The 56878-nt window shown below is 68.6% G+C and carries 50 protein-coding genes, 4 pseudogenes and 1 other annotated feature (1 of these 55 cut by a window edge); of the genes and pseudogenes, 21 read left to right on the top strand and 33 right to left on the bottom strand.

Annotation, left to right across the window (positions count from 1 at the left end; genetic code table 11):
• From FG154_RS11310 to bfr, 19 genes are all read right to left on the bottom strand, one after another.
• Positions 1-884: the 5' portion of an alpha/beta hydrolase gene (locus FG154_RS11310; protein ID WP_145107718.1), read on the bottom strand. Its footprint begins 223 nt before the window's first position; the window shows 884 of its 1107 coding nt (coding positions 1-884); its start codon is at positions 882-884; its stop codon lies off the left edge, out of view.
• Between the two features lie 142 nt (positions 885-1026).
• Complete coding sequence (locus FG154_RS11305) at positions 1027-1578, bottom strand: hypothetical protein (protein ID WP_145107716.1); 552 nt, start codon at positions 1576-1578, stop codon at positions 1027-1029.
• A 115-nt stretch (positions 1579-1693) separates the two neighbouring features.
• Complete coding sequence (locus FG154_RS11300) at positions 1694-1996, bottom strand: hypothetical protein (protein ID WP_246100230.1); 303 nt, start codon at positions 1994-1996, stop codon at positions 1694-1696.
• Positions 1980-3002, bottom strand: coding sequence for a lysine-2,3-aminomutase-like protein (locus FG154_RS11295; RefSeq protein ID WP_145107803.1), 1023 nt, complete (start codon positions 3000-3002; stop codon positions 1980-1982). Before FG154_RS11295 ends, FG154_RS11300 begins: the two co-directional genes overlap by 17 nt.
• A gap of 109 nt (positions 3003-3111) precedes the next feature.
• Entirely contained in the window at positions 3112-3804 is a 693-nt protein-coding gene (locus FG154_RS11290; RefSeq protein ID WP_145107714.1) for an NAD-dependent deacylase, read from the bottom strand.
• 60 nt (positions 3805-3864) lie between these two features.
• Entirely contained in the window at positions 3865-5463 is a 1599-nt protein-coding gene (locus tag FG154_RS11285; RefSeq protein ID WP_145107711.1) for a sensor histidine kinase, read from the bottom strand.
• Positions 5464-5571: 108 nt separating this feature from the next.
• Positions 5572-6696 (bottom strand): ABC transporter permease, encoded by a 1125-nt coding sequence (locus FG154_RS11280; protein ID WP_145107709.1) that lies wholly within the window; start codon positions 6694-6696, stop codon positions 5572-5574.
• A gap of 1 nt (position 6697) precedes the next feature.
• Positions 6698-9403, bottom strand: coding sequence for a ribosome-associated ATPase/putative transporter RbbA (gene rbbA, locus FG154_RS11275; protein WP_145107707.1), 2706 nt, complete (start codon positions 9401-9403; stop codon positions 6698-6700).
• A 3-nt stretch (positions 9404-9406) separates the two neighbouring features.
• Entirely contained in the window at positions 9407-10402 is a 996-nt protein-coding gene (locus FG154_RS11270; RefSeq protein WP_145107704.1) for an HlyD family secretion protein, read from the bottom strand.
• Positions 10403-10701: 299 nt separating this feature from the next.
• Positions 10702-11406, bottom strand: a complete 705-nt coding sequence (locus FG154_RS11265) for a NapC/NirT family cytochrome c (protein WP_145107702.1) — start codon at positions 11404-11406, stop codon at positions 10702-10704.
• A 12-nt stretch (positions 11407-11418) separates the two neighbouring features.
• Entirely contained in the window at positions 11419-11865 is a 447-nt protein-coding gene (locus tag FG154_RS11260) for a nitrate reductase cytochrome c-type subunit (protein ID WP_145107701.1), read from the bottom strand.
• Between the two features lie 17 nt (positions 11866-11882).
• Positions 11883-12791: a quinol dehydrogenase ferredoxin subunit NapH gene (gene napH / locus FG154_RS11255; protein WP_145107699.1), complete on the bottom strand. Its 909-nt coding sequence runs from the start codon at positions 12789-12791 to the stop codon at positions 11883-11885.
• Positions 12788-13579 carry a ferredoxin-type protein NapG gene (napG, locus tag FG154_RS11250; protein WP_145107697.1) on the bottom strand — a complete coding sequence of 264 codons (792 nt, stop codon included), beginning with the start codon at positions 13577-13579 and terminating at the stop codon, positions 12788-12790. Before napG ends, napH begins: the two co-directional genes overlap by 4 nt.
• Position 13580: 1 nt before the next feature.
• Complete coding sequence (gene napA, locus FG154_RS11245; protein WP_145107694.1) at positions 13581-16067, bottom strand: nitrate reductase catalytic subunit NapA; 2487 nt, start codon at positions 16065-16067, stop codon at positions 13581-13583.
• A gap of 13 nt (positions 16068-16080) precedes the next feature.
• Complete coding sequence (locus FG154_RS11240) at positions 16081-16335, bottom strand: chaperone NapD (RefSeq protein ID WP_011910166.1); 255 nt, start codon at positions 16333-16335, stop codon at positions 16081-16083.
• Positions 16329-16763, bottom strand: coding sequence for a ferredoxin-type protein NapF (locus FG154_RS11235; RefSeq protein WP_246100228.1), 435 nt, complete (start codon positions 16761-16763; stop codon positions 16329-16331). The genes FG154_RS11240 and FG154_RS11235 overlap by 7 nt, the downstream gene beginning before the upstream one ends.
• A 267-nt stretch (positions 16764-17030) precedes the next feature.
• Positions 17031-18137 (bottom strand): NAD(P)/FAD-dependent oxidoreductase, encoded by a 1107-nt coding sequence (locus FG154_RS11230; protein ID WP_145107689.1) that lies wholly within the window; start codon positions 18135-18137, stop codon positions 17031-17033.
• Between the two features lie 27 nt (positions 18138-18164).
• Entirely contained in the window at positions 18165-20255 is a 2091-nt protein-coding gene (locus tag FG154_RS11225; protein WP_145107686.1) for a sensor histidine kinase, read from the bottom strand.
• Between the two features lie 352 nt (positions 20256-20607).
• Positions 20608-21105, bottom strand: a complete 498-nt coding sequence (gene bfr / locus FG154_RS11220) for a bacterioferritin (protein ID WP_011910170.1) — start codon at positions 21103-21105, stop codon at positions 20608-20610.
• Positions 21106-21525: 420 nt separating this feature from the next.
• Between bfr and rarD the strand changes: the two genes are divergently transcribed.
• The gene (gene rarD, locus FG154_RS11215; RefSeq protein WP_145107684.1) at positions 21526-22425 is read left to right on the top strand and encodes an EamA family transporter RarD; all 900 of its coding nucleotides are present in this window, start codon (positions 21526-21528) and stop codon (positions 22423-22425) included.
• On the opposite strand, the gene FG154_RS11210 is transcribed toward rarD, so the two are convergent.
• The gene (locus tag FG154_RS11210; RefSeq protein WP_145107681.1) at positions 22422-22859 is read right to left on the bottom strand and encodes an RrF2 family transcriptional regulator; all 438 of its coding nucleotides are present in this window, start codon (positions 22857-22859) and stop codon (positions 22422-22424) included. The genes rarD and FG154_RS11210 overlap by 4 nt on opposite strands.
• Before the next feature lie 152 nt (positions 22860-23011).
• Complete coding sequence (locus tag FG154_RS11205; RefSeq protein ID WP_186312336.1) at positions 23012-23710, bottom strand: DUF2306 domain-containing protein; 699 nt, start codon at positions 23708-23710, stop codon at positions 23012-23014.
• Positions 23711-23874: 164 nt separating this feature from the next.
• Here FG154_RS11205 and FG154_RS11200 point away from each other — a divergent pair, with 164 nt between their 5' ends.
• From FG154_RS11200 to FG154_RS11190, 3 genes are all read left to right on the top strand, one after another.
• Entirely contained in the window at positions 23875-24048 is a 174-nt protein-coding gene (locus tag FG154_RS11200) for a YdcH family protein (RefSeq protein ID WP_145107677.1), read from the top strand.
• Between the two features lie 165 nt (positions 24049-24213).
• On the top strand, positions 24214-24891 hold the full coding sequence (locus FG154_RS11195; protein ID WP_145107674.1) for a rhomboid family intramembrane serine protease: 678 nt from the start codon (positions 24214-24216) through the stop codon (positions 24889-24891).
• Between the two features lie 96 nt (positions 24892-24987).
• Complete coding sequence (locus FG154_RS11190; RefSeq protein ID WP_145107672.1) at positions 24988-25461, top strand: low molecular weight protein-tyrosine-phosphatase; 474 nt, start codon at positions 24988-24990, stop codon at positions 25459-25461.
• Between the two features lie 12 nt (positions 25462-25473).
• Here the strand turns inward: FG154_RS11190 and FG154_RS11185 are convergent, their stop codons facing one another.
• From FG154_RS11185 to FG154_RS11170, 4 genes are all read right to left on the bottom strand, one after another.
• Positions 25474-26979: a lipopolysaccharide biosynthesis protein gene (locus tag FG154_RS11185; protein WP_145107670.1), complete on the bottom strand. Its 1506-nt coding sequence runs from the start codon at positions 26977-26979 to the stop codon at positions 25474-25476.
• A gap of 183 nt (positions 26980-27162) precedes the next feature.
• The gene (locus tag FG154_RS11180) at positions 27163-27990 is read right to left on the bottom strand and encodes a helix-turn-helix transcriptional regulator (protein WP_145107667.1); all 828 of its coding nucleotides are present in this window, start codon (positions 27988-27990) and stop codon (positions 27163-27165) included.
• A gap of 372 nt (positions 27991-28362) precedes the next feature.
• Positions 28363-28641, bottom strand: a complete 279-nt coding sequence (gene cowN / locus FG154_RS11175; protein WP_011910179.1) for a N(2)-fixation sustaining protein CowN — start codon at positions 28639-28641, stop codon at positions 28363-28365.
• A gap of 57 nt (positions 28642-28698) precedes the next feature.
• Entirely contained in the window at positions 28699-29334 is a 636-nt protein-coding gene (locus FG154_RS11170) for a Crp/Fnr family transcriptional regulator (RefSeq protein ID WP_145107664.1), read from the bottom strand.
• A gap of 202 nt (positions 29335-29536) precedes the next feature.
• Here FG154_RS11170 and FG154_RS11165 point away from each other — a divergent pair, with 202 nt between their 5' ends.
• The 7 genes from FG154_RS11165 to FG154_RS11135 all read left to right on the top strand — a co-directional run bounded on the left by FG154_RS11165 (position 29537) and on the right by FG154_RS11135 (position 39729).
• A complete protein-coding gene (locus FG154_RS11165) occupies positions 29537-30127 on the top strand; it encodes an FMN-dependent NADH-azoreductase (protein ID WP_145107662.1) in 591 nt (196 codons plus the stop codon).
• Positions 30128-30624: 497 nt separating this feature from the next.
• Positions 30625-32619, top strand: a complete 1995-nt coding sequence (locus FG154_RS11160) for a dynamin family protein (protein ID WP_246100227.1) — start codon at positions 30625-30627, stop codon at positions 32617-32619.
• A complete protein-coding gene (locus tag FG154_RS11155) occupies positions 32616-34226 on the top strand; it encodes a dynamin family protein (protein WP_145107657.1) in 1611 nt (536 codons plus the stop codon). Before FG154_RS11160 ends, FG154_RS11155 begins: the two co-directional genes overlap by 4 nt.
• A gap of 17 nt (positions 34227-34243) precedes the next feature.
• Entirely contained in the window at positions 34244-36349 is a 2106-nt protein-coding gene (locus tag FG154_RS11150; RefSeq protein ID WP_145107655.1) for a dynamin family protein, read from the top strand.
• A gap of 5 nt (positions 36350-36354) precedes the next feature.
• Positions 36355-37491, top strand: a complete 1137-nt coding sequence (locus tag FG154_RS11145; RefSeq protein WP_145107652.1) for a dynamin family protein — start codon at positions 36355-36357, stop codon at positions 37489-37491.
• Between the two features lie 105 nt (positions 37492-37596).
• On the top strand, positions 37597-38667 hold the full coding sequence (locus tag FG154_RS11140) for a sensor histidine kinase (RefSeq protein ID WP_145107650.1): 1071 nt from the start codon (positions 37597-37599) through the stop codon (positions 38665-38667).
• A gap of 111 nt (positions 38668-38778) precedes the next feature.
• Entirely contained in the window at positions 38779-39729 is a 951-nt protein-coding gene (locus FG154_RS11135; protein ID WP_145107648.1) for a phosphoribosyltransferase, read from the top strand.
• 36 nt (positions 39730-39765) lie between these two features.
• On the opposite strand, the gene FG154_RS11130 is transcribed toward FG154_RS11135, so the two are convergent.
• The 3 genes from FG154_RS11130 to FG154_RS11120 form a co-directional block, all read right to left on the bottom strand.
• Positions 39766-40998 (bottom strand): glycosyltransferase family 4 protein, encoded by a 1233-nt coding sequence (locus FG154_RS11130; RefSeq protein ID WP_246100225.1) that lies wholly within the window; start codon positions 40996-40998, stop codon positions 39766-39768.
• A 176-nt stretch (positions 40999-41174) separates the two neighbouring features.
• Positions 41175-41232, bottom strand: a sequence feature (sul1 is cis-regulatory element that is thought to sense ions involved in sulfur or methionine metabolism; They are found in Alphaproteobacteria).
• A 134-nt stretch (positions 41233-41366) separates the two neighbouring features.
• Complete coding sequence (locus tag FG154_RS11125) at positions 41367-42326, bottom strand: phosphoribosyltransferase (RefSeq protein WP_145107646.1); 960 nt, start codon at positions 42324-42326, stop codon at positions 41367-41369.
• Between the two features lie 12 nt (positions 42327-42338).
• Positions 42339-43853 (bottom strand): lipopolysaccharide biosynthesis protein, encoded by a 1515-nt coding sequence (locus tag FG154_RS11120; protein WP_145107644.1) that lies wholly within the window; start codon positions 43851-43853, stop codon positions 42339-42341.
• A 337-nt stretch (positions 43854-44190) separates the two neighbouring features.
• On the opposite strand from FG154_RS11120, the gene FG154_RS11115 reads away from it, so the two are divergent.
• Positions 44191-45633, top strand: coding sequence for a GMC oxidoreductase (locus FG154_RS11115; protein ID WP_186312335.1), 1443 nt, complete (start codon positions 44191-44193; stop codon positions 45631-45633).
• Between the two features lie 12 nt (positions 45634-45645).
• Positions 45646-46083, top strand: a complete 438-nt coding sequence (locus FG154_RS11110; protein WP_145107640.1) for a hypothetical protein — start codon at positions 45646-45648, stop codon at positions 46081-46083.
• A gap of 17 nt (positions 46084-46100) precedes the next feature.
• Here the strand turns inward: FG154_RS11110 and selD are convergent, their stop codons facing one another.
• Positions 46101-47156 (bottom strand): selenide, water dikinase SelD, encoded by a 1056-nt coding sequence (gene selD, locus FG154_RS11105; protein WP_145107638.1) that lies wholly within the window; start codon positions 47154-47156, stop codon positions 46101-46103.
• A gap of 376 nt (positions 47157-47532) precedes the next feature.
• On the opposite strand from selD, the gene FG154_RS11100 reads away from it, so the two are divergent.
• On the top strand, positions 47533-49191 hold the full coding sequence (locus FG154_RS11100) for a methyl-accepting chemotaxis protein (RefSeq protein ID WP_145107636.1): 1659 nt from the start codon (positions 47533-47535) through the stop codon (positions 49189-49191).
• A 341-nt stretch (positions 49192-49532) separates the two neighbouring features.
• A complete protein-coding gene (locus tag FG154_RS11095; protein ID WP_246100223.1) occupies positions 49533-50114 on the top strand; it encodes a hypothetical protein in 582 nt (193 codons plus the stop codon).
• Positions 50115-50190: 76 nt separating this feature from the next.
• Here FG154_RS11095 and FG154_RS11090 read toward each other — a convergent pair whose 3' ends face one another.
• Complete coding sequence (locus tag FG154_RS11090; protein WP_145107631.1) at positions 50191-50988, bottom strand: ABC transporter permease; 798 nt, start codon at positions 50986-50988, stop codon at positions 50191-50193.
• Positions 50989-51084: 96 nt separating this feature from the next.
• On the opposite strand from FG154_RS11090, the pseudogene FG154_RS11085 reads away from it, so the two are divergent.
• From FG154_RS11085 to FG154_RS21045, 4 genes and pseudogenes are all read left to right on the top strand, one after another.
• Positions 51085-51568: pseudogene (locus FG154_RS11085) on the top strand (transposase); the annotation flags it as partial.
• 488 nt (positions 51569-52056) lie between these two features.
• Positions 52057-52311, top strand: coding sequence for a PadR family transcriptional regulator (locus tag FG154_RS11080; RefSeq protein WP_145107629.1), 255 nt, complete (start codon positions 52057-52059; stop codon positions 52309-52311).
• Complete coding sequence (chrA, locus tag FG154_RS11075; RefSeq protein WP_145107626.1) at positions 52308-53525, top strand: chromate efflux transporter; 1218 nt, start codon at positions 52308-52310, stop codon at positions 53523-53525. Before FG154_RS11080 ends, chrA begins: the two co-directional genes overlap by 4 nt.
• Positions 53526-53595: 70 nt before the next feature.
• Positions 53596-53874, top strand: coding sequence for a hypothetical protein (locus FG154_RS21045; RefSeq protein WP_186312334.1), 279 nt, complete (start codon positions 53596-53598; stop codon positions 53872-53874).
• Between the two features lie 192 nt (positions 53875-54066).
• Here the strand turns inward: FG154_RS21045 and FG154_RS21835 are convergent.
• The 3 pseudogenes from FG154_RS21835 to FG154_RS11060 form a co-directional block, all read right to left on the bottom strand.
• Positions 54067-54219, bottom strand: a pseudogene (locus FG154_RS21835) (IS3 family transposase); the annotation flags it as partial.
• A gap of 16 nt (positions 54220-54235) precedes the next feature.
• Positions 54236-55360, bottom strand: a pseudogene (locus FG154_RS11065) (IS110 family RNA-guided transposase).
• 234 nt (positions 55361-55594) lie between these two features.
• Positions 55595-55831, bottom strand: a pseudogene (locus FG154_RS11060) (DDE-type integrase/transposase/recombinase); the annotation flags it as partial.
• 84 nt (positions 55832-55915) lie between these two features.
• On the opposite strand from FG154_RS11060, the gene tnpA reads away from it, so the two are divergent.
• The gene (gene tnpA / locus FG154_RS11055) at positions 55916-56323 is read left to right on the top strand and encodes an IS66-like element accessory protein TnpA (RefSeq protein WP_145107624.1); all 408 of its coding nucleotides are present in this window, start codon (positions 55916-55918) and stop codon (positions 56321-56323) included.
• On the top strand, positions 56320-56670 hold the full coding sequence (gene tnpB, locus FG154_RS11050) for an IS66 family insertion sequence element accessory protein TnpB (RefSeq protein WP_011842166.1): 351 nt from the start codon (positions 56320-56322) through the stop codon (positions 56668-56670). Before tnpA ends, tnpB begins: the two co-directional genes overlap by 4 nt.
• Positions 56671-56878 lie beyond the last annotated feature (208 nt).

The raw sequence follows: 56878 nt of genomic DNA, 5'->3' as shown, positions 1-56878 counted from the left end.
CCGTCCGACCCAAGCCGGTCGGGCATCCCCTTCGTGCGGTCCGAGATGGTCAGCGCCACGTCATTCGCGGCGTGATAGACGAAGATCCGGTTGGCCAGCTCGTCCAGCGGCTGCAGCTTCAGCGGTACATGAAGGGCGTCGTTGTCCTCGTCGGCCGCCATGAGGAACACACAGTCCACGACCCGCGTGACCCGGCCGCCGTTCAGCTCCGAGAACTTGCGCAGCGCGTGCCGCAGGGCCCAGGCTCCCATCGAATGGGCAAGGACATGCAGCCTGCGGGTGCATTGCCGAAGCGCCGCCTTGGCGGGCACCTGCCCGTCGCGGCGGGCGGCGAGAACGACGCGCTGATCCTCCTGGCGGAGCCGGGTGAGGAACTCCACCAGCCGCATCAGCGCCCGCCCCATGGCCAGCCCCGAGGCTTCGGCATCCTCCCGGTCCGAGAAATAGTCCCACGCAGGCTGCACCCGCCCGTTCGATGGCCAGGAGAAGAGGACGACCGTCACCTGCTGGCCCGCCGAGGAATAGAGATGTTCGAGCGAGGCCGCGCGACGGACCGAGTCCTCGAACGTGTTCGCAAAGCCGTGGATATAGATGATGATGTCGCGGTCTTCGTCCTTCAGCGCGACGCGCAGTTCCTCGAAGAGGCGCGTGGAGCCGAGCTTTTCCTTGCCCGCACGGCTGTCGAGGGTCTCCGCATAGAGCTTCGTCGCGCCGACCCGCCAGTTGTCATCGTCCTTCGGGTTGCCGCCGGCAAGCGAGACTTCGGCGGCGCCGACGCGAAAGAGCTGGGGGCCCCCGGCGTTGAACCGCTCGCCCAGCAGCCGGCCCGTGGCCGAGCTTTCGTGCAGGACGTTCCTGTTGCTGGCAAAATGGATGACTGGCATCGGCACTCGCACTCCCTGAACCGCGGGCCAGTTCAGAGGGGCCGTCCGGCCTCTGCCGGGGCCAAGGCCCGTGGCTTCCGGCCCGGGCATGATAACAGCGCCCGGGCCGTGGCTCAAAGTGCACGAAAGGGGGTAGCCGCCCTCAGGGCCCGGTGTGCAGCCACGAGCGGACACGGCGGCCCGAGTGGCTGCCGGACGCTGTGGGCTGCGGCCGTGCCTCGTGCCCGAGGTTCGCGCCGACCGAGGCCCCTTCTTCGGGGGCCTTGGGCAGATTGTCCTGATGCGGGTCTGTCCAGGCCGCATCGCGTGTCGTGCCGCGCAGCTCCAGCGGCACCGGCCCCTCGCCGCCGCGTCTCCATTCCAGGGCGCGTTCGTCGATGTCGACGGCCCCCTCCTCCTCAAGCAGCGCCACGGCGGTTTCGTGCAGGTCGTGCGGCAGGTCGCGGATGCAGACGAGCGTGCCGCCCCGCGCGATGCCTTCGGAATAGGTCTCCCGCTCGGGGGCCGGAAGCACGTAATCGAGGGCCAGGTCGCCGAGGCTGCGGCCGCCTTCCTGCGGACCCTCCTCGTCGAGATGGCCCGACGCCAGCTCTACCCGGCCCGCGGGAACACCGGCCGCGACAAGCCGGTCGGAAGCGCGCCGCGCGTCGTCGCGCCGGTCGAAGAAGGCGGTGATGGTCAGGATCTCGTTCATCGGATGGCTCCTCCTTTGCGCGGAAACCGGGGAGGATGCAGTTTCGTTCCGGCCAAGGGCGCCGGATCGGCCGGTTCCGCCCGCTGTCTCATGCAGGCCCGCAGATCCCCGCCCGTCAGGGGCGCTGTCGCCGCGCGGGGCGGAGGGCGCGCATCATCAGCGACAGAAGCAACAGGAAGGCGCCCATGGCGAACAGCGCCAGCCCCAGCGCCGCGTTGCCCTGCGCCTCGTGCAGCCCCAACTGCCAGAGCAGGACGCAGAGGGGCAGGCCGGACAGAAGTCCGCGGCGGGCGATGCGGCAGGCAGGGCAGGACATGCCGGTTCCTTTCTCGTCGTTCCGGCCCTTGCGTGCAGGAATCGTGCCGAGGATCGACGGCGGCCGGTCGTTGCCCGTCCGCGGCTCAGGCAGGGTCCTCATAGCGGTGCACTTCGCCCTGGGGGTCGCGGACCTGCCAGCGTCCGGGGCCGTCGGCGACGACGTGGTCGGGCGTGATCGGCACCTTGCCAAAGCCTCCGGGGATGTCGAGCACATAGGTCGGCAGGCCGATCCCGGTGATCCTGCGGCGCAGCTCGGCCATGATCGCGCGCCCCTGTGCGATCGAGGTGCGGAAGTGGCCGGCCCCGCGGGCAAGGTCGCAATGATGCAGGTAGTAGGGCTTGATCCGAAGCCGGAGGAGCGCGCGGAACAGCGCCTCGAGCGTGTCCGCGTCGTCATTCACCCCGCGCAGAAGAACCGACTGCGACAGCAGCGGCACCCCGCGATCGGCAAGCCGCCCCAGCGCCGCGCGTGCGTCGAGCCGCAGTTCGGCCGCGTGGTTGACATGAACCACGATCCAGACCGGAACCGGCCCCAGCAGGGCGCGGATCATGTCCTCGTCCACCCGTTGCGGGGCCACGACCGGCACTCGGCTGTGGATGCGCACCTGATCGAGGTGGGCGATCTGCCCGAGCCGCTCGATGATCCCGCGCAGCCGCCTCGGCGAGAGGGTGAGCGGATCGCCCCCTGTCAGGATCACTTCCCGAACGCCCGGCGTGGCCTCGACATAATCGAGCGCGGCGGTCAGGTCCGCGTCCGACAGGAGGCCCTCGCTGCCCACGACCTCGCGGCGGAAGCAGAAGCGGCAATAGACATCGCAGGTTCGCGTGACATGCAGGATCACGCGGTCCGCATACCGATGGGTAAGGCCCGGCACCGGGCTTCGCGCCTGGTCGCCGATCGGATCGGCAAGCTCTTCCGGGCGGATCTCCAGCTCGTCCACCGCGGGCACGAACTGGCGCGCGACGGCAGGATCCGCGGCGGCGGCGGTCATTTCGGACGTGATGCGGATGCGGAAGGCGCGCGCCACCTCGGCCAGCCGCTCCTCGGCCGGATCGACAAGCCCCGCGGTGGCGAGGTCATCCAGACTGTCCAGCGCGCGGTCGATCAACAGAGCCTCCCTTCAGGAAAGGGCGCCTTATCGTCGCACCCGCCGCCGGGCGCAAGACGCAATCCCGAGGGGAGGCGGCAGGATGGATTCCGATCGGAATGAGCGGTCACGCCTGCAGCAGACCCTCCACCCAGCGCGGCACCGTCTCGCTTGCGGGACCATAGAGGCCGCGGTCGAAGAGATCCTTGCGGCTGCCGGGCTCGAGATTGATCTCGATGGTCGCAATGCCGCGCGCGGCCGCTTCCTCGACAAAGCCTGCCGCCGGATAGACCTCGCCCGAACTGCCGATGACGGCAAAGAGCGTGGCGCGCGACAGCCGCTCGAGGATCTCGTCCATGCGGTAGGGGATCTCGCCGAACCAGACGATGTCGGGCCGCGTCGCGGACCGGGCGCAGGCGGGGCAGGGGTCGTCGGGCGCCATCCGCTCGGGCGCGCGCCAGCGGTGGCCGCAGGCCGCGCAGAGCGCGCCCAGCAGTTCGCCGTGCATGTGGATCACCTCGGGCGAGCCTGCGCGCTCGTGCAGGTCATCGACATTCTGCGTGACCAGCGTCACGCCGCCCGGCCGCTGGCGCTGCAGCCGGGCCAGGGCCTCGTGGGCGGCATTCGGCGCGGCCTCGAGGCAGTTGCGCCGACGCATGTTGTAGAAATCATGCACGAGCGCGGGATCGGCGCGGAACCCTTCGGGCGTGGCGACCCGGCGGAGATCGTAGCGCGTCCAGAGCCCGTCCTTGTCGCGGAAGGTGCCGAGCCCGCTTTCCGCCGATATGCCGGCCCCGGTGAGAATGAAGATCGAGTCCATGATGCAAGGCTAGCAGCGCCTCGTCCCCCGTGCCAGCCTGCGCCGGGCCCGTTCCGGCGGTCACGAGGCCGCGGCGATGCGCACCACGTTTCCGGCCGGCAGATCGACCGTGACATGGCCGCGGATCGGAAAGGTGAGGACGAAGCGGGTGCCCTCTCCGTCCCGACGCTCGAGCGTGGCATCGGCCTGCCCCACCAGCGCCTCGACAATCCCGAGGCCCGAGTGGCGCCCGCCCTCGACGCGGGGGATCCCGACGCCGTCGTCCGAGATCGAAAGCTGCGCGCATTCGGGATTGACGCGGTGCAGGCCCACACGGATGTGGCCGGCTCGGCCGTCGGGATGGGCATGTTTCACGGCGTTCGTCAGCAGTTCGGTGGCCGCCAGCGCCAGCGGAACGGCACTGTCCGGCCCGATGCGGATGCCCGTCTCGACGTCGCTCTCGACCGTGAGCGACCGTTCCGGCGGGATCAGCGCCTCGCTCGAGCTCAGCCGATTGATGAGGCGCCCGAAGTCGAGATCATAGCGATCGCCCGCGGCGAAGAGCATGGAATGGACCTCGGCGATGGCCATGATCCTCCCCCTCAGCTCGGCCGGCTCTATCCGGCCGCGCGTTCGGATCTGCCGGTCGATCAGCGCCAGAACCAGCGCGAGGTTGTTCTTCACCCGGTGGCTCAACTCCTGCATCAGGCGGGCGCGCTGCTCGGCCACCTTCTGCGTCGCCTCGAGCTTCTGCCGCGTCTCGAGCGCCTCGACATTCAGTTCCATCGCGCGTCGGATCCGCCCCGCCAGAACATAGATGAAGAGCGCGAGCAGCCCGAGGAACATCCAGATCGGCCCGACGCGCCACAGCCAGCCGGCGCGCACGGCCGAGACGGGCATTCCGTAATTGGCCATCAGCGGCAGGTCGGACAGGCGGGTGAAGGCATAGAGCCTGTCCACCCCGTCGGACACGGCCACGGCCCGGTAGCTGCCCGAAAGCTGGCCCTGCATCTCCTGCATCGCCTGCATGGCCGGAGCGGCGGGATCGAGCATCATCGGCCGCGAGACGTTCCGGCGCAGCAGGAGATACCCGTCCTCCCGCAGGAGCGAGGCGGCCTCATCGGGCTGCGGCGCGACCTGCTGCAGGAAGGACCGGATCGAACCCAGTGCCACCATCGAGACGAAGATGCCGTCCACGCCCGACGCCGAGAAGTCACTGGCGACGAAGAGCCGGTCCGACACGGCATCCGCCATGTCGGTTCGGCCGATATAGACCTTCGTCCCCTGCGCGCGGGCGGCGCGGTAATCCTCGATCGGGAACAGGTAGTCCTGCGGATAGAGCGGGCCGGCCGCCTGGATCCTGCCTTCCGCATCGAGGATGGCGAGGCCGCCGGACGAGGATTGCAGCGTCTCGATGTCCGCAAGGAAACGGCCGAACTCTTCGAAGTCGGGCGCCTCGCCCGGCTGGCCCAGAAGGTCGCGCAGGACGGCCTGTTGCAGGATCAACTGCGTCTGGATCAGCCGCTCGGTGTAAAGCGAGATGAGGCGGGACTTCGCGACACCCTGATCCTCGAGAGTGGCGATTTCCTCACGCCACGACCACACGCCCCACACGGCCATGCCGCAGACGGCAAGGACGCAGGCCCCCAGCCTCAGCGCCGCGAAATGTGCCGATCTCATGAACTTGCCTGTCGGTGGGTCGTGGCGAACATGTCCGAACCCTACGCCGCATGTGCTCCGGGCTCAAGCGGCGGTGTCGTGGCGCGGGGGCATCCAAAAGACCGTCCCTCAGGCCGAGAGCACACGCCGGAAGCGCCGCAGGACCAGCGTCAGCGCCACCGCCGACATGGCCGCCATGGCCGCCATCTCGCCCGTGACAAGCTCGGCCCCCGCGCCTCGGTAGAGCACCGACTGGGCGAACGAGACGAAATGCGGCGAGGGGCTGATGAGGCGCATGGTGACCTGCAGCCAGCCCGGCATGGATTCCAGCGGCGTGATCCCACCCGAAAGCTGGAACATCACGATGATGACGGGCAGCACCAGAAGCCCGAACTGCCCCATGTTGTGCGTGAACGAGGCAAGCAGCAGCCCGAGGCTGGCCACCGCCACCACATAGAGCGCGGCCCCCGCCGCATAGAGCAGCAGGGACCCCTCGATCGGCACGCCCATCGCCCCCTTGATCACGAAGACCAGACTGAGGACCGAGGCCACGAGGATCACGGCGGTCGTCGCCAGCACCTTCGAGAAGACGATCTCGTGAGGATGGACCGGCATCACCAGCACATGCTCGATCGTGCCATGTTCGCGCTCGCGGATCATGGACGAGCCGGCCAGGATCAGCGTGAGAATGGTGACCGAGTTCATCAGCTGCATGACGGCGGTGAACCATGTGCCGTCGAGGTTCTCATTGAAGCGGTTGCGGATCGCGACCGAGACGAGGGCCGAAGCGGGCTCTCCGGGGCGAAGGTAGGCCTCGATCTCGTCCAGCAGCAGCCGGTTGAGGAAGCTTGCGCCGTTGCCGGCCTGCGACACGGCCGTGGCGTCGATCAGGATCATCAGGCTGGCCCCGTCGCCGCGTCGCAGATGCCGCTCGAAGCCGGGCGGGATCGAGACCACGAGCACCGTGCGGCCCGCATTCTGCGCCGCCTCGGCCTCGGCCGCCGACAGAAGCCGGGGCGGGGTGAAGAGCGGCTCGCGGATCGCGCCGACCAGCCGGCCGGACAGCTGGCTGCGGTCTTCGTCCACCACCGCGACCGAGAGATTGCGGATGTCGGTGTTGGCCGCATCCGACACGAGCCAGGTGGCGATGGTGAAGACATAGACCATCAGCAGGATCATCACCCGGTCGCCGCGGATGGCGCGCAGCTCCTTGACCGTCAGCCGCAGGATGTTGCGGAGGCTCTGAAGGGCCATCTCAGGCCTCCTGCTTGCGCAGCGACAGCACCGACAGCAGGAGATAGCCGACGCAGAAGCACGCCAGCACCGCCGCCACCGGCCAGAGCTCGGCCCAGCCGAAGCCCTTGACGAAACTGCCCGCCGAGGCGGGCTGATACCATGCGGCCGGGAACGCCCGCCCGACCGCCTGTGCGGCCGGAGAGAGCGACGAGACCGGCACGATCAGCCCCGAGAAGTTGATGGTCGGGATGATGGTGATGATCGCCGTGGCGAAGACGGCCGTCACCTGCGTCCGCGTGAACGAGGACAGCAGCTGGCCGAAGCCGGTCGCCGCACCGACATAGAGCGCCGAGATCAGGGCCAGCGCCCCGAGGTTGCCGCTGAAGGGCACGCCAAAGAGCGTGCGGGCCACGACAAAGAGCATCCAGAAGCTGCCCCAAGCGATCACCGCATAGGGCAGCTGCTTGCCCAGCAGGAACTCGGCGCGCCCGACCGGGGTCGAGCGGAAGTTGGCGATCGTGCCGCTCTCCTTCTCGCGCACCACCGAGACCGCGGCCATGATTGCGGGCACGAGCATCAGGATCAGCATGATGATCGAGGGCACCATCGCATTGGCCGAAAGGAAGGCCTGATTGAAGAGGAACCGGGACTCGACCGTGACGGCGGCGGCGGTGGCGCGTCCCTCCTCGCGCAGGTGGGTGGTGGCAAAGCCCTGAAGCACGCCCGTCGCATAGCCACGGGCGGTCTCGGCGCGGAAGGGCATCGCCCCGTCGATCCAGAGCGAGACCTCGGGCACCGATCCGCGGCGAAGGTCGCGGCCGAACCCGTCCGGGATCTCGAGCGCCACGGTCAGCTCGCCCCGCATCATCCGGGCGTCGAGATCGGCGCGGCTGGCGACATCCTCCTGTCGGTCGAACTGGCGGATGCTGGAAAACTGCTCGATCAGCGCCCGGCTTTCCGCGCTGCGGTCCTGGTCACTGACCGCAAAGCTCAGCCGGTCCACGTCGAACGAGATCCCGTATCCCATGGTCAGCAGCAGGATCACGGGCGCGGCCAGGGCGAAGAACAGCCGGATCGGGTCGCGGATCAGCTCGAGCGTCTCGCGCCAGCTGTAGGCCTGCGTCCGGGTCAGCGCGCGGCGCACCCGGCCTGCGGGGGCCGCCCGCGTCTCGAGCGTCAGCACCGGGCCCGCAGCCGGGTCGCGGCCCAGCTGGTCCTCGAGGCAGCCGATGAAGGCTTCCTCGAGGGTCGCGGCGCCGCGGCGCGCCACGATCTCGGCCGGGGCACCGACCTCGAGCACCTTGCCCGCATGCATGAGCGAGATCCGGTCGCACCGCTCGGCCTCGTTCATGAAATGGGTGGTGATGAAGATCGTGACCCCACGCTCGCGCGACAGTACGATGAGCTTGCGCCAGAAGTCGTCGCGCGCCAGCGGGTCCACGCCCGAGGTGGGCTCGTCGAGGATCAGGATGCGCGGCTCGTGGATCGTGGCCACGGCAAGCTGCAGACGCTGGCGGATGCCGAGCGGCAGGCTCTCGGGCATCTGCCCGGCCACGTCGGCAAGGTCGAACTCGTCCATCACCTCGTCCACCCGCGGCCCGCGCCGCGCGGCGGGCAGCGCGTAAAGCTGGGCGTGCAGCATCAGGTTCTGCCGCACCGTCAGCTCGCCATAAAGCGAGAAACCCTGCGACATGTAGCCGATCCGCATCCGGCTCTGCATGTCGGAGGCCGCCAGCCGTTCGCCGAACAGCCGCGTTTCGCCCTCGGTCGCGTCCTGCAGGCCGGTCAGCATCTTCATCGTGGTGGACTTGCCGCAGCCGTTCGAGCCGAGGAAGCCGAAGATCTCGCCCTCGGGGATGGTGAAGCTCACGTCATCGACGGCGGTGAAGTCGCCGAACCGCTTGGTCAGGTTGCGCGCCTCGATTGCGGGCGTGGCGGCCGGCTGCGCGGGGCGCGGCGGCAGCACGACCGGCGCGGCATCGGCGCCCTCGGGCAGCAGGCGGATGAAGGCGGTCTCGAGCGTGCCGGCCCCGGTGCGGGCGCGCAGATCGGCGGGACTGCCGGTGGCGATCACCCGCCCCGCATCCATGGCGGCCAGCCAGTCGAAGCGGTCGGCCTCTTCCATGTAGGCGGTGGCGACAAGGACGCTCATGCCCGGCAGGTGGCCCCGAATCGCGCCGATCAGCTCCCAGAACTGGCGGCGCGACAGGGGATCGACGCCGGTCGTCGGCTCGTCGAGGATCAGCAGGTCGGGGTCATGGATCAGCGCCGAGCAGAGCGAGAGCTTCTGCTTCATTCCGCCTGACAGCTTGCCCGCCGGCCGGTCGGGGAAGGGGTCGAGCCCGGTCGCCCGCAGCAGCATGTCGATCCGTTGGTGCCGTTCCGCAGCCTTCTGCCCGAAGATCCGGCCGAAGAACTCGAGGTTCTCGCGCACCGTCAGCGTCGGGTAGAGGTTCCGGCCGAGCCCTTGCGGCATGTAGGCGATGCGCGGCAACAGGGCCTCGCGTTCCGCGCGGCGGCTCAGGTCGTGTCCGAGGACCGAGAGGCGGCCCTCCTGCAGCCGCCGAACCCCCGCGATCAGCGCAAGAAGCGTCGATTTCCCCACCCCGTCCGGCCCGATCAGCCCCGCCATGCAGCCCGCGGGAATGGCAAGGCTCACCTCCTCGAGCGCGACCGCCGCTCCGTAGCGGTGCGAGACACCCGCGATCTCGGCGGCCGGTCGCATCCGTCAGTCCGGCAGCTTCACGGCCAGCTCGCCCGGCCAGGCCCGCCCCGGCTCGGTCCGCACGAAGCCGATGCCGCGCACGCCGGTCTTGATCTGGTCCTCGAAGCGCGCGAGCAGCTCCGTCGGCACGCGCAGCTTCACCCGGAAGACGAGATCCTCGCGCTCGGAGGCGGTCTCGACGGATTTTGGCGTGAATTGCGCCTCGGGCGCGATGAAGGTGACATGGGCCGGGATCACATATTGCGGCGCCGGGTCGAGGATCAGGCGCGCCTCGTCGTTCAGGACGAGCGGCCCCACATCGGCGGCGGGCAGATAGATGTTCATGTAGACGTCCGAGAGGTCGAGGATCGTGGCGATGGGCGCGCCCGCCGCCACCACCTCGCCCGGCTCGCGCAGCCGATAGACGACACGGCCGCGGACGGGGGCCGTGATCGTCAGATCCTCCAGCGCGATCTCGGCGCGGGCAAGATCGGCCTCGGCCGCGGCGATCAGCGCCTCGGCCTCCGAGACCTGCGCCTTCGCCATCTTCAGCGCCGCCGCAGCGGCGACGGCGGCATTGACGGCATCGTCGCGCACTGCGTCGGACACATGCCGGTCCGCGTGCAGCTTCACCACCCGGTCCCGGTTCGTCTCGGCCACGGTCAATGAGCTTTCGGTCTGGGCGACGCTCGCCTCGGCCACGTTCAGCCCGGCGTGGGCGCGCATCAGCGCCGCCCTGGCCGCCAGAAGCTGCGCCTGCGCGTCGCGGTCGTCGAGCCGCGCCACCGGGTCGCCCGGCGAAACGATCTGGCCCTCGGACACCGGCACCTCGACGACGCGGCCGGCGATCCTGGCCGCCACGTCGATCGATTGCGCCTCGATGCGCCCGTTCGAGCGGGCGATGCCGTCGGTCTCGCTGCCGAAGAACCGCGCCTTCAGCCTCTCGAACGGCGTCTGGGCGGGGGCAGGGTCGGGCAGCGCCGCGGTGGCGACCAGAAGGGCAAGCAGCACGCGCATCATCAACCGGGTCTCCCTGATCCGCGGAACAAGGCCGCATCGGTCCCGAGAGCGGCGCGGCGAACCTCCGCCCCGCAGGCCTGCTCCGGGCGGGCAGGGCGCGCCCGGATGCCAAGGACCTTGGGCCGTTTGGCCGAAGATGCAACGCGAACCGGGCTCCGCCGTCACGCGGCATGGCGTCGCGCCGCCCGGCAAGGGTCACGCCCCGCTTCGGCAAAAGCGAGGGCGGCACCCGCCTGGATGCCGCCCCCGCCGCCCGTGGACAATGGGCATGGCCCGTGCCCGAGAGGCCGGATCGTCGATCAGCCGTCCTTGTCCGTGCCGAGGAAGCTGCGGATGTCGGCCACGTCGGGTGCCCTGCGCGCGGGCAGGACGCCGCGGGTCTCGAGATCGTCCACCACTTCCTGATAGCGGTCGAGGTAGTTCGCGGGCAGGTCGTGCGCGATGCCCTGATGGCAGTCGATGCAGGTCTTGCCCTCGTCAAGCGCGCGCTGGTGATCGGCACCGGCGCGGTTTTCCTGCATGGTGAAATCCATGAAGCCGAAGCTGTGGCAGTTGCGGCATTCCTGACTGTCGTTCTTCTTCATCCGGGCCCATTCGTTTGCCGCAAGCTCGATCCGCCGCTCTTCGAACTTTTCGGGGGTCGAGATCGAATGGGTGATGAAGTGCCCGTACAGCTCCTTGGAGGCCTTGATCTTGCGCAGCATCTTCGGACCCCATTCCTTGGGAACGTGGCAGTCCGGGCAGGTGGCGCGCACGCCCGAGCCGTTGTTCTGGTGCACCGAGCCCTGATACTCGGCAAAGACATTGTCCTTCATCTCGTGGCACGAGATGCAGAAGCTCTCCTTGTTGGTCATCTCGAGGGCGGTATGGAAGCCGCCCCAGAACAGGATGCCCGCGCCAAAGCCGGCGATCAGGAGAAGGCCGACCGACAGGATCCCGGAAGGCGAGACGAAGAAGTGCCAGACCCGGCGCAGGAGACCCGGGCGGGAAGGGTTGCTGGGCATTGGAGAGGGTCCTTACTGGCCGGAAGACTGGAAGAGGTTCTCGACCAGCGCGGGGGCGTCGGCCTGCGGAACGTGGCACTGGCTGCAGAACCAGCGGCGGGTCGCGACGGTGTCGGTCTGCAGGCCATCGCGGTCCTGGTAGTGCGTCATCGAAAGCGTGGGCGCGCCACGCTCGCCCGACTTGCGCCATTCGTGGCAGGCGAGGCATTCGTTCGCCTTCATGTCGATCTGATACTTGTCGATCGAGTGCGGGATCAGCGGCGGCTGAAGGCGATAGTTGCGCACGAAGCGTTGCTTGTTCTGGTGGAAGACGGGCGCGGTCGTGACATCCACGTTCGGGTCGGCGCCGCGGAGCGACTCCACCGCCGCGGCTGTCCCCACCTGCGACTGCGCGAAGGCAAGGCCCGCCACGAGGGCAACGGGAAGGGTCAGGGCGCCGAGGAAGGCAAGCGGTTTCATGGCGGATCTCCGTGATCTCAAGCGGCTCGGTCGCGGCCGGCCGGGGAAGGGGTGGCAGCATCGCGGCCCGGGGCGGGGCGCGTGTCGAAACGGTGGGTAAAGCGGAAGACGTCGCGGTCGCAGACGTCGACGCAGCGGCCGCAGTTGGTGCAGTCGCCCGCGAGGATGAGCGGCGTGTCGGCGGACTTGCCGCGCAGGGCGGGTGTGATGACGGCCATCTCGGGGCAGACGGCGAAACAGTCCATGCAATCGTCGCAATCCGCTCGCCTCGCGGCCGACACGCGGACGAGCGATCTGGTGCCCAGCAGCCCGTAGAAGGCGCCCACCGGGCAGAGCCGCCCGCACCAGCCGCGCCGCGCCACGAGCAGATCGAAGAGGAAGACGGCCCCGATCAGTGTCCAGCCCGCGCCCATTCCGAAGACGAGCCCGCGCTGGAGCATCGTGACCGGGTTCGCCAGCTCCCACGCGATCGTGCCGGTCACGGCCGAGACGGCAACGACGGTGCCGAGCAGCCAGAGCCGGGTCGAGGCCTTGGGTTGCCAGCCCTTCGGCAGCCCGAGGCGGACATGAAGCCAGTGGGCGGCATCCGTCACCGGGTTCACCGGGCAGACCCACGAGCAGTAGGTGCGCCCGCCGACAAGCAGATAAGCGGCAATCACGAGACCCGCCCCGACAAGCGCCGTCATCTCCGGCCAGTGTCCGGCGACGAGGCCCTGAAGCAGCACCAGCGGGTCCGTCAGGGGCAAGAAATCGAGTGTCATCGAGCTGGCGAGGCTGCCCTTGACCCACCAGATGCCGGCCCAGGGCCCGAGGAGGAACAGGCCGAGGAAGGAGGTCTGCGACAGCCGCCGCAGGATCAGCCAGCGATGGGCGCCGAGCCAGCCCTTGCGGGCGATGGCCTCGCGGCCGGGGTATTGTCCGCTCATGGCTGGCCCCCGGGCAATGTCATCAACGGCTGGAAGTCGGGAACCGCTTCGGGCAGCCGGTCGGGCAGATCGACGATCCCTTCGACCAGCGGCGCGCCCTTCTTCTCCATCTCCTCCCAGCCGAGACGGTAGTGATCGGCCGATGTCGCCCGCGCGAGACGGGCGGGCAGGACCTTGATCGCCGCCTCGGGCAGCACGCAGGACTGCTCGCACTTGCCGCAGCCGGTGCAATGTTCGGCATGGACGGTGGGCAGGAACATGGCGTGATGGCCCGAGCGGGCGTTGTGCTGGCTTTCCAGCGTGATCGCGCGGTCGATCGCCGGGCAGACGCGGTAGCAGACGTCGCACCGCAGCCCCAGCAGGTTCAGGCAGTTCTCCTGATCGACCAGCACCGCGATGCCCATCCTGGCCCGGTCGATGTCGGTCAGGCCGGGGTCGAGCGCACCCGTCGGGCAGGCCACGACGCAAGGGATGTCGTCGCACATCTCGCAGGGGATCTGGCGCGCGGTGAAGAAGGGCGTGCCGGTGGCGGGCCCCTCGCCCAGTTCGGCCAGCGACAGCGTGTCGTAGGGGCAGGCCCGGACGCAGAGGCCGCAGCGGATGCAGGCGCTGAGAAAGTCCTCCTCGGCCAGCGCCCCCGGCGGGCGCAGCGCCTCGGCCGGAAGCGCCCGCGCGTCGCGGGCGTACAGCGCCAGAAGCGAGCCCGCCACCGCGCAGCCCGCCGCCGCGCGGGCCGCATCCGTCAGGAAGCGCCGTCGGTCGATGGGATGGGCGGGGCGGGTGGCCATGTCAGGCGCGCTCCACCTTGCAGGCGCACTTCTTGTAGTCGGTCTCCTTCGAGATCGGGCAGGTCGCGTCGAGCGTGAGCTGGTTGATCAGCTGCCCCTCGTCGAACCACGGGACGAACACCAGACCCTTCGGCATCTTGTTGCGCCCGCGGGTCTCCACCCGGCTCAGCATCCGGCCGCGGCGGGTCGAGATCTCGATCTCCTGCCCGCGCTTTAGGCCCCGCGCCTCGGCATCCTCGGGGTGCATGAAGACCACGGCCGAGGGGAAGGCACGGTGGAGTTCCGGCACCCGGCGCGTCATCGAGCCCGAGTGCCAGTGCTCCAGCACCCGACCGGTGACCAGCCACAGGTCGAACTCGGCGTCCGGGATCTCGGCCGGCGGCTCGTAGGGGGCGAAGATGATCTTGGCCTTGCCGTCCTTGTTGCCGTAGAACTTCACGCCCTCGCCGGGCTTCACATAGGGGTCGTAGCCCTCACGGAAGCGGTAGAGCGTTTCCTTGCCATCCACGACCGGCCAGCGCAGGCCGCGGGCCTGGTGATAGGTCTGGAAGTCGGCGAGGTCGTGGCCGTGATCGCGCCCAAAGGCCGCATATTCCTCGAACAGGCCCTTCTGCAGGTAGAAGCCGAAATGCTGGCTCTCCTGGTTACCGAAGCCTTGCGCGGTCTCCTCCAGCGGGTAGCGGTTCACGACGCCGTTGGCAAAGAGCACGTCGTAAAGCGTCTTGCCGCGGAATTCCGGTTTCTTGTCCAGCAGCTCGGCCGGCCAGACCTCATCGACCGTGAAGCGTTTCGAGAACTCGACCAGCTGCCACAGGTCCGAGCGCGCCTCGCCGGGGGCCTCGACCTGCTGGCGCCAGAACTGCGTGCGGCGCTCGGCGTTGCCGTAGGCGCCTTCCTTTTCCACCCACATGGCGGTGGGCAGGATCAGGTCGGCGGCCATCGTGGTCACAGTGGGGTAAGGGTCCGAGACCACGACGAAGTTCTCGGGGTTGCGGTAGCCCGGCCAGCCTTCCTCGTTCATGTTGGGCGCGGCCTGCATGTTGTTGTTGCACTGCACCCAGTAGGCGTTGATCTTGCCGTCCTTCAGCATCCGGTTCTGCAACACCGCATGGGCGCCGGGCTTTTCCGGGATCGTGCCCTCGGGCAGGCCCCAGAGTTCTTCCGTGTGATGGCGGTGTTCGGGGTTCGTCACCACCATGTCGGCGGGCAGGCGGTGCGAGAAGGTGCCGACCTCGCGCGCGGTGCCGCAGGCCGAGGGCTGGCCCGTCAGCGAGAAGGGCGAGTTGCCCGGCTCCGAGATCTTTCCGACCAGCAGGTGGACGTTGTAGCAGTTCGAGTTCACCCACGAGCCGCGGGTGTGCTGGTTGAAGCCCATCGTCCAGAGCGACATGACCTTGCGGTTCGGGTCGGCGTACTGTTTCGCCAGCCGCTCGAGCTTTTCAGCCGGCACGCCCGAAAGCGCCGCGACCTTTTCCAGCGTGTAGTCGGCGACGCCCGCCTTGAACTCCTCGAAGGTGATCGGCTCCATGTCGCCGGTGGTCTTGGGATCGATCCCCTCCTCGAGCGCGTGGGTGGGGCGCAGGCCGTAGCCGATCCCGGTCCTGGCCTTCATGAACGTGGTGTGCCGGTTCACGAAATCCCAGTTCACGGCGTCGTTCTGGATGATGTAGTTCGCGATGTAGTTCAGGATCGCGAGGTCGGTCTGGGGCGTGAAGATCATCCCGTTGTCGGCCAGCTCGAACGAGCGGTGCTCGAAGGTCGAGAGGACATGGACCTCGCAGCCGGGCTTCGTCAGGCGCGTGTCGGTGATGCGCGACCACAGGATCGGGTGCATCTCGGCCATGTTCGAGCCCCAGAGCACAAACGTGTCCGCGGCCTCGAGGTCGTCGTAGCAGCCCATCGGCTCGTCGATGCCGAAGGTGCGCATGAAGGCCGCCACCGCCGAAGCCATGCAGTGCCGCGCGTTCGGATCGAGGTTGTTCGAGCGGAAGCCCGCCTTCATCAGCTTGGAGGCGGCGTAGCCTTCCCAGATCGTCCACTGGCCCGAGCCGAACATGCCGATGGCTTCCGGTCCCTTGGCCTTCAGCGTGGCCTTCCACTTCTCGGCCATGATGTCGAAGGCCTCGTCCCACGACACCGGGACGAATTCGCCGTTCTTGTCATAGACGCCGTTGGTCTTGCGCAGAAGCGGCGTGGTCAGCCGGTCCTTGCCATACATGATCTTGGACAGGAAATAGCCCTTGATGCAGTTGAGGCCGCGGTTCACCGGCGCCTCGGGGTCGCCCTGGGTCGCCACCACGCGGCCGTCCTTGACGCCGACCAGAACCGAACAGCCCGTGCCGCAGAAGCGGCAGGCGGCCTTGTCCCAGCGGATGCCGTCGGCCGCTTCGGCCAGGGCGGGGCCGGCCAGCGGGATGCCCGCGGCCGAGGCCGTCGCCGCCGCGGCGGTGGCCTTCAGGAACGAGCGGCGCGAAGAGGAAAGCGTCATTCTGGGTCTCCCGTCAGAGGGTCGCGGGCGCTGCGTCGAGCGCCTCGAAATGGTGGTAGGCAAGGGTCACGCCGAGCACGCCCGGGATCTGGTGCAGGTCCATGATCTGGTCCGAGGCGCGGCGCGTGGCCGTGTCCTCGACGGTCACGACGATGCGGCCGGGCTGATGGGCATGGACGGCGCCGCCTTCGGTGGCCTCGATGGCGGCGATCACGTCCGGCGTGAACTCGGCGATGGTCTGGACGAGGCAGCCGCAGATATTCAGCATGGCCGGGGCTCCGGGGTGAGGGGGGTGAGATGAAGGGTGCCGGCGGGGCAGGGGGCGACGCAGGCGCCGCAGCCGGTGCAGCTGTCGCGGTCGATGACCGGCTGTGCCCGCCCGCCCATAAGCGGACGGAAGCGGATCGAGGCGCTGTCGCAGAAATCCTCGCAGGCGCGGCACTGGATGCCGTTCATGTCGAGGCAACCCGCGCCGGCCTCGGCGCGCCACATCCAGAGGGTTGCGGGCTGCAGTGCCTCGGTCGCGCAGGCGCGGGTGCAGGATCCGCAGAAGGTGCAGGCGCCCTCGCGGACATCGACCACCGGCAGCCCGTCCGCGTCGCGCCGAATGATGCCCTCGGGGCAGGCCCGCGCGCAGTCGCCGCAGCCCGTGCAGGCGTCGGCAAAGCTTGTGCTCGCTCCGGGGGGACGTGGCACCTCTCTCTCGGTGAAGCGGCCCCGGAGGACGGCGCGGCGGCTTGTGCTGCTGGGCATGCGGACCTGGCAAATAAAAGGTTGAGACGTTCTGCCTCTTTGCCCCGAAGTATCGGCGCCGTGCCCTTGCAGCCTTGATATGGATCAACGGATTCGCCGCAGGTGCATTTTCTGTGCACTCTGCATACCCGCGGCCACCGGAGCGGCGCAGGTGTCTCATCGCTCACCGCGGCCAGGATGGCCGGGCGACGGAATCAGGCAGGCGCAGGCTTATCCGAAGCGGGCGGGCGACAGGGCCGCCACCAGCGCGGCGGGCACCTCGGGCGGACGCCCGCCCGCGAGGTCCGCGACAAGGCGGCTTGCGGCGGGGCAGGTCTGGAAGCCATATCCACCCTGCCCGGCCAGCCAGAAGAAACCGGGCGCGGCCGGATCCTCTCCGATCACGAGCACACGGTCGGGGGCGAAGGTCCGCAGCCCCGCCCACGAGGCGAGCAGGCGGGTGACAGGTTCCGTCACCATCTCCTCGTACCGGGCGAGCCCCTCGGCCAGCACCATGTCGTCGGCCCAGGCGTCGTGCGGCTCCTGCGGGTCCTCGTCGGCGGGAGAAACGATGAGGGCGCCCGCGTCGGGCTTGGCGTACCAGCGTTCGCCAACGCCGAAGATCATGGGCCAGCGCGAGACGTCGTGACCGCCCGGCGCCGGGATCCGGGCCATCGAGCGGCGATAGGGGACCAGCCCCAGCGGGCGCACGCCGGCCATCGCGGCCACCTGGTCCGCCCAAGCACCGGCGGCGTTCACGAGGATCCGTCCGCGATACTCCTGATCCGCGCTGACGCGCCAGCCGGTGCCGTCGCGCGCGACGGCGCTCACCCGCGCCTTGGTGCGGATTTGCGCGCCCCGCCCGCGGGCCTCGCGGGCGAACCGCTGGAGCAGAAGGTCGGTGTCGATGTCATGGGCGTGGCTCGCGCGGGCGGCCAGCGTGATGTCGGGGCGCAGGATCGGAACCTCGGCCCGGGCCGCCTCGGCCGGGATGCGTTCGAGATGCATCCCCTGCGCCTCGGCCTCGAATTGTGCACGCTCGGACTCGCGTCCGACGACGAGAAGCCCGCGGGGCGAGAGGATGCCTTCCGCCCCGTGGAAGAAGTCACCCGAGGCGAGCGAGAGCTCGACCACCGGCGGCCGGCCATAGCGCGGCTCATACAGGGCGGCTGAACGGCCCGAGGCATGATGCGCGAGCCCCTCCTCGGCCTCGAGCAGCGTGACCGAGCCCAGTTCCGAGAGGCGGGCTGCCGCGGATACGCCGGCTATGCCACCGCCGATGATGAGAAAATCACTGTCCATGCGGCGCAGGCTGGCCCGCGCCGTGCGGATTGGCAAGAGGCGGCGTGCGTGGCCGGGCCGTCATCAGGCACGGCCCTGCCGGGTGCGGGGGATGCGCAGCACGAAGGTCGTGCCCTTGCCGGGCTCGCTCTCGAAGTGCAGGTTGCAGCCGGTGACTTCGGCCAGCCGCTGGGCGATGGTCATGCCGATGCCGGCGCCGCTGATCGCGCCGTTCTCGTGCCCCAGCCGCTGGAAGGCCTTGAAGACATCCGCCTGCCGATCCTGCGCGATGCCCAGCCCCGTGTCGCGGACCTCAAGCGCCACGCTGTCGGGAGAGGAGAGGTCGAAACCGACATCGACCCGGCCGCCCTGCACATTGTACTTCACCGCGTTCGACAGAAGCTGATCGAGGATGCGCCGCAGCATTCCCTGATCGCCGATCACCGATGGCAGCGGCTCGTCCGGTTCGTTGATCCGCAGCGTGACCTGCATCCTGTCGGCGTCGGGGCGTGCACGATCGCAGGCTTCCCGCACCAGGGGACCAAGGTCCAGCGAGCTGGTGGAGAGCCGCAGATCCTTGTGCTCCAGGCGGCTGAGTTCGAGAACCGCATCGACGAGCTTCACCAGGTTCCACCCCGAGGAGGAGATAGCCTGGACATGGTTCAGCCGCTCTCCCTCGAGCTTGCGGCCCTCCGACGCCTCCAGAAGCTCGGCATAGCCGATGATCGCCGTCAGGGGCGTCCTCAGCTCGTGGCTCATGGCCGAGAGGAAGTTCGACTTGGCCCGGTTCGCCGCGTCGAGCTTGTCGCCCATCGTGGCCAGATGCTCGCCCACCGTCTGAAGCTCGCGGATCGCGAAGGGCGGCGAGGGAGGAACGGTGTTGCCCTCGCTGATCAGCACCATCCGCTGCTCGAGGTCGGCAAGCGGCCGCGCGACGCGGGCGCTCATCGTGATCGAGCGCCGCCAGAGGTAGGCAAAGAAGACCGCATAGAACAGGACAAGGATCGCCACCATGATCTTGCTGACGAACCCGAGCTGGCTGCGCAGGTTGGTGGCTTCGGCCAGCAGGCTCTTCTCGCTGCTCAGCAACAGGAGCCGCCAGTTGGGGCCTGCGATGGTGGACCAGGCGGCGATCATCGGCTCCTGCAACTCGACGCGCTGGACGCCCGAGGGCTGCGACTGCATCTCGAGCGCGATGGCCGACAGGTCCGGGCGGCGGAAGATGTTGAACTCGGCCGGCTTGAACGTGTCCTGCAGGATCGCCTCGGCATAGCTGTGGCCGATCAGCTCGCTCACGCCGAGATCGTCCTCGCCCTTGGGCGGCAGCGCGAGGATCGTGCCGTCACGACCGATCAGGATGGCAAAGCCGTCGCCGGGCAGCTTGATGTTGAGCACCTGCTCGACGATCGTCTTGATCGTGACGTCGATGCCCACCACCGCTTCGAGCTTGTCCGGCCCATGAACGGGCGCGATCGACGAGACCATCCAGCCATCACCCGCCGGATCGACATAGGCATCCGTCCAGACCGGCTTGCGGGCCGGATTGTGAACGTCGTCGGCCTCGTAGTAGAAATTGTAGGTGGGGATTTCCATTTTCGGCGCGTAGATGTTCAGCACGTCGAAATAGGGATAGATCCGGTTATAGGAATCCCATGTATTCAGGTAGAGTTGCGAGATGAGCGGATCGCTGTCCTTGATGGATTTCATCAGCGGATCCAGCCGGACGGTGCGCCAGACCTTCTCCTGTTCCGCCTCGCCGATCGGGACGACGCCGGAATAGAAGACCGCCGATCCGCCGGTGTCCTTCTTGGTGTAGAACACCCCATCCGGCGAATAGCCGTGGACGGCCTTCAGCGACTCCGGGACGTCGCCGGGCGTGGCGAGGGCGCGGCCGGTCTCGTCTGCATAGATCTGGGTGGCGGCACTGATGCTCTGAAGGCGGTGGGCGATGATGTTCGCCTCGCGGATCGAGTCGTCGCGCAGCATGGTCGTCGAGATGCGCGTGATCGCCGAGGCGCTGCGGTCATAGACCACCTGGCTCGTCAGGAGATAGACCCCGATGAAGCCGAATTCGATCAGCAGGAGCGGGACGAGTGCCGCCTTCAGATAGGAGCGCCAGAGCCACTTGCTCAGAGGTACCGGTTCAGATCCTGGCGCAGTCGCAATCCGTGCCATGGGCACTCCGAAATCAGCAAAAGACAAGCCAGTCCTTTTATCCGCCTGGTAGAATTCTGTAAATCACCCTACCCAAGAGGCAGTGCAAACCAGACGTTCGGATGGGCCAATACCGACGAAAGAACCTGTCCCGAGGGGTGCCAGAATGGGGTCATGTTTTCAATATGATAGCAATTAAAGTTATATTGCCTTGAATTACGGGATCTGTTCAAGGTCTTTTCCGTTTTTGCGAAAAATTCGGCTCGTCGCTGCGCAAGAAGCCCGCTTTCCGCCAAGGGTTCGGAGCGAAGGGCGATAAAACGGCCTTGCCGGAGTGCGGGCAACCGCGAAGGTCGCGGTTGCCCGCAGGACATCAGTGCGCGTCGCCTTCCGCCTTGTCGGCAGGCTTGGCGTTGAGCATGCCGTAGTTCTGCACGCCGATCGTGTCCATCAGCCCGAGCTGCGTCTCGAGGAAGTCGATGTGACCTTCCTCGTCGGCGATCAGCTCCTCGAACAGCACCTTCGAGACATAGTCTCCCACGCTGTCGCAATGGTCGCGCGCCTCGATGTAGAGGGTCCGGGCGTCATGTTCCGCAGCGAGGTCGGCCTCCATCGTCTCGCGCAGGTTCTGGCCGATGCGCAGCGGATCCAGCGCCTGCAGGTTCGGGTGGCCTTCGAGGAAGATGATCCGCGCGATCAGCCGGTCGGCGTGATGCATCTCTTCGATGCTCTCCTCGCGCGACTTGTCGGCGATGGCGCCAAAGCCCCAGTCCTCCTGGAGACGGTAGTGCAGCCAGTACTGGCTGACCGCCGTCAGTTCCGACCGCAGCGCCCGGTTGAGATAGTCTATGACCTTGTCGTCGCCCTTCATGTCCGTCCTTTCCTGATCCCTCGAGGCCATCGGCCCCGTGCCGCCCGTCGGCAGGCTGGCAGCAGCGGCACCCGCTTTCGCCATCCGTCAGACGACGCCAACGAGTCGCCGCCGCCTCGGGTCATGATGGGCCTGACCGAGCGGGAAGGCAATAATGCGCGGGAAATCAGAAGGTTGATCTTTTTCCTCGGCATTGGTGGGCCTATCGGTCGGGCGCCGCACCGCCGACGTGCCCATTTCACCGGCTGCGAAGCCCACGGGTGGCGGCATGACTGTCAAGCCTCTGCGACGAGATGGCGCGCCGCGTCGGGGATGGGACGGCCTCCTCTCATCAGCAAACGCGATGGATGAGGTCACGATAACGGATTGGCGCCGCCTCGCAGGCTCCTGTATGGCGGATGAATTCCCAAGGATGAGCCGATGAGCGACCTGACCCTTTCCCGCAACGAGGACAGCCCGCGCGGCATGGCCTTTGCCCTGTCCGCCTACCTGCTCTGGGGCTTCATGCCGATCTACATGAAGGCGCTGGCGCATGTGCCGGCCTATGAGGTGGTGGCGCATCGGGTGATCTGGTCGGTGCCGGTGGCGCTGTTTGTGCTGGCGGCGCTGGGTCGGCTGTCCGAGTTGCAGGCCGCGTTGCGGTCGCCCAAACTCCTGCTGATGGCGGCGGCCACCGCGGCGCTCATCTCCGTCAACTGGGGGATCTATGTCTGGGCGATCGGGGCGGGGCACGCACTGGATACCGCCCTTGGCTACTACATCAACCCGCTCTTCAGCGTGTTCCTCGGCGCCGTCCTGCTGGGAGAGCGCCTCGGGCGGCTGCAACTGGCGGCCATCGCGCTTGCGGTGGCGGCGGTGGTGGTCCTGACGGTCGAGGCCGGGCGGCTTCCGTTTGTCGCCATCAGCCTCACCCTGACGTGGGGCGGATACGCCTACCTCAAGAAGTCGCTGCCTCTCGGCCCGAACCAGGGGTTCCTGCTCGAGGTGCTGATCCTGCTTGCGCCCGCGCTGGTCGTGGTGGGGTGGGTCGAGAGCCGCGGCGAGGGGCACTTCCTGCACGGCAGCCTTTCCGATCAGGCGCTTCTCTTCGGAACGGGGCTCGTGACGGCCACTCCCCTCATGCTCTACGCCAACGGCGCCAAGCTGCTGAAGCTCTCGACCATCGGCTTCCTGCAATATGTGGCGCCGACGCTGATCTTCCTGACCGCGGTCTTCGTCTTCGGCGAGGCCTTCGGCCGGGCCGAGGCCATCGCCTTCCCGATGATCTGGGTCGCGCTCGTGATCTTCACCGTTGCGCTGGTGCGGGCCAGCCGGCGCTAGGCCCGCTCGGCCTCCTCGAGGCCGAACTGCTCGGGCGCCATCATCACGTCGGCGATGGTGAACTGATCGAGCGTGTCCATGAAGGACTTGACCGCCTTCGCGAAGATCGGCGGCAGCCGGCACGGCCGGCTGATGCAGCAGGCGTTGCCCTGCTGGAAGCATTCGACCAGCGCAAAGTCGGTCTCGGTGGCGCGCAGCACCTCGCCGAGGCGGATCTCGTTGGCGGGGCGTGCGAGGCGGAAGCCGCCCGTGCGGCCGCGGGTGCCTTGCAGGAAGCCCGCATGGATGAGGCTCATCACCACCTTCTTCAGGTGCCCCTGCGAGATCCCGTAGACGGAGGCGGTCTCGCCGATCGTCACCAGCCGGCCGTCCTCGATGCTGGCCGCATAGAGCAGGACCCGCAGGGCATAGTCGCTGAACTTGGTCAATCGCATCGTGCACTCCGGGCAAAACAGAATGCCCTTTTGCGCAAGGAATCCGGATTTGTCGTTGACTGCAATCAAAAAGCTGAATGAGTTCGGCTTCGGGCGGATGTGCCGCAGGTGCGGACGGCTGGCTGGCGCGGTTCGCTAGCCCGGTGCCGCCCTCAGGCCCGTCCCGGCGCCGCCCGTCCCTCGGCCAGCCGCATCGACCGGTGACGCGAGGTCCAGAGCAGGCGGACCATCTCGAAGAGCGCGAGGTAGGGCAGGTAGAAGGCAAAGACCTGGATCCGGTCGAAGGTGCCGCTGAAATCGTCGCTCGTGGCGACGCCGCCGGTAAAGGCGTGCCAGAGCCCGTAGTGCATCCGGTAGATCCAGGAGCCGAGCGCCAGGATCACCAGCCGCCCCGCCCAGGCGCGGTGCGCGGGATCGCGGCGCCGGGCCAATTGCACCGTGCGCACCGCCGCAATCATGAGCAGGACGCCGTAAAGGCCGAAGCCGACGCTCATCCACGGGCCGCCCACCGTGCCTTGCGAGAGGATGTAGGCGAGCCCGCCTGCCCCCGTGGCGAGCGCCAGCCCCGCCACGAGGCGACCGAGCATCCGGTGCACCCGCGGCACCGCTCGCCGCACCGGCCCCAGCAACTGCAGCGGCGCAAGCAGGGTGAGCAGGCCCCCCAGGATCATGTGGCCGTAGATCGCCGCGGTCGCCGCCATCGCCTCGGGGTGGAACAGGCGCGATCCGGCCTGCTCGGCCGGGGTCGGAAGGCTCAGGCCGCGGCCGACCGAATGTTGCACGAACCACCAGACCCCGAGGACCAGAAGCCCCACGGACAGAACGCCAAGACTGGACAGAAGAAATCGCACCTGAACCTCCGGGACCTTGCCGGGGATCTAGGGGCGGTTCGGCCTTTGGCGAGGGCCCGAGAGGGCCGGCGGCGCAGGGGTGTCAAAAGAAACCGCTGGCGCCTCTTGTGGGTGGCCGGATAATCTCCACGTCAGAAGAAAGGCCCGTTGCAAGGAGGAGCCAGATGACCGTCGAGACCCACATTTCCACGCTTCAGCGCCGGCATGACGAGCTGGACGAGGCGATCACCGCGGCTGGGCGCGATCATGGCGTCGATGATCTGGAAATCCAGGCGATGAAGAAAGAGAAGCTGCACCTCAAGGACGAGATTGCACGGCTTCAGGCCACGGCGGAGTAAGGCTCGCCGACGCTGCATGCGGGCCCCGGATGGCGATGGCTGTCCGGGGTCTTTCTTCGTTCGATCCCCTGCGTCGCCCAGGGGAGGCTGCCCGGTTGGCCGCCGCGCGCGCATCGCGCGCCGCGGGCCCTTGGCGGCGCGGGTCGAGGGGCCTATGTGATCTCCATGTCGCAGTCGCAGAACCACCGCACCGGCCCGTCCTCGTCCTCCTCGTCCGGTGCCCCCGGCTTCGTCTGGGCGCTCGTGGGGCTTCTGGCCGCAATCGAGCTGCTGCTGACCGCCGCTGAATCGGGCTGGATCGGCGAGCCTCGCCTGCGGAGCATCGCCATCCTGCTGGGCGCCTTCTGGCCGCCCCTGCTTGCGCCGGGGGCGGGGGAACTCTACCCTTTCCAGCGCGAGGCCATGTTCCTGACGCACGCCTTCCTTCATGCGAACCTGCTTCATCTGGTGATGAACGGCGTGATCCTGCTCTCGCTGGGAAAGGTCATCGGCGAACGTGTGGGGCGCGTGCGCCTGTTCCTGCTCTTTGCCCTGTCGGCCATTGCGGGAGGGGCGGCCTTCGGCCTGATCTCGGTGACCCACGGGCCGATGATCGGCGCCTCGGGCGCGGCCTTCGGCTTCTTCGGGCTCTGGAACGCGTGGGAGTTCCAGCGTCGCCGCGCCCGCGGCCTGTCGCTGCGGCCGGTGCTCGGGACGGTCGTGGGCCTGATCCTGGCCAACGTTGCGCTCTTTGTCTTCCTGCAGGGCGGGCTCGCCTGGGAGGCGCATCTCGGCGGCTACGTGATGGGCTGGGTGGCGGCCTTCACCTTCTGCCGTCTGCCGCACCTCCGCCCGCAAGCCTGAGGCGCGCACGGCCCGCCGCCCTGACCTTGCGTTAACCCGCAAGCTCTTGATCAAGCTTCATGATCCACCTAGGATGGCCATTCCATCGGAGGTATCATGACGCAGCTTCCCAGCGTTCTCTTCATCTGCCTCGGCAACATCTGCCGCTCTCCGCTTGCCGAGGCCGCGCTTCGGGCAGCCGCCGAAGAGCGTGGGGCAAGCCTTCAGGTGGACAGTGCGGGAATCGGCGGCTGGCATGCAGGCGAGGCCCCCGATCCTCGGGCGCAGCAGGTCGCGCGGGCGAACGGCATCGACATCGCCCATTACAGCGCCCGGAAGGTCCATCGGAACGACTTTGCCGAGTTCGACCATCTCGTGGCGCTGGATCTCGACAATCTCGCGGAACTGCGCCGGCTGCGGCCGCCAGGCGCACGGGCCCGGCTGTCGCTTCTGCTCGATCACGTTCCGGGGCGGGCGGGTCAGCCGGTGGCCGATCCCTACTACGGCGGGCCGGAAGGCTTCCTCGCCACATGGGCCGATGTCACGGCCGGGGCGAACGGGCTGCTTGCCGGGTTCTTCCGCCAGGCCTGACGCGGGCGGCGATCACGTCCCGGCCACCATCCGGCGCCGCAGGGGCGTCTTCTCGGCCGCAAGCCGCCAACCCTCGCGCAGCGTCTCGCGTCCCGCCGATGTGGCCGAGATCATAAGGGCCGTCAGCGCATAGGACAAAAGGCCCCCCTGCAGCAGCGCCGCAAGGCCCAGACCGGGGAGGTGGGGCTTGGCGAGCCACAGCAGCCCCATGACGACATGCACCGACAGAACCAGCGGTCCCACGCTGCGGATCATGTCGCGGTGGCTGATCGGGCCGCTGCGGCAGGTCAGGGCCCAGATCGCCGGCACCTTCAGATATTCGGCAATCGCCACGGCAACGACGACGCCGACCAGCCCGAACGGCAGGCCCGCCACCACCGCCGTGCCGACGAAGAGGGCGTGGATCAGGCCCGAGTGGAAGAAGTCCCTCGACCGGCCCTGACTGAGGAACAGCCAGCCCGCGATGTTGTTCAGCGGCTGCACCAGGCCGGCGATCCCGAGCGCGGTGAAGATCGCCACGCTGCCGTCCCAGTTCTGGCCGAAGGCCAGCGGGATCACGATGTCGGCAAAGGCGGCCGCGCAGGCCATCATCGGCAGCAGAAGGAAGAGCAGCAGCCCCGCGACCCGGAGATAGGCGCTGCGATAGCGGTCAGGCTCGTCCTGAAGGCGGGACAGGGCAGGGACCATCACCCGCGCAAGCGGGTTGAAGATCGAGTTCGAGGGCATCAGCACCAGCTTGAAGGCCCGGTCGTAGTAGCCCAGCGACTCGCCGCCGAAGGCCCGGCCGATGACCACCTTGTCCACGTTCATCGAGAAGAAGTTGGCGAAATTGAACCCGGTGACGCCCGCGCCGAAGTTCAGAAGCGGCCGCCACCCCTCGATGCGCCGCGGCAGCCCCGGCCGCCAGCGCGAGCCGAGCCACATGCCGATCGTCGGCACGAGCGTTCCCACAAGCGCCCCGCCGAAGAGCGCCCACGGGCTGGGGTCGATCCAGGCCCAGACCGCGGCGGTCGCCAGCGACAGCACGGCCCCGGCGACCTGGATGAAGCCCAGGCGCACATATTGCATCCGCCGGATCAGCAGCGCCGCATGCTGCGCCCCCAGCCCGTTCAGCGCGATCGTGACCGAGAGCGCGGCGATCAGCGGCCCCACCCGCGGCTCCTGATAGAACATCGCCACCAGCGGCGAGGTCACCAGCAGGATCAGCGTGAGCGAGACACTCAGCGCGACATTGATCCAGAAGAGGAAGTTCACCTCCTCGGTCTTCAGCCCCTGCTTCTGCACCGTCGCGGCCAGCAGGCCGAAATCCTGAAGCATCATCAGCAGCGCGATGACCGGCGTGCACATCGCAACAAGGCCGAAATCCTCGGGCGAGAGCAGCCGCGAGAGGATCACGACCGAGCCGATCTGGGTCAGCATCAGCGCCCCCTGCGAGGCAATGGTCGCCACGGCGCCCCGGCTTGCCGTGGCGCGAAGCACGCCTTCCGGCGGATCGAAGACGCTGGTTTCGGAAGTCACGTCGGATGTCTCCGTCAGAGGAAGCCGGAACAGCAGACCGTTCCTGCGCTGCTGCGGCAAGCCCTGTCAACGCCGAAGGCAGGGCCGGAAGTTCCGCCGCTCGCCCCCGGCCTTTTCTGCGCGCGCCGCGGTCTCTCGGGCAGGCGTCCTGCCCGGAAATCCTGCAACCCGCCCGCCGCGCCGTTACAGGCGGCGGAAGCCGCCCGCCGGCTCGGGATCGCCCGTCTCGAGCAGCCGGAACACCAGTTCGGCCAGCGAGGACGTGCCGGTCTTGCAGTGGATGCTCCGCAGGTGAGAGCGCACGGTGGAGCGGGCAAGACCCAGCTCGGCCGCGACGCCCTCCACCGGAAGCCCGCGGCTGAGCAGCAGGCACACCCGGAACTCGGCCCGGCTGAGCTGGGCCGGGTTGGCCTCGCCCAGGATGGGCTTGCCGGAGGTGACGTCGGCGCGGGTGCGGTGACCGGCGATGGCCCGGCTCACGAGGCCCGCCTGGCGCTTGGCCCAGGCCCGCACGAGCGTCGGCAGCATCGCCTCGATCGCCGCGCTCAGCGACGGAAGAGGCTCCTGCCGGAAATGCAGTTCGACATGATCGCGGGCCGAGGGGCTGGAGGCCAGGATGAGCACCGCAAATTCCCGCATCCGGCGCGCGCCCTGCCAATCGGCCAGCGTTCCGTCGCCCGTCACCGAGGACCCCAGCCAGAGGCTGCCCGGGCGCGCATTCTCGAGCGCCGCGCCGAAGTGGTCCGCGGCGTATGAGGCCACCAGCGGCCGGACCGGCTCGCCGCGCCGTTCGTCATGGATCGCCACCCGTTGCGGCTTGCCGTCCAGCCTCGAGCGCACCACCATGCCGCACTCGGCCCCGACGCTGCGCACGAGATGGGCGAGCGCCTCGCCCAGCGTGTGCCGCCCCTGAAGCGCCTCGCAGAACTCGCTCATCGCATCCACGACAGCGACATGAACCGGGGTCGGCCGACGATCGGCCGTCGTGCTGAAATTGGAAAACTTCGTCATGAAAATAATCCTCCAGGAACACATCGGCGCGAAATGTCGCCGACCGGAAATCCATACCAAAGGCTATGTTGGTTAATCCGAATAGCCTCTTGCCCCACCTAAACGGCAGGTTTCATGACTGCCATGGGAGAGTCAACCAATCCCCACGCAACCCTGTCCAAAAAAAGTGGTTCTGCACGCGGGGGTTGCGGATTCTCACCCTATGGGCATCCTGCGGTCGAGCGGGACGCCCCAGAGGATGTCCGGGCGGCCGGAGAGGACCGGCCGAGGTGCGCCGCACGAGCCCGCGGCGACGCAGGAGACGTGAAGGATTCCCGCCCTGACAGCTTAGCAACCGATCCGGCGCGCAGCGGGGTGCTCAGGGCGATGATTTCAGCAGCAGTTGTGCTCGAGGTGCCAGAGCAGGTCGAGTCCCTCCTCGTCTTCGGCCTCCTCGAAGAAGCTGTAGAGAGAGTTGATCTGGCTGCCGACAAAATGAAGGTTGTCCGTCGCCATGCGCGCCTTTTCGGCCAGCTTCTGTTCGAAGTAGCGCACCCATGGCGAGTCGGTCGATGCCAGCCGCGCGCTGAGCATCTCCATCATGCGGTCCGCCTTGGCATCGCAGTCGATGCCCAGGAAGGTGACATAGCGATCGGGGGTGTGGTCGTTCATGGCGGCTCCCGGTTCGGACGGTGCAGGCAGGCTAGCGGAAAGGTCCTGCAGGATCTGTCAGCCGGATGACAGTTCGCTCATCTCCTCGAGCCGGGCAGGGCGAAGCAGCTGGATGTGTCGCCGGTCGGGGCGCGCGATGACGCCTTCGCGCACCAGCCGGTTGAGCAGGGTGGAGAGCGTCGGCCGCGTGGTCCCGAGCGCGCTGGCGAGGGCCTCGGTTGTCTCGATCAGCCGGACGCGGTCGGTGCCCTGGGTCTGACGCTCCGAGAGGAGGAACCGGGCAAGGCGCGACTCGACCGGGCGAAAGGCCAGATCCTCGATCAGGCTCAGCGCGCCGTGGAGGATCCGACCAACCTCGCGGAAGGCGGCAAGTCCCAGCTCGGGCTCGCGGGTGACAAGCTCCAGCATGTCCCCGACCGGCCAGCTCACCACCTCGCAGGGCTCGAGCGCCTCGACCCAGGCGCGGGTGTGGGTCACATAGAAGCCGCCGAGCCGGAGGTAGCCCAGAACCAGCTCCTTCGATGCCGCATTCAGGCAGATCCGCGCCAGCCCGCTGTCGAGCAGGAAGACGCGGTTCGTGGGCTGCTCTGGGCGCGCGATGATCTCACCGGGCCGGTAGCGCCGGCGATGGCCGCGCGGCAGATGCGCAAGCCATTCCGAATGGGGACGGGCGTGGGGAGGCGGCGGAACCATGCCCGATCCTAGCGCGCCCGTCGCCGCGGCGCAGCACCGCCGATCAGGACCTTCTGCCGCACGGGTTCCGCAGCCGGATCTCCGGGCCGCGCGGCGAGCCCCGGGCCTGTTCTTCCCTGCACAGGTCCCGCGCATCTGCGCAAGTTGTCTGCCCCCGCGCAATCAGCCATTTGCAGGACCACACCCCCAGAGAGGTATCGCCATGACCAACATCCTGCGCATCGACAGTTCCATCAAGGGCGAGGCCGCCGTGTCGCGCCGCCTGACCAGCCGCATCGTCGAGCGGCTTCTGGCGGCCCATCCTTCCGCCACGGTCGTCTCGCGCGACCTTGCGCAGGGGATCCGGCAGATCGACGGCGCCTGGCTCGGCTCGGTCTTCACCGCGCTCGAAGAGCGGACGGCCGAGCAGGCCGAGACGGCCCGCGAGGCGGATGCGATCCTGGCCGAAGTCAAGGCGGCCGACATCCTGGTGATCGCGCTGCCGGTGTACAACTTCGCCCCGCCCGCGCAGCTCAAGAGCTGGGTGGACCACATCGCCCGGCGCGGCGAGAGCTTTGTCTATACCGAGACCGGGCCCGTCGGTCTTCTGACCGGCAAGCGCGCCATCGTGGCCTTCACCTCGGACGGCACGCCGCTCGGGTCCGAGCTTGATCATGCCTCGGGCTGGCTGCGTCAGATCCTGGGCTTCTTCGGCATCACCGATGTCGAGTTCGTCGCCGCCGACCGCATGGTGTTCGGGGCAGAGGAATCCCTTGCCCGCGCCGAAGCCGCTGTCGAGGCCCTGGCTGCCTGAGCCTCGGGTTCTTCGGTTTCTTCCAACCTTGCGGACAGTTGCGGTCGTTTCCTGATACGGGCGGTGCCAGACCGGCGCCGCCTTCTTGCGCATGATCGCCCGGCCGGGCCGCAGCAGGACCGGGGCGCGCCCTGCCCTCTGCGGAGCGGAGGTCTGCCTCGGAAGGTGCTGGGCGGGAAGCCATATCCCGCCATGGCCCGAATCCCGCGCGGCCGTCTCACCCAGGTGATCTCGCGGCCGAAAGCCGGCGAAACTGCGGCGCCATTGTGGCGGCGCCCGGCAGCGGCAGAGGGAATCCGTGTCCCACGATGCAGTTGCGCCGCGGGTCCCGACGGCCATGACCTCTCCGCCAGTCTCCAAATTGCCGGGGTTGCGGACAAATTGCATCACATTCCCCCCCCATGACTGAGGATGCATGCGGACTGCGGAGCAGCAAGCCTGCGGGCCGGCCCTGGGGTGCGGGCCGGCGACGTGACACCCGAATGCGGAGATTGGATGTGCGCGATTTTGCAGACAGGGATGATGTTGTCCCGCCCGGGGGGCGGCCGGCGTTCGACGAACTCGAGAGCTATTGGGTCGGCCTGAACCGCATCCGCGATGCCTTGCTGGAACTGACCGGCGACGCGGCGCCGGCGCTTCGGGCGCAGCTTGACCGCATCATCGAACGGATCGACGCCTTCGAGCCGTCGGTCAGCGTGCTGGGTCAGGTCAAGGCCGGCAAGAGCACGCTTCTGAATGCGCTGATCGGCCGGCCGGGCCTGCTTCCCTCGGACGTCAATCCCTGGACCTCGGTCATCACCAACGTCCACCTGAACTCGCCCCGCCGCCCTCTCGAGACCCGGGCGCTCTTCCGCTTCTTCGACGCGCTGGAATGGGACCGGCTGGTCACCACGGGCGGGCGCCTCGGCGAGATGGCGCGGCGGGCCGGCTTTGCGTCCGAGGCCGAGCAGATCCGGGCGCAGGTGATGGCGATGCGCAGCACGACCGAGGCCCGCCTCGGCCCGGATTTCGAGAGGTTGCTCGGCAGCAGCCACGCCTTCCCCGACCTCTCGAGCGACGTGATCGACCGCTACATCTGCTACGGCGACACGGGCGACTCGCAGGGCCGCGCGCAGGGCTTCTACGCCGACATCACCAGGACGGCGGATCTTTTTGTCGATCTGCCGGGCTATCCGCAGAACCTCTGCATCCGCGATACGCCCGGCGTGAACGACACCTTCATGATGCGCGAGCAGATCACGCTGAACGCGATCAGCGAAAGCCGCGTCTGCGTGATCGTCCTGTCGGCGCACCAGGCGCTCTCGACGATGGACATGGCCTTGCTGCGCATCATCGGCAATGTCGAGGCGCGCGAGGTGCTGATCTTCGTCAACCGCATCGACGAACTGGCCGATCCGGTGGCGCAGTGCCGCGAGATCGAGGCCGCGATCCGCCACACGCTCGAGCGGGCCCGGATCGGGGCCGGAATGACCATCCTCTTCGGCAGCGCCCTCTGGGCGGTTCGCGCGCTCGAGGATCGGTGCGACGCGCTCTCCGAACCGAGTCGGCGCGCCCTGCTCGCCTGGACGGCGGGACGGTGCGAAGCGCGCGATCTCCGGGCGCTTGCCTTCGAGGCTTCGGGCGTGCCCGAGCTTCATGCCGAGATTTCCCGCCGGGTCGTCGAGGGGCCGGGGCAGGCCATGCTGGCCGACATCCAGGCCGAGACGGGCAACGTGATCTCGGAAGTCGAGACGGTGGACATCGTCGCGCGCAGCGGCGCAATGCCCCCGGCGGCGGTCGATCGCCCCGCGATCGAGGCGCGCGCGGCGGAGATCGGCCGCCTGTGCGACGAGCGGCTCAAGGCGCGGATCGCCGAGGCGCAGGCGGCGCTCGCCGAGCGGCTTGGCCGCGCGCACGAGCAGTTCGTGGACGGGGCCGTCGGCGCGCTGGCCTCGCACATCTCCGCCTATGGCGAGACCGAGGGCTGGCGCTGCGATCCCACCACGTTGCGCATGATGATCCGCTCGTCCTACCTGGCTGCCGCCAAGACGGTCCGGGATGCGCTTGGCGACTGCACGGGCGAGGCGGCCGAAGGCTTCGCGCGGCTGCTCTGCGGCGATCTCGGGGTGCCGGAGGGAAGCGTGGCCTTTCACCTGCCGCAGGGGCCCGTGCCGCAGGCGCCGGGGATCATTGCCCAGACCATCTCGCTCGACATGCAGGAGGTTTGGTGGCGGCGCTTCTTCCAGCGGCGGGGATCGCCCGAGGATCGGGCCAGCCGCTACCGCGCCCTGATCATGGCCGAGACGCTGCCCCTGACGGAGGCGGTGGGCCAGGAGGACTTTGCCGGTTTCTGCCAGGAGGTCGCCGAGACCGCGCGCGTCTTCTGCCGCAAGCAGACCGAGTTCGTGGCGGCCGTTCTCGAGGCGATGGAACGGCCGGCCGGCGGGCCGGAGGAGGCGCTGGCCGAGGTGGCGGGCGCGCTTGAGGATGCGACAAGAAGGGGAGCGGCATGAACTTGCCCTTGGAACTGTCCCAGATCGTCGGAAAGGCGGCGGAGGTGACCTGCGCCGCCGAGGGTCGGCCGCGCATCATGATTGCGGGCGAGTTCAGCTCGGGCAAGACGCGCCTCGTGAACGCCCTGCTGGGCCACGAGATCCTGCCCTCATCCGTCACCTCGACCGCGTTGCCGCCCGTATGGATACGGCATGGCGACGGCGCACCCGAATGCGTGCGGCTTGACGGGCAGGTGCAGGCCTTTGCCTCGGTGCCCGAACTGGTGGCGCATGTGCAGGCCGTGGATCTCGATCGGATCCACCATTGCCGGATCTGCCATCCGCACCCGCTGCTGGAACGGTTCGACCTGATCGACACGCCCGGCAACTCGGACCCGAACATCCCCGCCGCAAGCTGGGAGAGGATGGTGGCCGAGGCCGACATGATCGTCTGGTGCTCGCCGGCCGTTCAGGCCTGGCGCCAGAGCGAACGGTCCGCGTGGCTCTCGCTGCCCGAGGCGGTGACGGGGCCGGGTCTGCTGCTCCTTTCCCAGGCGGACAAGCTGGCCGATCCCGATGACCGCGACAAGGTCATGCGCCGCGTCCTGCGCGAGGCAGAGGGGCTGTTTGCGTCCGTGCGCATGGCCTCGTTCCTGTCCGAGACGGATGTCGAAGAGCTTCGCGCCGCGCTGGTCGAGGCATCCGCGGCACTGCCCCGCCGCGCCCGTCCGGTTCCGCTGGCACAGGCCGAGGACGGCCTTGCCGCGCCGCGGATCATGCCACGCCGGATTCGGACGCGGCCTGTCGCGAGCGAGCCGCTTCTCCTGGTAGCCCGCGCCCCCGATGCCGCCCCCGAGGCGCTTCGTCCTTCGGCTTACGCGGATGCCGATGGCGCCCTGCCGGTCGATTCACACGCCGAGGTGGCAGACACGCGGGGCCTTGAAGAGGTGTCAGAGCCCCGCGGCGTGGCCCCGGAAGCCCGGACCGGGACGGCCGAGGCAAACCCGGACGACGCCGGCGCCGTGATTGCGGCTGCCTCCGCCCGGGCGGCAGAGCCGCAGGTCGCGGAAGCGGACGGCGTTGTCCTGACCTTCCTGCGCGACCGGCTCGAGGCGGCGGAACCGCCCCTGCCGGATGAGCCCGCCGCACCGGCGCCGGACGCGGATCTTTCCGCCCTCATCGCCACTCATCTGCCGACCGAGGCGACGCCAGCCACATGCGCCGAGGCGCAGGAGTCGGTTCCCGCATCGCCTGCCACCGGTATGTCTTCATCCGTCAGCGAGCCGCCGGTGGCGCCGTCCGCTGACGCGGAACCCCGGCCTTCCCCGCTGGCAAGCGATACCCCGCCGGCGGGGTCGGAGGAACCCTTCTCCGAACCCGCGGTCGCCCCCGACGACCGGCAGGACGATCCGGCGCCTGTCCGCCGGCCGCAGCGCGCGACACTGCCGGCGATGATGTTCGGCCCGGCCCGGATGCTTTGGGAGCAGATCCTGCCCACGCTCGACCCCGACGACACCGACTCGATCCTCGGGGGCGTTGACGAGCTGATCGCCGAACTTGACCTCACCTGGGCCCGCGCCTGTCTGCAGTCCGCGCCGGCCGCCAGCCGCCGCCGCGGATCGGCGTGATCCCCCGGGAGGGCAGCATGGACATCGGCGCGCTGCAGAAGACCGAGATCGCGAGCCTCCGGCGCATCGTCTCGGAGATCGGGGAGGCGGCGGGGCGCGACTCACGCGAGCCCTTCGCCCGCCTCCTAGCGCGGCTGGACGGATGGACCGCGCGCGTGGCCGTCATCGGGCAGGTGAAGGCGGGCAAGTCCTCGTTCCTCAACGCCTTCTTGGGCGAGATCGGGCTTCTGCCCTCGGACGTGAACCCCTGGACCTCCGTCGTCACCAACCTCCGCATCAACCTGCCCGGCGATCCTCCGCAAGGGGCCTCGTTCCGCTTCTTCGACGAGCCGTCCTGGGATGAGATCGTGAACGGCGATCCGCGCGTGCGGCGCATGGCCGAGGAGATGCTGCCCGGTTTCGACAGCGGCATCCTGCTGCGGCAGGCGCAGGAGATGAAGGCCCGCGCGCAGGCCAGGCTGGGCCGGGCCTATGCGACGCTGCTGGGCACCTCCCACACCTACGACTTCCTGTCGCCGGAACTGCTGCAAAGCTACGTCTGCGCGGGCCCCGGCGCCGACGAGGGGCTGGGGAACCAGGCGCTCGGCCGCTATGCCTCGATCACGCGCGAGGCCGAGGTCTATCTGCGCCTGCCGGGTTTCGCCGTGCCGGTGGTGCTGACCGACACCCCGGGCGTGAACGATCCGTTCCTCGTGCGGGACGAGTTCACCTGCCGCAGCCTGGATCGGTCGGATATCTTCATCATCGTCCTCTCGGCGCACCAGCCGCTGACCGAGGCGGACATCGCGCTGATGCGGATGCTCTCGGCCGAGCGGGCGAAGAATGTGATTGTCTTCATCAACCGCGTCGACGAGCTTGAGGATCTGGACGAGGAACTCGATGGGCTGGTGGCGGATGTCGCGGCGCGGCTTCGGGCGGCGATCCCCGAGGCCGCCTTCTCGATCCATGCCGGCAGCGCCTGGCTGGCAGAGCTTGCGCAGCGCGAGGATGCCGAGGCCCGCGCGCTCCGGGCCGGGGTGGATGATGCGGGGCTTCGCCGCTTCCTGCTCGACCGCTACGGCGAGGTGCCACAGGGACAGTCCGAGCGGCTGATGCTCGCCTCGGGCGTGGGCGAGGTGAAGCAGACGCTGGGCAGTCTGATCGACCTCGGCGCGGGCTATCGGCAGCTTGCCTCGATCCACGAGGAACTGCGTTCCGAGGTCGGCGCGCTGATCGCGCTCTGCAAACGCGAGCGGGACTCGGTGGCCCGGCAGGTCGAATCCGTGAGCGGTCCGGGCGCGGCGCGCTTCCTGATGGAGATCCGGGCCGAGATGGCGCAGCTTTTGGACCTCCGCCGGCGCCTCGACGAGCGGTTCGAAGCCATGACCGCCGCGACCGACCGCATCCTTGCCCAATCGGCGGCCTTGATGCAGCAGGCGCTCGAGACGACGATCCGCGCCTTTGTCGAAGAGCAGCGGGCGGCGCTGGCCAACCGCGCCTCGGGCGGAGAGCGGGGGCCGGTGACGGTGGATCTTGCGGCGCTCGGCCTGCACCTCGACCGGGATGTCACCGACACGTTCCGCCGCACCCGCGCCGCGTTGGACAGGGCGCTGAACGACTGCCTCGTCAGCGCGGCCGGCCTTGCGGGCGAGCGGTTCGAGGGCATCGCCGAGGGCGTGACGCTGCGCGGCCTGCCGCATGACGAGTTCACCACCGCCCTCACGCTCTCGCGCAGGGCCCTTACGGTCGATGCGGTCGCGGCCCGCGGCTGGGCCTTCTGGCGTCGTCCCGGCATCGACGTGCCGAAGACCTTCGAGGCGCTGCGCCGGATCACGCTGGCGGAGCTGCTGCCCTGGTCGCACAAGATCCTGAAGGCCGCGACCGAGGCGCAGGCCGAGCGGGTCATGGCCGGCAAGGAGCGGATCCAGATCATCCTGTCGACGGTGGACAAGGCCATCGCCGAGCGGGCCCAGAGGCTGCGCAGCGACTCGTCGGTGTTGGCGCAGCTCGCCGCGGATCCGTCACGCGGGGCGCAGATGTCCCACCGTCTGCAAAGCCGGTTGGAGGTGCTCGAGCGTCGGCTGCAACTCCTTGCCATCAGCGACAGCCGCCTGTCCCGGTCGCACCTCGCGGCCGCGGCCTGAACAGGATGTTCCTGGGCCAGCCCCTGCCTGACCTCGTTCCCGCGCCCGCTCGCTCCGGTGCCCGACCGAGACTGCGCGTGGTGGTGGCGGGCGAGTTCCGGTCGGGCAAATCCAGCGTCATCAACGCGATCCTGCGGCAGCCCGTGCTGCCGATGCTGTCTCGGCAGGCGTCGCGTCCCGCCTTCCTTGTCCGCCATGCGCGGGAGGGGGCGGGGGCGGTCCTCCTTCATCATGGCAGCGGAGGAACCGAGCAGGCGGCGGTGCTGGACGAGACGACCGATTTCGGCGGCGCCGGTCTCTGCGAGGTGCTGGTGAACGCACCCCATCTCGAGGGCGTGGAACTGGTCGAACTGCCGTTCCCGTGCGACGGACAGGTGGGCGACGAGGCACGGGCCCTGATGGCGGGGGCGGATCTTCTGCTCTGGGTCTCGATCGCCTCGCAGGCCTGGCGTCTGTCCGAGAAGGCGATCCTGTCGCAGCTGCCGCCCATGCGGGAGCGCGCGGTGATCGTGCTCTCGCGCGCCGACAAGCTGCGCTGCGCCTCCGACTGGGATCGCATCGAAGAGCGGGTCCAGCGCGAGGCGGGCTCCCATTTCGCGGCGGTGGCTTTCGTCCAGGCCGCACGCGAGACGATCCGTGCCGCGGCCGCCGACGATCATGCGTGGGAGATCTCGGGCGGGCAGATCCTCGCCGATCTGGTGGTCGAGCGCCGTCAGCGCATGGCGCTTGAGGCGCCCTCGGATCCCGCCGATCCGCCGCCCGACGCCCATCGGGCGACCCGCGCCGTCCCCGCGCGGCGGCGGCAGGAGATCGAGCAGGTGGCCTCGTCGCTCGCCGGGCTGGTGTGCGGTGGGCTGACGGGGCACGATGGCGGCTGTCTTGCCTTCGGCCCCGAGAGGCACCGCGCCGCGCAGCTTGCGCCGGCGATCCGCGGCTTCATCGGCGGGCAGGCCACGCTCGAGGCGGCGGCCGGCGCGGCGGTCGAGGAGACGCTGCTGCGCCTCGGGCCGCATCTGCTGCTGGTCGTCCGGCCTGCGCCTGCAGGACTTGCGTTCCTGCTGCTGCGGCAGGACAGGACGAACATGGCCCTCGCCCAGACGGCCCTGCGCCGGATCGCGGCGAACTGGCTCTCGCACGATTGAGCGGCTCGCTGCCATGTGACCGTGGCGCGGGAGAAACCCGTGGAGCCCCCGTTGCATTGCCGCCCGCATCCTGTAGCTTCGCCGGATCGAGCGAAGGGTCGGATCTTGGGACTTCTGACGACGAAACTCCCGGATCGGCTGAACCGATTCGTGTTGCGGTGGGCCACCCGGCGCAGCCTGACCTATCAGGTCTGGTTCGCCCTGTGCGCCATCGGCATCTCGACCGCGCTGCGGTTTGCGGTGCACGACGTGCTGCCGACGGGCTTCCCCTTCGTGACCTTCTTCCCCGCGATCATCCTGACGGCCTTCTTTGCCGGCGCCGCCGCGGGTGCAGGGGTGGCCGTAGTCACGGGCCTCATCTCCTGGTACTGGTTCATCCTGCCAACGGGCAGCCTCGCGCTTTCGCCGTCGGCGCTCCTGGCGCTGCTCTTCTTCGTCTTCATCGCCGTCACTGACATCCTGCTCATCCATCTGATGACCGAGGCGCTGCACCGCACGGCAAAGGCCGAGGCCCGCAGTTCGGCCCTGGCCCATGCGCGCTCGCTCATGTTCCACGAGCTTCAGCACCGGGTCTCCAACAACATCTCGACGCTGGGCGCCCTCCTGCGCCTGCAGGAGCGGCGGCTGGTCGATCCCAGGGCCCGGGCGGCGTTGGCCGATGCGCGGGCGCGCCTCGAGGTGGTGGCGCGCCTTCAGCGGCGGCTGCATGATCCCGCCCGCCAGTCCGTCGATATCGGCGACTACATCCGCGGGCTCGCGGCCGACACGATCGAGGCGATGGACGCCGGCACGCGCATCTCCTGCCGGTTCGAGCTGGAACCCTTCCGTTCCGAGCCCGATCAGGCCATGCCGCTGGGCCTTGTCACGAGCGAGCTGCTGATGAACGCCTGCGAACACGGCTTTGCCGGCGGCGCGTCGGGCACGATCCTGATCCGTCTGGCCGTGACGCATGGCGGCGCGCTTCTCGTCATCGAGGACGATGGGGCGGGGCTGCCAGAGGGCTTCTCGATCCGCGCGACCACCAGCCTCGGGCTTTCCATCGCGCGCCAGTTCGCCGAACAGATCGGCGGGCAGCTTGTCGTCGGCGCACGACCGGGAGGCGGCAGCCGGTGCGAGCTGTCCTTTCCCGTCCGTATGCCGGGGGCGGCCCAGGCCGAACCTCTGACCGCCGCCTGACAGAAGCCGAAAGGCACCTGCGCCGAAATCGGCGCACGTCCGTCTTGCAGGACTGGACAGCCACCGCAGCGGGGCCATCTCTGGCCTGTTGCCCCGATCTGGAGACGCCGCATGAACTACCGCTCGATCGCCGACATGAACCGCACCATCCTGCGGAACCTGCACCGGCTGCCGCGGGATCTCGACCTCGTGGTGGGCGTGCCGCGGAGCGGGCTTCTCGCCGCCCAGATGCTGGGAGCGGCCCTCGGCCTGCCGGTGGTGGCGCTCGACGACTTCCTCGAGGGACGCACACCCGCCGCCGGAGCCGAGCGGCGGATCCTCGTGCTCGAGGACAGCCTCAGCTCGGGCATCGCCATGCAGGAGGCCCGCGATCGCGTATCGGCCGCCGGGCGGGGCGAGGGCGTTCTCTATGCGGCCGTCTATGGGCTTCGTCCCCGCCATGCGGAGGCCGACCTGATCTTCGAGACGGTGCCGCAGCCGCGGATGTTCCAGTGGAACGCGATGCATCACAAGTTCCTCGCCCGCTGCTGCGTCGATATCGACGGCATCCTCTGCCATGATCCGACCGAGGCCGAGAACGACGACGGGCCCGCCTACCTCGACTTCCTGCTGAACGCCCGCCCGCTGTGCCGGACAAGGCAGCGGATCGGGATGCTGGTGACAAGCCGGCTCGAGAAATACCGCCCGCAGACCGAGGCCTGGCTGGCAGCGCAGGGCATCACCTTCGACCGGCTGGAAATGCTGGATCTGCCCAGCCGCGAAGAGCGGATGCGGCTCGGCGCGCACGGCAGCTTCAAGGCCAGCGTCTACCGCGAGAGCGACGCGCTGCTCTTCATCGAGAGTGAGCCGCGGCAGGCCGAGCAGATCATGCGGCTCTCGGGCCGCCCGGTGCTGTGTCTGCCCGAGCAGCGCCTGCTTCAACCGGCCCTCGCGCATGTCGCCGCGCAGATCCCGCGTGTGCGCAGCCGCACGGCGGCGCGCCATCTCGTGCGGCAGGCGGCATGGGCGATGCTGGGGCCCGAACGCTTCTCTGCGCTCAGCGACAGGTTGCGGGTGGCCTGAGGGCGGCGGGCTTATCCCGCCGCCCGGTCCAGCGGTTCACACCAGGGGCAGGGCGACCGCCATGGCGCGCGCCGCGGCCGCACCGGCGCGCAGGGCGACATCCTCGGCCGCACCCCGCAGCACGGACAAGAGCGTGCGCAGCTGGTGCGCCCCCGAGATCTCGGGCCTGCCGGCATGGGCAGAGGCCGCGTCGGCCAGCGCCCGATAGGCCTCCGGATCGTCCCAGAGCTTGCGCACCTCGGCCGCCCACCGCTCGGCCGGCGCATCGACGGGAAGCACCATCCCTCCCGATCCGATGGCTTCGGGAAGCCCGCCCTGGTTCGAGCCGATCACCGGAATGCCGCAGAACTGCGCCTCGGTGGCCACGCGGCCCCAGGCCTCCTGCCACATGCTCGGCGCGAGCAGGATCTTCGCCTTGCCATAGACCGACTTCATGTCGTTGGTCCGTCCGCGCATCGTGACGTTGGGCAGGGCTGCCATCCGGGTCTCGATGTCCTGCCGCAGCTCGGGGCTGATCGGCCAGCTCTCGACGAAGACGAAGGGAATGTCGGGGCAAAGCTCGGCCACCTGCAGCGCCGTCTCGAGCCCCTTCACCGGAACCGGGTTGATGAAGGTCACGTTCTCGCGCGTCGTTTCGGTGCGGTAGAGGTCCGGCTCGACCAGCGGCGGGATCACCGTCGCGCGGATGCCGAAGGCCTTGGCGTAGGTCCGGGCGGTGAACTCCGAGTTGGCGATGAAGCGCGCGTGCTGCAGGCTGGCGGGGTTGCCCCCGAGGTCGTGAAGCTCGACGTTGCGGAAGTAGAAGACCACGGGCACGCCTGCCGCCTCGAACGAGCGGGCCAGAGGAACGGTTCGCCGGGTGTTGTCGTTCTGGACGACCGCGACGTCGGGCTGGAACAGCCGCACCACTTCCGAGGCATCGACCGGGTTCCAGGTGCGGAAGACGCGGTAGCCCCCCATCCGGTCCTCGGCATAGTCGCGCCGCAGAAGGCGCCGCTGCACGCGCGAGCGCAGCTCGGTCCAGCCGCCCCCCTCGAGGCCAGCCAGCACCGCCACCTCATGCCCCTCGGCCTGCAGCGCCTTGGCAAGCTGGTCGGTGCTGGACTGGGCGCCGCCGCTGCGTTGGGGCAGGTAGGGATCGCCAAGCGTGAAGAGAATGCGCAGCGGCCGCTCGGCCGCGGCGGCGCGCAGATTTTGCCGGCGTGAGAAGCTGGCGGGGAACCCGTCCTGCAACTGGGGATAGATGCCGGTTTGCCGAAGAACGCGCATCAGGGCAGGCGACGCGGTTCCATCGCGATCGTTGGGGCCGGCCGCGGGCGATGCTCCGCCGGCACGGCCTTTGGCCGTTTGACGAAAGTTTTGTGACAACGTCCTGTTTTCCCGTAGCTTCCTGTGCGTCCGATCCGAAGGTCCGGTAGAAGGAACCAGCCTCCGGCGCCGCCATCGTTACCCCGGCAGGTCAGCGGCCGGGCTCGCCATCCGGGATTTGCACCCGAACTCCTGATGACTGAATCAACTCTAGGTTACTTTTCCGCGCAGTCCAACGTTGGGATGCGTATTCTCACAAAGATGCAATGAAGCCGCACAGGACGGATGAGGTTCCATGGCGTTTCGCTGCAGGGGCGGCAACTTTTTGCTCAACGCGCGAACCTGCGCTTCAGCGAGGCGACCCGGGAGGGACCGAGCAGCCCCCGTGCGATGGCCTTGGCCATCCGAAGCGCCGGTTGGTCGGGGTGCGCAGCGGTCTGCTCGGCCGACAGCATCCCGGCGGTCAGCAGCCGGTGGCTTTCAAGGCAGAGGACAGGCTTGCCCGACAGTTCCGCGATCCGCCGGGCCTGGCGGTTCTCGCTCTCGATGAAGAGCGGGGCATCGCTCTGCCGATAGACCTCGGCCTTGAAGCTGCCGTGGGCGCCCAGCCGGATGCGCTCGGCCTGGCTCGGCAGGTCGAGCATGACGAGCCGCCCGTAGGAGATGCCGCGCGCGGCCAGCCACTCCTCGGTTCCGCTCCGGTATTTCTCGAGGCGGCTGGTGACCAGCGTTCCGATCCGCCGCGTCGGCCGGTAAAGCGGCCGGGCGCTTGCAAGAAACTGCAGATAGGCCGCGCCGTCGTCGTTCTCGGCCTGCGTCGGATCGAGGCAGAGCACACCGTCGATGTCCACGCAGGCCTGTTCCAGCACCGGATGCTGCATGAAGCTCCACTGGAAGATGCGCGGCTCGGGCAGGGCCTCGAGCACCAGACCGGCCCCCGGCAGGTCGGGCGCAGAGCCATAGGCGACGACCAGCGTCACGTCGAGACCCGCCGCCTCAAGGCGCGCGCGGGCATGGGCGACGCCCTCCTCCGTGACGGCGATCGCCACCACCCGCTGCGGTGCCGGGGCGCCCGTTGCCGGATCCAGCTTGGTGCGCCCCACCGAGAAACTGCGCCCCGCCAGAAAGCTCTCGAGATCGGCCATCGGCACATTGGCAAGCAGGCACAGGATGTTGGCCGCCAGCATTCCACCTTCGGGCAGGCCCACGACAAGATCCGTATCGCGGGGAAGCCGGTGCAGATTGTGCTGCAGCATGTCGGCGAGATCGGTGATGGAGCGATAGTTCATGGTCAGTCCTCGTCAGCCGGATGTAGCCCGGCGGATGGTCAGGCCGCGGAGCCGTGTCAGGCCGCCACGGATCAGCAGCCAGGCTTCGCGCAGGACCTCGCGGCCCGCCGGAAACGGCGCAATCAACAGGATGGTGGCGAGATAGGCGAGGGCCGCCCCCTGAAGGAGCGCCTCCACCCGGCCCTCCGACAGCCACGGCCGCGCCAGCCAGACGAGCCCGAGCGCCCCGTGGGCCGCCACGACCAGCGGTGCGCAGGTCCGGGCCACGTCGCCGGCCCGGACCGCGCCGCGGCGGCCAATATAAAGCCAGAGCACCGGGGTCTTGAGATATTCGCTGATCGCATAGGCGACAGCCACTCCAAGCGCGCCGTAAGGCAGGCCCAGCACGAAGGCCACGACGGCGAAGGCCGCCGTGGCAAAGCCCCAGTACATGAACTCGGTCGAGCGGCCCTGGCTGATGAACAGCCAGCCCGCGGGATTGTTCAGCGGCTGCAGAAGCCCGGCGAAGCCCAGGGCCATGAAGATCGGCGCGCTGCCGGCCCATTGCTCGCCAAGCGCGAAGGGGATCAGCAGCCCGGCCAGCGCCGTGGCCGCGGCCACGCCGGGCAGCACCAGAAGCAGCGACAGGGTCAGCACGCGGAGGTAGGCGCTCCGGTAGCGGTCAGGCTCGTCGAGCATCCGCGACAGGGCCGGGATCATCACCTTCGAGAGCGGATTGGCCACCTGATTGAGCGGCATCAGCAAGAGCTTGTAGGCCCGGTCGTAAAGCCCCAGCTGCGCACCGCCCCAGACCCGGCCAATCAGCACATTGTCGAGGTTACGCGCGAAGAAGTTCGCGAAGTTGAAGCCGGTGATGCCCGCGCCAAAGCCGATCAGCGCCCGCCCGCCCTCAGCTCCCCGCGGCATCCCCGGGCGCCAGCGCGAGGCGATCCACATGAGGCCCGCGGGCAGCAGCGTGCCGGCGAGCTGGCCGCCGAACAGGGCCCAGTAGGTCGGCTGCACAAGGGCCCACACGGTTGCGGTGGCCAGCCCCGCCACGGCGCCCACGACGCCGATGATCGCGATCCGCCCGTATTCCATGCGACGGTTCAGAAGCGCCGAATGCTGGGCGCCAAGCCCGTTGGCCGCCACAATGACCGCCATCGCGGCGATGAGCGGGCCGATCCGCGGCTCCTGGTAGAAGAGCGCGACAAGGGGCGAGATCAGCAGAAGCAGCAGCGCCAGCGCCACGGACAGCGCCACGTTGACCCAGAACAGGAAGTTTACCTCGTCATGGCGCAGGTTCGGCTTCTGCACCGTCGCCTGCACCAGCCCGAAGTCCTGCAGCATTCCGATCAGCGCCAGAACGGGCGCACACATGGCAACGAGGCCGAACTCCTCGGGGGCGAGCAGCCGCGACAGGATGATGACAGAGCCCATCTGCGTGGCGACCATGACGGCCTGCGACGCGGCAATCGCCGCGGCACCGCGCCCCACCGACGCGCGCAACGAGCCCTGCGGGGGGTCGAACTGATACTGCCCGCTCACCGGGACATCCGTCCGGCGGAGTCAGTCAGACTGGATCGCATCGAGAATCACTCCCTCGGTCCCGCGGCAGGCCCCGCGAGGGAACCGGGTTGCCGTCCGCGGCTTTCCAATGAAGCCCCAGAGGAGGGGCAAGGTTCCCACGTCTGCAACCGCAGCCAACCCGCGTCGTGCCGGTTCCTGCAGTTGCCCGATCATGAGGCAATTTTCGCTGCATAAGCACGATCTCGCTGCGGTTGCAAACTGACCCGGCAAAGGTTTGCCGATGAACGGCGCCTCAGATGGACAGTTCCGCGCAACTCGCCTCAAAGTAGCAAGCAGTTATCTGGAGATGAATCTTATGAACCTGGCTCCGCCCGAAAGCGTCGCCGGCGAGCATTTCGACGTGGTGATCGTGGGCTCGGGCTTCGGCTCTTCCTTTTTCCTGCACAGGCTGATGCGGCAGCCCGGCCGACGGGTGCTCGTCCTTGAATGGGGCGGTCACGCGACGCATGACTGGCAGCTTGACGAGGGCCGGAACTCGGCTGTCGCCGACAGCGACACCTATGCCACCAACTCCGACAAGCCCTGGAACTTCACCGTCGGGTTCGGGGGCGGCACGAACTGCTGGTTTGCCCAGACGCCCCGGCTCCATCCTGCGGATTTCCGGCTGGGCACGGATCATGGCGTGGCGCAGGACTGGCCGATCACCTACGACGATCTCGAGACCTACTGGTGCGACGCGGAAGACATCATGGCGGTCTCCGGCGATCCCGACATGGCCCGGGTCATGCCGCGCTCGCGTCCCTTCCCGCAACCGCCCCATCTGATGCCCGATCCCGACCGGCTGATGAAGGCCGCCCGCCCCGACAGCCATTTCGTCATGCCGACGGCGCGGGCCCGGATCGCCACCGAGACGCGGGCCGCCTGCTGCGCGTCGCTGCGTTGCCAGATCTGCCCCGCCGACGCCAAGTTCACCGCCAACAACTCGCTCGTGCCGCTTTATGAGGCCGAGGGCGTCACGCTCTGCCTCGAGGCCGAGGTGCGCCGTTTCGAGGCGGCGGGCTCGTCCATCTCGGCCGCCGTGTTCCTGGGCGCGGACGGGCGCGAGCACCGGGTGACGGGGGATCTCTTCGTTCTCGGGGCCAATGCGATCCACAGCCCCGCGATCCTGCTCCGATCCGATCTGGGGGGCGGGCTGACGGGCGTGGGGCTGCATGAATCCTACGGCTGGTCGATGGAGGCCTGGCTCGACGGGGTGGACAATTTCGGCGGCAGCACCATCACGACCGGCCTCGACTTCGGCCTCTATGACGGGCCGCACCGCAAGACCGATGGCGCCGCGCTGGTCTATTTCGAGAACCGCTGGTCGCACGGGATGCGCCTTGGCGCCGAGCGGATGCGCCAGACGCTGCCGCTGGTGATCGTGACCGAGGATCTGCCGGAAGACAGGAACCGCGTGACGCTCGATGGCGAGGACCGGGCCTTCGTCGAGTATCACGGGCCGTCGGACTATGCGCTGCGCGGGATGGAGCGGGCCAAGGCCGCGCTGCCGGACCTGTTGGCGCCGCTGCCGGTCGAGCGGATCCTCGACCACGGTATCCGCGAGACCGAGTCGCATCTGCAGGGCACGCTGCGGATGGGCGACGATCCGGCCACGTCGGTCGTGGATGCGGGCCTCGTGCATCACCGGCTGCGAAATCTCGTCGTGGTGGGGACGAGCACCTTCCCCACCTGTTCGGCCGCCAATCCCTCGCTGACGGCCGCCGCGCTTTCGCTGCGCGCGGCCGACCTGCTGATCTGACGGAGACCGCCGATGACACTCAGCCGCCGCCGCGCCCTCCAGCTTGCCGCCGCCACGGCCGCTTTCGCGGCGGCGGGCGGTTATGCGATGACCCGCCGGCCCGAGGATCTGGTGCGCTCGGTTCTCGAGCGCCATTTCGGGCCGCTGCGAATGGACGAGACCGAGATCGAGGCGCTGACCGCCGCCAGCATCGCGAGGCGCCCCTGGATCGAGCCGCCGTGGAAGCTCGCGGCGGCCTACGCCACCGCCTACCAGACCGGCCTTGAAGGACAGGCGATGGAGATCCTGCCGGAGGAACGCGCCGAACGGCTGGAGCGGTTCGAGCGTCACATCCTGGGGGATGCGGTGCAGATGACGAACATCGCCCTGCGCACCGCGCCCGAGGAGGAGGTGATCTTCATCGGACCCTCGGCCTGCCTCAACCCCTACGCCATCTTCGAGGTGGCCTGAGGGGCCAATCCCCGAAGTCAGCGCAGCACGACCCGCGCCGGACCCTCGGCCACGCCGCCGATCTCGGTCGCCGCCTCGAACCCGTGCCGGGCGAAGATGGCCAGCACCTCCGCCACTGCTTCCTCCGCGCAGGAGACGAGCAGGCCGCCGCTCGTCTGCGGATCGGTCAGTAGGGCGCGTTCTCCGGGCGCAAAGTCCTCGGGCAGGGCCACGCCCGCGCCGTAACTGTCCCAGTTGCGGCCCGAGGCTCCGGTAACGAAGCCCCGCCCGACAAGCCCGCGCACCGGCGGCATGACGGGCACGCGGTCCCAGTCGATCCGCAACTCGCACCCGGCTCCGCGGGCCATCTCGATCGCGTGCCCGCCAAGCCCGAAGCCCGTGACATCGGTCAGCGCGTGAACCCCGGCCAGCGCCGCCAGATCCGGGCCCGGCGTGTTGAGGCGGGTGGTGGTGGCGATCATCTCGGCATAGCCCGCCGCGTCGAGTTCGCCCTTCTTCAGGGCCGCCGAGAGGATGCCGGTGCCAATCGGCTTGCCCAGAACCAGCCGGTCGCCCGGCCGCGCACCGGCGTTGCTGCGCACCCGGTCGGGATGCACGAGGCCGAGCGCCACCAGCCCGTAGATCGGCTCGACCGAGTCGATCGTGTGCCCGCCCGCCACCGGGATCCCCGCCGCCGCGCAGGCCGTGGCGCCGCCTTCGAGGATGCGCCCGATGGTCTCCTTCGACAGGACGTTGATCGGCATTCCCACCAGCGCCAGGGCCATGATCGGCCGCCCGCCCATCGCATAGACGTCGCTGATCGCGTTGGTGGCGGCGATCCGGCCGAAGTCGAACGGGTCATCCACGATCGGCATGAAGAAGTCGGTCGTGGCCACCAGCGCCTGCTCGTCGTTCAGGCGCCAGACCGCGGCATCGTCGGAGGTGGCGGTGCCCACCAGCAGATCCTCGGGCACGGGCAGGGCAGGGGCCGCGCGCAGCAGGTCCGAGAGGATGCCGGGCGCGATCTTGCAGCCGCACCCGCCTCCGTGGGCCAATGAAGTGAGGCTCGGTTCGGTCGCAGGTCTGTCTGTCATCTCGTCGCTCCGGCTTCCGGCCGGCAAGGCGGCCCGCGCAAGGGATGTAGCGGTCGGCCGGGCAAGTCAACTCGAACGCCCGGATGCCGCCGGAGGTTTCCCGAATCGCCTGCCCCGCGCTTGCTCCGGCAGGGCCGTCCAGAGCAGGCGCGCTCCGGCCGGTGGTCCGTCTCGCCGCGACCGACCGGGCGCCCTGGCCCCCCGTCAATCCTCTCGTTCGAACATATCCCGCACCGGAAGGATGCGGCAACCTGTCCAGAGGACTCGCGCCACCTCCCCTGATCCCGCGCTTCATACGGGTGGATCGCTCGACCGAGGCGCCAGCGGCCCGCATCTGTGGAGGAAGTTTGCAGTTCATGTGACTCCGGGGCCAACAATGACCATCAAGATCAAGCTCGCCGCAGCATTCCTTGCGGTATTCGTGCTGGCGAGCATCGCCGGCGTTCTCGCCGTGCGCGGATTCAACTCGCTCGATGCGCAGCTCGACGCGATGCTTGACGGCACCGTTCAGACAGCGATCGAAGCCGATGCCCTCAATGCCGCGCAGCTGCGGCTCAAGGCGGCGATCCGCGAGCATCTCATCAGCCAGGATGCGGCCACCAAGAAGGCCCGCGAAGAGGAGATGGCCGCCGCGCGCGCCGAGCAGAAGGAAGCGATGACGGCGCTCGAGGCGGCCGATCTGTCACCCGCTCAGCGCGCGCTGCTCGATGAATACAGCTCGCTCCGCGAGGTGATCTCGAAGGTGAACAACGAAGCGGTCGAGTTCTCGAACCGGAACGATCTGGCCAGCGCGAGCAGGCTGCTGCTCGCCCCCGATTATCTGGCGAGGCAGGCCAAGCGGGAAGGGTTGATCGCCCAGCTTGTCGAGAACGAGCAGGAGCAACTCGCCGCCCTGCGTCTCGAGGCGGACCGCCATACGCGCGAGGCGCGCCAGATGTTGATCGGGATCTTCGCCCTGGCCGGTGCGGTCGGCACCGCCGCGGCCGTCTGGATTACCGTCTCGATCAGCCGCGGGCTCCGCAAGGCTCTCGATCTTTCGCGGCGCGTGGCCGAGGGCGACCTGTCCGAGACGGCCGATGCCCGCGGTCGGGACGAGATTGCCGAGCTCCTCCGCGCGAACAATCTCATGGTCGAGAAACTGCGCGAGGTGGTGGGCGGCGTGACGACCGTGGCCCAGCAGGTCTCGTCCGGCAGCGGCGAGATGGCCTCGACGTCCGAGCAGCTCAGCCAAGGGGCGAGCGAGCAAGCCTCGGCCACCGAGGAAGCCTCGGCCTCGGTCGAGCAGATGGCGGCGAACATCAAGCAGGCCGCTGACAATGCGATGCAGACCGAGCGGATGGCGACCAAGGCCGCCGAGGATGCGCGCGCCTCAGGTCAGGCCGTGATCGAGGCCGTGGCCGCGATGCGCTCGATCGCCGACAAGATCCTCGTGGTTCAGGAAATTGCCCGCCAGACGGACCTGCTTGCGCTGAACGCCGCGGTCGAGGCCGCGCGGGCGGGCGAGCATGGCCGCGGGTTTGCCGTCGTGGCCTCGGAAGTGCGCAAGCTGGCCGAGCGCAGCCAGACGGCCGCGGCCGAGATCTCGTCGCTCTCGACGGGCACCGTGCGCGCCGCCACGGGCGCCGGCGAAATGCTCAACCAGCTCGTGCCCGACATCGAGCAGACCTCGCGCCTCGTGACCGACATCTCGATGGCCTCGCGTGAGCTGGCGGCCGGGGCCCAGCAGGTCGCGACGGCGATCCAGCAGCTCGACAAGGTGACCCAGCAGAACAGCGCGGCCTCGCAGCAGCTTGCGGGTGGAGCCTCCGAACTGTCGGGCCAGGCCGCGCGGCTCGAGGAGACGGTGCGCTTCTTCCGGCTGAACGAGCAGAGCCTGGCCAGCGCCCCGTCGCCGCAGCTGCGGGTCGTGCAGGGCGGGCGGGTGGAAGCCGCCGCCGCGCCGTCCCAGCGCAAGGTGGCCTCGGGGGGCTTCAGCTTCAGCCTCGACGATTCGGACGACGAGCTGGACCGCGCCTTCCACCGTCAGGGTCACTGAGCGGCCCACCCGCTCCCGGAACCCGAACCGTCACCGGGCCGTCCGCTGCGACAGCGGGCGGCCCTTCCTTTTCGGCCCGCTGGAGAGCCGGCCGCCATCGGCGCCCAGACTCCCGGCCTTTCCAAAGCCCGGGGACAGGAGCTGCCGCAGGGCTGTGCACATGCCGTCTTTGCGGGCGCTTGCTGGCACATTCGGCACAGCGGCCGCGGCGAAATGTCCGCTCAACTTGTCAGGACCACCTGCCCACGTCATCTGCCACGCGATATAGTCTGGTTCAGGCCTTCCGCCGGAAGGACGGGCCTCCCGCCAAGTGACGAGGTGCAGTTATGCCGAGTGAAGGCATGTCCGGTCTGCCGATGCAGACACCGCTGCTGGCGGCCGATGGGCCGCAGGCCGGGGGCAACCTGGGGTCGCGCCCCGAGGCGGCGTCGGCGCACGGCCGGGGCGCGCCGGGGCGCCCGCCCCACGCGGGCGGTGCCCCGCATCCGATGGTGCCGCCGCCTCCCGACCACTGGCTGACCGATGAGGAAGTGCCCGACGCGCGTGTCGTCGCGGCCGCCCTCGTCTCCTACCTTCGCGAGGGACTTTCCCGCTATCGGGCGCTCGTCTGCCTGTCGGGCGACGGACCCGACACGCCCCCTGCGGACCGGATGCTGATCACCATCGAGCCCGCAGGCCCGCGCGAGCTGAAGCTCGTTCTGTTCCTGCCGGGCCAGGATTCGCTCCGGCTCGACCTGATCGACCTCGGGATCTACCGGCTGCTGGGGTCGGGTCTGCCGATGGAGTCGGGCGGGTTGCGGCTGATCCCCATCCCGGCCTTCTCGCACATGCAGGCCGAGGGCAGCGTCCTGCGCAAGGACGTTACCTATCGCATCGCCCCGCTCGGGGCGCCACTGGACGACAACGAGGCGATGGGCGGCTGACGGAACCGCTTCGACTGAACCACCATCACGCCGGCAGCGCCCCGCGCGTGACCCCGGCGCCGGGGCCCCGTGGCGCCTATCGCCGCCGGTAGAGCCACACGGTGAGCGGCGCGAGCAGCAGCGTCAGCACCGCCGGGGCGATGAGGGCCGCGAAGATCTGCGGTGCCGTGGCCGTGCCCGCCATCAGCCCGCGCAAGGCCGTCGCCATGAGGGACACGGGGTTCACCTCCACGAAGCCGCGCAGCCAGCCGGGCATCGTTGCCGGATCGACCATGATGTTCGAGGCGAAGGTGACCGGAAACAGGATGGTGAAGCCCAGCGTCATCACGGTCATCGGCGTGCGGACGAGCATGCCGAGCACCAGAAAGATCCAGCCCATCCCAAAGCCGATGCTGATCAGCATGAGAAACGCCGCCAGGACGCCCGCCACCCCGGCCTCTGGCCGGTAGCCAAGGGCGAGGCCGATGGCCAGGATGATCACGCCCGCGATCAGATGGCGCAGGATGTCGCCGACCATCAGACCGGCAAAGGGCGCAAGGGACCAGATCGGCAGCGTGCGGAACCGATCGAACAGGCCCTTCTGGAAATCGGTCGAAAGCCCCATGCCCGAATAGACCGAGTTGAAGACTACGGTCTGCACCAGGATGCCCGGAAGGAAAAACTGCAGATACTCGCGCGGGGAGCCCGCAAGGGCGCCGCCGAACACGAAGGTGAAGAGCAGCGTGAACATGATCGGCGTCATGACGAGGTCGAACAGCTGCTCGGGCAGGTGGCGGAACTTCAGCACCGCCCGCCAGCCGAAGACCAGCGCGTTCGAGAGGCCGGACGGGCGCTTTGGGCGCTCGGCGTGCCGAAGGAACCGCAAGTCGCTCATCGTGCCGTTCCTGCCCGCGGCGCGCCCCGCGGGGGCCGATAGACCCGGTGATTTCGTGCTTCTGGCGTGTTCGGGCTTCGCAATGAGACCTGACCCATGAGCAATCTTTACTGGCTGACCGACGTCTGGATGGAGCGCCTGAAGCCGTTCTTTCCGAAGCGCCATGGCAAGCCCTGTGTTGGTACGGCCCGGCGAAGACCCTTTACAACCGGTAGAAGCGCTGGAGCGACAACGGGGTCGTCGCCCGGATCATGGTGGGCCTTGCCGCCGAAAACGCCGAGCACATGACGATCATGATCGACGCGACCTATCTCAAGGCGCACCGCACGGCCTCGAGTCTGTGCGTGGGAAAGGGGGGCGCAGGCGCCAGATCGAGCGCACCAAAGGCGGCATGAACACCAAGCTGCCGCCGTTGCGGATGCGAAAGGGCGGCTGATCGTGTTCCACCTGTCGGTCGGACAGGTGAGCGATTACACCGGCACGGAGGCTCTGCTGGACAGCCTGCCGAAGGCGCGGATTGGATGCTCGCCGATCGGTATGATGCTGGCTGGTTCGGGTAGTGCTGAAAGACAAGGGGATACCCCGGGCCGGGAAGCCCCGGAGCCAGCGCCAGACGGCCGCGATCAGCAGGCCGAGCCTGGCCATCAGCATTGCGTGGCGGCTCAGCCGCTCGGACAATTCGCCCGCGGGCCCAGTCCGACAGGGCAGGGACCGCGTTCATCCCAACCAAAGCCTGCGGGATCAGCATCAGCGGCAGACCCGCCTCTTCGGCGCGCAGGATCAGGAAGGCCCCGGAGAAGCGCGCCAGCGTGAAGACCGTCGCCACCGCGACGACGGCCCAGTACAGGCGGCCCACCAGGTGCCATTCGCGCAAGCGGGAGGCCGTCCTTGCCTCTGCCGTCCCTGTCATTGCCGTCCCCCCACTTCCATGCCGACCGGCCGGACGCCAGACATGCCAGTGCCGGGATCAGGCGGATTTCCACGTCCATCTCCGGTGCGGTTGACGAGCCGTCGCTCGCCCTTAACATCGCCCTTCGATAAGACAGGGGTGTGAAGGGTTCGCAGAGGATGGATCACCATGACCTGCTGTCCGGGCTGGTGCGGCTGCATGTGTTGCACCATGCCGCGCAGCACGGCTACCGGCTGTCGGCCGGAACCCTCTATCCCATGCTCGCCAAGATGACGCGCGACGGCTACCTGACCTGCTCGGAAGAACGCGAGGGCCGGACCTTGCGCAAATACTACACGATCACCGACAGGGGCCGGGAGGGGCTGGCGCTCGCGCGCCGGCAGTTGCACGAGCTGAAGGACGAGGCAGGATGAGCACGGACCCGGGGGCGAAGGGCGCCGCAGCCGCGGGCGAGGGAACGGCGGCCGAGGTCTTCGCGGCCTTCCTCAAGCTGGGGCTGACCAGCTTCGGCGGCCCCATCGCCCATCTCGGCTATTTCCGGCACGAGTTCGTCGTGCGGCGGGCCTGGCTGACCGAGGCCGCCTACGCCGATCTCGTCGCGCTCTGCCAGTTCCTCCCCGGCCCGGCCTCGAGCCAGGTGGGGTTTGCGCTTGGGCTGATGCGGGCGGGCTGGCTTGGGGCACTGGCGGCCTTCACCGCCTTCACGCTGCCCTCGGCCCTGATTCTGCTCGGGGTGGCGATGACGGCGGGCCTCGCCGCCGGGCCGGTGGGCAGCGGCCTCTTCCACGGGCTGAAGATCGTGGCCGTCGCCATCGTGGCGCAGGCGGTCTGGGGCATGGCGAGATCGCTCTGCCCGGACCGGGAGCGCGCGAGCATCGCCGTCGCGGCCGTGGCCGTCCTTGCCGCCGCACCCGGCGCGTTCGGCATGGTGGGAGCCATCCTCTTCGGCGCGGCCGCTGGGCTGACCCTTCGCCGCGGCACCGGCGCCGCTATCGGCGGTCACATCGCGATGCCGGTGAGCCGCACGCAGGCGGGCGCAGCCCTCGGGGTCTTCGCGGCGCTTCTGGTCCTTCTGCCGCTGGTGGCGGATCAGGCGCGGGCGCTGGCGGTGTTCGACAGCTTCTACCGGGCGGGCGCGCTGGTCTTCGGGGGAGGCCATGTCGTGCTGCCGCTCTTGCAGGTCGAAACGGTGGGGCCGGGCTGGGTCACGCCGGACAGCTTCCTTGCCGGATATGGCGCGGCGCAGGCGGTGCCGGGGCCGCTCTTCACCTTCGCCGCCTACCTTGGCGCGGTGCTTGGACCGGAGCCCAATGGCCTCGTGGGGGCCGCCATCGCGCTCCTCGCCTTGTTCCTGCCCGGTTTCCTGATCCTGATCGGAGTGCTGCCCTTCTGGGACCGGTTCCGGGCGCTGCCGCTGGCGCAATCGGCGATGCAGGGGGCGAATGCGGCCGTGGTCGGCATCCTTGGCGCGGCGCTCTATTCTCCAGTCTTCACCAGCGCCATCGGTGACCTGCGCGACTTCACCCTCGCGCTCGTCTGCTTCGTGCTGCTGATGGCCTGGAAGGCGCCGCCCTGGAGCGTGGTGCTCGTCGCGGCGCTCGGGGGAGTGACGCTCGGCTACATCTGAGCGCCACGCGTCCTGCGCGGATGCGTCTGGCGCTGCATGGATTCTCACTCCAATCCTTGGAGTGTTGGTCGTGGACAGCACCTCGCATCTCTACAAGCCGGTCGCCCGGATCGGGAAGGCTCTGGCCAGCCCGAAGCAGCTGGAACTGATCGACCTCCAGACGCAGGGCGAGCGCAGCGTCGAGGAGCTGGCGGACGACGTGCGAATCGACATGCGTCCTGCTCTGACCCCGACGTTCATCCAGCGAAAACCAGAGCCGGCGTGTGACAATTACCCACTTGCGCGGAGGGAGCAATGGGCGAGCAGCGCAACGCCTCCGCTATGTGGAGCTGGCCGCCCATTGCGGTGAGTTGGGCGGCGAAAGCCGCAGTAGTCTACGTCGAGGGTTGAACGCGGGCGCGCGAGGTTGTAGCCGACCACCAGCGGACGACGGACCTCGCGTGCATGATCCAGTTCGACGAACAGCGTCTCGCCAGGAGTTTCTCCCGCATTTTGACTTGAAGGCCTCGCAGATGCCGTTCTGCATCCGCTTGCTTGGCGCGACCTTGCGGGCCGTCCGTTCGGTCTTCAGCGATGAGAGGAAGCTCTCCATTGCTGAATTGTCTCATGCATTGCCGGCGCGGCTCATCGAGCAGGTGATCCCGTTGTCGGCCAGAAGCCGTTAAAACTGCTCTCTTGTGTATTGCGATCCCTGGACGCCCTTCTGTTTGTCAAGCAGGGGAGCGTGTCTGGCTGATCTCCTTCTGGCGGCGCGCGATGACGGAGAAGACCTCACGGGCGATGTAGCGTTTGAGGGCGCGGATGGCATCGAGCCTGGAATGGCCGGCAGCGATCCTGCGAGCGACGTAGTCCTGCGTTCTCGGGTCTGTCCGAGGGCGGCAGATGGCGATGATGTGCAGGGCGCTGTTGGCAGTTCGACACCTCCGCGGTTCAAGCGATGGCGGACTGTCTTGCCAGACGAGGCGGGCACGGGGCTTACCCCGCAAAGCGCCGCGAAGCTGGCCTCCGACTTCAGGCGCTCCGGGTTGTCTCCGGCGGTGAGCAGAAGCTGGGCCGCGCAAGTGTATCCGATGCAGTCGCGCGCGATCAGGTCCGGCGCCAACTCGTCGACGATCGGTGCGATCATGGCGTCGAGGTCGCCGATCTCGTCGTGCAGTTCGAGGTATCGGCGGGCCAGGGATTTGAGGCCGATGCGGTAGGCGCCGTCGACGTCCCGACAGGCACCGAGATCGGGGCGCCAGGCTGCGAGTGTTCGGACGAGTTGCATCCGGGTCAGGCGGCGCAGCTGGTCCCGAAGGGCTTCCGGCGCGCAGACGATCGTATTGTGGATCATCTGGAGCGCGACACGGCGCGCAACTACGGCCGTCTTCCGGCAAGCCTTGAGAACCCTGAGAGATTCCCACCATTCCGTCGCGCGTGCGCGGCGTGACAGTACGCTGCCCGGCAAAGGCAGCATGGGCCGCATTCTCGGCATCGAGATCGTCGTTCTTGCCGCGGCGCCGGCGATCCTGCCGATCCGGGGCGATGACCTCGAGCACCTCTACTCCCGCCCGCGGCAAAGAGCGCAGAAGACCGGCGCCGTAGCTGCCCGTGGATTCCACGCCGATCCGCAGCACCGGGCCGAAGTCCCGCATCCAGGCAAGCATCTGGCGATAGCCCTGACGGGTCGTGGGGAACGATCGAGTGCCGAGAACCCTGTCCTGGTCATCGACAACCGCCGCGACGTGTAGGTCCTTGTGGGTGTCGACCCCGCCGACGACGGGTCGGTGTCTCTGTCTTGCTGTCCATTCGAGCCTCCGAGCAAGCCGATGCCGATCGCTCGGCCCGAACCGGATGCAAGACAGGACAGTCACGAGACCGGATCGGTCAGGCCCTTCTCGGGTCACAGGCATCGGCGAGGCCAACCTCACCGCAAGGCGTTCCCGGGCAGCCGACAGGTCCGGGGAAAGACACGCTGGTCGATCAGAATGCGGGTCAGACCGCGCAGGATCCCTTGCGGCGCCAGCTTACCAGATGGTCCATCGCTGTGAGAGTCAGACCGCCCAGGAACTGGCTTCTATCCTTTGAGTATCCGAATGATGAAGCAGCGCGTCGGCCTTGCCACGTCGCCAGACGGCCATCATCAGCGCATCCATGACCAGTGAGGCATTCCGATCAGCCTTCATGGACCAGCCGACGGCGCGCCGGGAGAAGAGGTCGAGAACGACCGCGACGTAGAGCCAGCCTTCCACGGTCCAGATACAGGTGAAGTCGGCCAGTCACTTCTGGTTTGGCCGCTCGGCCTGGAAGTCCCGGTTGAGGATATTGTCGGTAATGACCGACCGTTTGACCGTAAGGCTCCGCCGAGGGCCGCCTGCCGGGGCCTAGTTTCATGACTTACGTCATGACGTATGTCATGCGCTAAGGTCGTTTCACAATTTGAAGTCATCGCGGCGGGCGATCTCGGCCGCCGCCGGACCTGGACGGATGCGGAGAAGATCCGGATCGTCGAGGAGAGCTATTGCGGTCACCGGCAAGGCTCGGTGGTCGCGCGTCGCCACGGGATCTCGCGGCCGCTTCTGACGCAATGGCGGCGAGCGTATCACAAGGGGTTGCTGGATGGCGGACGCCCGGTCTTCGCGCCGGTCGAGATTGGCCCTGATCTGAGCGACGGACAGCGGGAGGCATCGGCCGTGCGGGCGGCGGATGCCGATGCGCGGATCGAGATCACGCTGGCGAATGGCCGGCGCCTCGCTGTTCCTACCGACATCGAGGCCGGTGCGCTGACGCGGCTGGTCCAGATCCTGGAGCGGGCATGATCGCCTTTCCGGCGGGGACGCGGGTCTGGATCGCAGGTGGGGTCACCGACATGCGCTGCGGGATGAACAGCTTGGCGCTGAAGGTCCAGCAGGGGCTCGGCCGCGATCCCCACGGCGGCGAAATCTTCTGCTTCCGCGGCCGCAAGGCGGATGTGGTGAAGCTCCTGTGGTTCGACGGGGTCGGCGTGTCGCTTTATGCGAAGCGCCTGGAGGCGGGCAAATTCGTCTGGCCGTCGAGCACCACGGGCGAGGCCGTTGCGATATCCGCAGCCCAGCTCGGCTATCTGCTCGACGGAATTGACTGGCGAAATCCGCGCTGGACGCAGAGGCCGAAGAAGATGGGCTGAGCGCCCGGAAGCACCTGTATTTGTTGGCTTCCGTGGCCGGGCATGGTAGAAGAGGCCATGTCCGATCCCGCGTCCGAACTCGAGAAACTGCGCGCCGAACTGGCGGCCACGAAGGCCGAACTGGCGCAGGCGCGCGCGGTGGTCTCGACCTCCGAGGCGATGATCGCGGGCCTCAAGCTCGAGATCGCGCTGCTCCGGCGCGAGCAAT

It is taken from the genome of Cereibacter sediminicola, from assembly GCF_007668225.1.
Classification (GTDB): domain Bacteria; phylum Pseudomonadota; class Alphaproteobacteria; order Rhodobacterales; family Rhodobacteraceae; genus Cereibacter_A; species Cereibacter_A azotoformans.
Note: the sequence above shows the minus strand (reverse complement) of the source record. Positions and strands in the feature narration are given on the sequence as shown.

Bases quoted from the DNA above. Each gene is read 5' to 3' on its own strand.
- FG154_RS11305 (WP_145107716.1), bottom strand. From the start codon at position 1,578: ATGAACGAGATCCTGACCATCACCGCCTTCTTCGACCGGCGCGACGAC.
- FG154_RS11300 (WP_246100230.1), bottom strand. From the start codon at position 1,996: ATGAGGACCCTGCCTGAGCCGCGGACGGGCAACGACCGGCCGCCGTCG.
- FG154_RS11290 (WP_145107714.1), bottom strand. From the start codon at position 3,804: ATGGACTCGATCTTCATTCTCACCGGGGCCGGCATATCGGCGGAAAGC.
- FG154_RS11285 (WP_145107711.1), bottom strand. From the start codon at position 5,463: ATGAGATCGGCACATTTCGCGGCGCTGAGGCTGGGGGCCTGCGTCCTT.
- FG154_RS11280 (WP_145107709.1), bottom strand. From the start codon at position 6,696: ATGGCCCTTCAGAGCCTCCGCAACATCCTGCGGCTGACGGTCAAGGAG.
- rbbA (WP_145107707.1), bottom strand. From the start codon at position 9,403: ATGCGACCGGCCGCCGAGATCGCGGGTGTCTCGCACCGCTACGGAGCG.
- FG154_RS11270 (WP_145107704.1), bottom strand. From the start codon at position 10,402: ATGATGCGCGTGCTGCTTGCCCTTCTGGTCGCCACCGCGGCGCTGCCC.
- FG154_RS11265 (WP_145107702.1), bottom strand. From the start codon at position 11,406: ATGCCCAGCAACCCTTCCCGCCCGGGTCTCCTGCGCCGGGTCTGGCAC.
- FG154_RS11260 (WP_145107701.1), bottom strand. From the start codon at position 11,865: ATGAAACCGCTTGCCTTCCTCGGCGCCCTGACCCTTCCCGTTGCCCTC.
- napH (WP_145107699.1), bottom strand. From the start codon at position 12,791: ATGAGCGGACAATACCCCGGCCGCGAGGCCATCGCCCGCAAGGGCTGG.
- napG (WP_145107697.1), bottom strand. From the start codon at position 13,579: ATGGCCACCCGCCCCGCCCATCCCATCGACCGACGGCGCTTCCTGACG.
- napA (WP_145107694.1), bottom strand. From the start codon at position 16,067: ATGACGCTTTCCTCTTCGCGCCGCTCGTTCCTGAAGGCCACCGCCGCG.
- FG154_RS11240 (WP_011910166.1), bottom strand. From the start codon at position 16,335: ATGCTGAATATCTGCGGCTGCCTCGTCCAGACCATCGCCGAGTTCACG.
- FG154_RS11225 (WP_145107686.1), bottom strand. From the start codon at position 20,255: ATGGCACGGATTGCGACTGCGCCAGGATCTGAACCGGTACCTCTGAGC.
- bfr (WP_011910170.1), bottom strand. From the start codon at position 21,105: ATGAAGGGCGACGACAAGGTCATAGACTATCTCAACCGGGCGCTGCGG.
- rarD (WP_145107684.1), top strand. From the start codon at position 21,526: ATGAGCGACCTGACCCTTTCCCGCAACGAGGACAGCCCGCGCGGCATG.
- FG154_RS11210 (WP_145107681.1), bottom strand. From the start codon at position 22,859: ATGCGATTGACCAAGTTCAGCGACTATGCCCTGCGGGTCCTGCTCTAT.
- FG154_RS11200 (WP_145107677.1), top strand. From the start codon at position 23,875: ATGACCGTCGAGACCCACATTTCCACGCTTCAGCGCCGGCATGACGAG.
- FG154_RS11195 (WP_145107674.1), top strand. From the start codon at position 24,214: ATGTCGCAGTCGCAGAACCACCGCACCGGCCCGTCCTCGTCCTCCTCG.
- FG154_RS11190 (WP_145107672.1), top strand. From the start codon at position 24,988: ATGACGCAGCTTCCCAGCGTTCTCTTCATCTGCCTCGGCAACATCTGC.
- FG154_RS11180 (WP_145107667.1), bottom strand. From the start codon at position 27,990: ATGACGAAGTTTTCCAATTTCAGCACGACGGCCGATCGTCGGCCGACC.
- cowN (WP_011910179.1), bottom strand. From the start codon at position 28,641: ATGAACGACCACACCCCCGATCGCTATGTCACCTTCCTGGGCATCGAC.
- FG154_RS11170 (WP_145107664.1), bottom strand. From the start codon at position 29,334: ATGGTTCCGCCGCCTCCCCACGCCCGTCCCCATTCGGAATGGCTTGCG.
- FG154_RS11165 (WP_145107662.1), top strand. From the start codon at position 29,537: ATGACCAACATCCTGCGCATCGACAGTTCCATCAAGGGCGAGGCCGCC.
- FG154_RS11155 (WP_145107657.1), top strand. From the start codon at position 32,616: ATGAACTTGCCCTTGGAACTGTCCCAGATCGTCGGAAAGGCGGCGGAG.
- FG154_RS11150 (WP_145107655.1), top strand. From the start codon at position 34,244: ATGGACATCGGCGCGCTGCAGAAGACCGAGATCGCGAGCCTCCGGCGC.
- FG154_RS11145 (WP_145107652.1), top strand. From the start codon at position 36,355: ATGTTCCTGGGCCAGCCCCTGCCTGACCTCGTTCCCGCGCCCGCTCGC.
- FG154_RS11135 (WP_145107648.1), top strand. From the start codon at position 38,779: ATGAACTACCGCTCGATCGCCGACATGAACCGCACCATCCTGCGGAAC.
- FG154_RS11130 (WP_246100225.1), bottom strand. From the start codon at position 40,998: ATGCGCGTTCTTCGGCAAACCGGCATCTATCCCCAGTTGCAGGACGGG.
- FG154_RS11125 (WP_145107646.1), bottom strand. From the start codon at position 42,326: ATGAACTATCGCTCCATCACCGATCTCGCCGACATGCTGCAGCACAAT.
- FG154_RS11115 (WP_186312335.1), top strand. From the start codon at position 44,191: ATGAACCTGGCTCCGCCCGAAAGCGTCGCCGGCGAGCATTTCGACGTG.
- FG154_RS11110 (WP_145107640.1), top strand. From the start codon at position 45,646: ATGACACTCAGCCGCCGCCGCGCCCTCCAGCTTGCCGCCGCCACGGCC.
- selD (WP_145107638.1), bottom strand. From the start codon at position 47,156: ATGACAGACAGACCTGCGACCGAACCGAGCCTCACTTCATTGGCCCAC.
- FG154_RS11100 (WP_145107636.1), top strand. From the start codon at position 47,533: ATGACCATCAAGATCAAGCTCGCCGCAGCATTCCTTGCGGTATTCGTG.
- FG154_RS11095 (WP_246100223.1), top strand. From the start codon at position 49,533: ATGTCCGGTCTGCCGATGCAGACACCGCTGCTGGCGGCCGATGGGCCG.
- FG154_RS11090 (WP_145107631.1), bottom strand. From the start codon at position 50,988: ATGAGCGACTTGCGGTTCCTTCGGCACGCCGAGCGCCCAAAGCGCCCG.
- FG154_RS11080 (WP_145107629.1), top strand. From the start codon at position 52,057: ATGGATCACCATGACCTGCTGTCCGGGCTGGTGCGGCTGCATGTGTTG.
- chrA (WP_145107626.1), top strand. From the start codon at position 52,308: ATGAGCACGGACCCGGGGGCGAAGGGCGCCGCAGCCGCGGGCGAGGGA.
- tnpA (WP_145107624.1), top strand. From the start codon at position 55,916: ATGTCATGCGCTAAGGTCGTTTCACAATTTGAAGTCATCGCGGCGGGC.
- tnpB (WP_011842166.1), top strand. From the start codon at position 56,320: ATGATCGCCTTTCCGGCGGGGACGCGGGTCTGGATCGCAGGTGGGGTC.